This window comes from Gordonibacter sp. An230 (assembly GCF_002159915.1).
Lineage (GTDB): Bacteria > Actinomycetota > Coriobacteriia > Coriobacteriales > Eggerthellaceae > Rubneribacter.
Genome location: NZ_NFJP01000017.1, coordinates 1 through 57,671, shown reverse-complemented (window position 1 = coordinate 57,671; position 57,671 = coordinate 1). Strand labels below are relative to the sequence as shown.

At 66.5% G+C, this 57,671-nt stretch carries 44 protein-coding genes and 1 riboswitch (1 of these 45 running past the window's edge); of the genes, 29 read left to right on the top strand and 15 right to left on the bottom strand.

Going from position 1 to position 57,671, the window contains the following annotated elements; genetic code table 11:
- The 9 genes from B5F40_RS09980 to B5F40_RS09940 form a co-directional block, all read left to right on the top strand.
- Window positions 1–635, top strand: the 3' end of a protein-coding gene (locus tag B5F40_RS09980; RefSeq protein ID WP_087194191.1) for a helix-turn-helix transcriptional regulator. The gene continues 1,156 nt to the left of window position 1, outside the view; only the last 635 of its 1,791 coding nucleotides appear in the window; its start codon lies off the left edge, out of view; the stop codon is at window positions 633–635.
- 122 nt (window positions 636–757) lie between these two features.
- Complete coding sequence (gene ruvC / locus B5F40_RS09975) at window positions 758–1,393, top strand: crossover junction endodeoxyribonuclease RuvC (RefSeq protein WP_087194190.1); 636 nt, start codon at window positions 758–760, stop codon at window positions 1,391–1,393.
- On the top strand, window positions 1,390–1,989 hold the full coding sequence (gene ruvA, locus B5F40_RS09970) for a Holliday junction branch migration protein RuvA (RefSeq protein ID WP_087194189.1): 600 nt from the start codon (window positions 1,390–1,392) through the stop codon (window positions 1,987–1,989). The genes ruvC and ruvA overlap by 4 nt, the downstream gene beginning before the upstream one ends.
- A 40-nt stretch (window positions 1,990–2,029) precedes the next feature.
- Window positions 2,030–3,109: a Holliday junction branch migration DNA helicase RuvB gene (gene ruvB, locus B5F40_RS09965; RefSeq protein ID WP_140396476.1), complete on the top strand. Its 1,080-nt coding sequence runs from the start codon at window positions 2,030–2,032 to the stop codon at window positions 3,107–3,109.
- 83 nt (window positions 3,110–3,192) lie between these two features.
- The gene (locus B5F40_RS09960; protein WP_239442997.1) at window positions 3,193–3,774 is read left to right on the top strand and encodes a hypothetical protein; all 582 of its coding nucleotides are present in this window, start codon (window positions 3,193–3,195) and stop codon (window positions 3,772–3,774) included.
- A 129-nt stretch (window positions 3,775–3,903) separates the two neighbouring features.
- On the top strand, window positions 3,904–5,385 hold the full coding sequence (locus B5F40_RS09955; RefSeq protein WP_140396475.1) for a helix-turn-helix transcriptional regulator: 1,482 nt from the start codon (window positions 3,904–3,906) through the stop codon (window positions 5,383–5,385).
- Window positions 5,386–5,550: 165 nt separating this feature from the next.
- Window positions 5,551–7,233 carry an FAD-dependent oxidoreductase gene (locus B5F40_RS09950; protein WP_087194187.1) on the top strand — a complete coding sequence of 561 codons (1,683 nt, stop codon included), beginning with the start codon at window positions 5,551–5,553 and terminating at the stop codon, window positions 7,231–7,233.
- Window positions 7,234–7,240: 7 nt separating this feature from the next.
- Window positions 7,241–7,747 (top strand): hypothetical protein, encoded by a 507-nt coding sequence (locus B5F40_RS09945; protein ID WP_087194186.1) that lies wholly within the window; start codon window positions 7,241–7,243, stop codon window positions 7,745–7,747.
- A 148-nt stretch (window positions 7,748–7,895) separates the two neighbouring features.
- Window positions 7,896–8,099, top strand: a complete 204-nt coding sequence (locus tag B5F40_RS09940) for a cold-shock protein (RefSeq protein WP_087194185.1) — start codon at window positions 7,896–7,898, stop codon at window positions 8,097–8,099.
- Window positions 8,100–8,689: 590 nt separating this feature from the next.
- On the opposite strand, the gene B5F40_RS09935 is transcribed toward B5F40_RS09940, so the two are convergent.
- Window positions 8,690–10,171 (bottom strand): response regulator transcription factor, encoded by a 1,482-nt coding sequence (locus B5F40_RS09935; RefSeq protein WP_162610951.1) that lies wholly within the window; start codon window positions 10,169–10,171, stop codon window positions 8,690–8,692.
- Window positions 10,172–10,423: 252 nt separating this feature from the next.
- Between B5F40_RS09935 and B5F40_RS09930 the strand changes: the two genes are divergently transcribed.
- Complete coding sequence (locus tag B5F40_RS09930) at window positions 10,424–12,028, top strand: FAD-dependent oxidoreductase (RefSeq protein WP_087194183.1); 1,605 nt, start codon at window positions 10,424–10,426, stop codon at window positions 12,026–12,028.
- 20 nt (window positions 12,029–12,048) lie between these two features.
- Here the strand turns inward: B5F40_RS09930 and queA are convergent, their stop codons facing one another.
- Complete coding sequence (queA, locus tag B5F40_RS09925) at window positions 12,049–13,128, bottom strand: tRNA preQ1(34) S-adenosylmethionine ribosyltransferase-isomerase QueA (protein ID WP_087194182.1); 1,080 nt, start codon at window positions 13,126–13,128, stop codon at window positions 12,049–12,051.
- Window positions 13,129–13,856: 728 nt separating this feature from the next.
- Window positions 13,857–14,639, bottom strand: coding sequence for an epoxyqueuosine reductase QueH (locus B5F40_RS09915; protein ID WP_087194180.1), 783 nt, complete (start codon window positions 14,637–14,639; stop codon window positions 13,857–13,859).
- 92 nt (window positions 14,640–14,731) lie between these two features.
- Between B5F40_RS09915 and B5F40_RS09910 the strand changes: the two genes are divergently transcribed.
- Together B5F40_RS09910 and tgt are read left to right on the top strand one after the other, a co-directional pair.
- Window positions 14,732–15,628 (top strand): HAD family hydrolase, encoded by an 897-nt coding sequence (locus B5F40_RS09910; protein WP_087194179.1) that lies wholly within the window; start codon window positions 14,732–14,734, stop codon window positions 15,626–15,628.
- A gap of 1 nt (window position 15,629) precedes the next feature.
- Entirely contained in the window at window positions 15,630–16,775 is a 1,146-nt protein-coding gene (gene tgt, locus B5F40_RS09905) for a tRNA guanosine(34) transglycosylase Tgt (RefSeq protein ID WP_087194178.1), read from the top strand.
- 46 nt (window positions 16,776–16,821) lie between these two features.
- Here tgt and B5F40_RS09900 read toward each other — a convergent pair whose 3' ends face one another.
- Complete coding sequence (locus tag B5F40_RS09900) at window positions 16,822–18,462, bottom strand: FAD-dependent oxidoreductase (RefSeq protein WP_087194177.1); 1,641 nt, start codon at window positions 18,460–18,462, stop codon at window positions 16,822–16,824.
- A gap of 292 nt (window positions 18,463–18,754) precedes the next feature.
- On the opposite strand from B5F40_RS09900, the gene B5F40_RS09895 reads away from it, so the two are divergent.
- Together B5F40_RS09895 and secD are read left to right on the top strand one after the other, a co-directional pair.
- Entirely contained in the window at window positions 18,755–20,311 is a 1,557-nt protein-coding gene (locus tag B5F40_RS09895; protein WP_162610950.1) for a helix-turn-helix transcriptional regulator, read from the top strand.
- Between the two features lie 178 nt (window positions 20,312–20,489).
- Window positions 20,490–23,063 (top strand): protein translocase subunit SecD, encoded by a 2,574-nt coding sequence (gene secD, locus B5F40_RS09890; RefSeq protein WP_087194175.1) that lies wholly within the window; start codon window positions 20,490–20,492, stop codon window positions 23,061–23,063.
- A 457-nt stretch (window positions 23,064–23,520) separates the two neighbouring features.
- Here secD and B5F40_RS09885 read toward each other — a convergent pair whose 3' ends face one another.
- Both B5F40_RS09885 and B5F40_RS09880 read right to left on the bottom strand, forming a co-directional pair.
- A complete protein-coding gene (locus B5F40_RS09885; RefSeq protein ID WP_087194174.1) occupies window positions 23,521–25,008 on the bottom strand; it encodes a YfcC family protein in 1,488 nt (495 codons plus the stop codon).
- A complete protein-coding gene (locus B5F40_RS09880; protein WP_087194173.1) occupies window positions 25,001–26,215 on the bottom strand; it encodes a M20 metallopeptidase family protein in 1,215 nt (404 codons plus the stop codon). Before B5F40_RS09880 ends, B5F40_RS09885 begins: the two co-directional genes overlap by 8 nt.
- A 191-nt stretch (window positions 26,216–26,406) precedes the next feature.
- On the opposite strand from B5F40_RS09880, the gene B5F40_RS09875 reads away from it, so the two are divergent.
- Both B5F40_RS09875 and B5F40_RS09870 read left to right on the top strand, forming a co-directional pair.
- The gene (locus tag B5F40_RS09875) at window positions 26,407–27,870 is read left to right on the top strand and encodes a response regulator transcription factor (protein ID WP_087194172.1); all 1,464 of its coding nucleotides are present in this window, start codon (window positions 26,407–26,409) and stop codon (window positions 27,868–27,870) included.
- Between the two features lie 217 nt (window positions 27,871–28,087).
- On the top strand, window positions 28,088–28,411 hold the full coding sequence (locus tag B5F40_RS09870; RefSeq protein WP_087194171.1) for a DUF1292 domain-containing protein: 324 nt from the start codon (window positions 28,088–28,090) through the stop codon (window positions 28,409–28,411).
- Window positions 28,412–29,345: 934 nt separating this feature from the next.
- Here B5F40_RS09870 and B5F40_RS09860 read toward each other — a convergent pair.
- Complete coding sequence (locus B5F40_RS09860) at window positions 29,346–29,567, bottom strand: hypothetical protein (protein ID WP_239442996.1); 222 nt, start codon at window positions 29,565–29,567, stop codon at window positions 29,346–29,348.
- A gap of 111 nt (window positions 29,568–29,678) precedes the next feature.
- On the opposite strand from B5F40_RS09860, the gene B5F40_RS09855 reads away from it, so the two are divergent.
- Window positions 29,679–29,897 (top strand): helix-turn-helix domain-containing protein, encoded by a 219-nt coding sequence (locus tag B5F40_RS09855; protein ID WP_087194169.1) that lies wholly within the window; start codon window positions 29,679–29,681, stop codon window positions 29,895–29,897.
- A 132-nt stretch (window positions 29,898–30,029) separates the two neighbouring features.
- On the opposite strand, the gene B5F40_RS09850 is transcribed toward B5F40_RS09855, so the two are convergent.
- Genes B5F40_RS09850 through B5F40_RS09830 form a run of 5 tightly spaced genes read right to left on the bottom strand, consistent with a single transcriptional unit; the run spans window position 30,030 to window position 33,852 of the window.
- Window positions 30,030–30,461 carry a pyridoxamine 5'-phosphate oxidase family protein gene (locus B5F40_RS09850; RefSeq protein WP_239442994.1) on the bottom strand — a complete coding sequence of 144 codons (432 nt, stop codon included), beginning with the start codon at window positions 30,459–30,461 and terminating at the stop codon, window positions 30,030–30,032.
- A 49-nt stretch (window positions 30,462–30,510) separates the two neighbouring features.
- Window positions 30,511–31,305 (bottom strand): energy-coupling factor transporter transmembrane component T family protein, encoded by a 795-nt coding sequence (locus B5F40_RS09845; protein ID WP_087194168.1) that lies wholly within the window; start codon window positions 31,303–31,305, stop codon window positions 30,511–30,513.
- Window positions 31,298–32,338, bottom strand: a complete 1,041-nt coding sequence (locus B5F40_RS09840; protein ID WP_087194167.1) for an energy-coupling factor transporter ATPase — start codon at window positions 32,336–32,338, stop codon at window positions 31,298–31,300. The genes B5F40_RS09845 and B5F40_RS09840 overlap by 8 nt, the downstream gene beginning before the upstream one ends.
- The gene (locus tag B5F40_RS09835; protein ID WP_087194166.1) at window positions 32,314–33,135 is read right to left on the bottom strand and encodes an energy-coupling factor transporter ATPase; all 822 of its coding nucleotides are present in this window, start codon (window positions 33,133–33,135) and stop codon (window positions 32,314–32,316) included. The genes B5F40_RS09840 and B5F40_RS09835 overlap by 25 nt, the downstream gene beginning before the upstream one ends.
- Window positions 33,136–33,195: 60 nt before the next feature.
- Entirely contained in the window at window positions 33,196–33,852 is a 657-nt protein-coding gene (locus tag B5F40_RS09830; protein WP_087194165.1) for an ECF transporter S component, read from the bottom strand.
- Between the two features lie 132 nt (window positions 33,853–33,984).
- Window positions 33,985–34,165, bottom strand: a riboswitch (FMN riboswitch).
- A gap of 799 nt (window positions 34,166–34,964) precedes the next feature.
- Between B5F40_RS09830 and B5F40_RS09820 the strand changes: the two genes are divergently transcribed.
- Window positions 34,965–36,416, top strand: coding sequence for an alanine/glycine:cation symporter family protein (locus B5F40_RS09820; RefSeq protein ID WP_087194163.1), 1,452 nt, complete (start codon window positions 34,965–34,967; stop codon window positions 36,414–36,416).
- Window positions 36,417–36,857: 441 nt separating this feature from the next.
- Here B5F40_RS09820 and B5F40_RS09815 read toward each other — a convergent pair whose 3' ends face one another.
- Both B5F40_RS09815 and B5F40_RS09810 read right to left on the bottom strand, forming a co-directional pair.
- On the bottom strand, window positions 36,858–37,565 hold the full coding sequence (locus B5F40_RS09815; RefSeq protein ID WP_087194162.1) for a response regulator transcription factor: 708 nt from the start codon (window positions 37,563–37,565) through the stop codon (window positions 36,858–36,860).
- The gene (locus tag B5F40_RS09810; RefSeq protein WP_087194161.1) at window positions 37,540–39,234 is read right to left on the bottom strand and encodes an ATP-binding protein; all 1,695 of its coding nucleotides are present in this window, start codon (window positions 39,232–39,234) and stop codon (window positions 37,540–37,542) included. Before B5F40_RS09810 ends, B5F40_RS09815 begins: the two co-directional genes overlap by 26 nt.
- Window positions 39,235–39,516: 282 nt before the next feature.
- On the opposite strand from B5F40_RS09810, the gene B5F40_RS09805 reads away from it, so the two are divergent.
- From B5F40_RS09805 to B5F40_RS09780, 6 genes are all read left to right on the top strand, one after another.
- Window positions 39,517–41,880, top strand: coding sequence for a molybdopterin-containing oxidoreductase family protein (locus tag B5F40_RS09805; protein ID WP_087194160.1), 2,364 nt, complete (start codon window positions 39,517–39,519; stop codon window positions 41,878–41,880).
- A 3-nt stretch (window positions 41,881–41,883) separates the two neighbouring features.
- Window positions 41,884–42,483: a 4Fe-4S dicluster domain-containing protein gene (locus tag B5F40_RS09800; RefSeq protein ID WP_087194159.1), complete on the top strand. Its 600-nt coding sequence runs from the start codon at window positions 41,884–41,886 to the stop codon at window positions 42,481–42,483.
- A gap of 246 nt (window positions 42,484–42,729) precedes the next feature.
- Window positions 42,730–43,470, top strand: a complete 741-nt coding sequence (locus tag B5F40_RS09795) for a hypothetical protein (RefSeq protein WP_239442993.1) — start codon at window positions 42,730–42,732, stop codon at window positions 43,468–43,470.
- Window positions 43,471–43,585: 115 nt separating this feature from the next.
- Window positions 43,586–45,001 (top strand): alanine/glycine:cation symporter family protein, encoded by a 1,416-nt coding sequence (locus B5F40_RS09790; RefSeq protein ID WP_087194158.1) that lies wholly within the window; start codon window positions 43,586–43,588, stop codon window positions 44,999–45,001.
- A gap of 432 nt (window positions 45,002–45,433) precedes the next feature.
- Window positions 45,434–46,678 (top strand): aminoacetone oxidase family FAD-binding enzyme, encoded by a 1,245-nt coding sequence (locus B5F40_RS09785; RefSeq protein WP_239442992.1) that lies wholly within the window; start codon window positions 45,434–45,436, stop codon window positions 46,676–46,678.
- Window positions 46,671–48,479, top strand: a complete 1,809-nt coding sequence (locus B5F40_RS09780; protein WP_087194156.1) for an NAD(P)/FAD-dependent oxidoreductase — start codon at window positions 46,671–46,673, stop codon at window positions 48,477–48,479. Before B5F40_RS09785 ends, B5F40_RS09780 begins: the two co-directional genes overlap by 8 nt.
- Before the next feature lie 181 nt (window positions 48,480–48,660).
- On the opposite strand, the gene B5F40_RS09775 is transcribed toward B5F40_RS09780, so the two are convergent.
- Window positions 48,661–49,086, bottom strand: a complete 426-nt coding sequence (locus B5F40_RS09775) for an MGMT family protein (protein WP_087194155.1) — start codon at window positions 49,084–49,086, stop codon at window positions 48,661–48,663.
- Between the two features lie 411 nt (window positions 49,087–49,497).
- Here B5F40_RS09775 and B5F40_RS09770 point away from each other — a divergent pair, with 411 nt between their 5' ends.
- Genes B5F40_RS09770 through B5F40_RS09750 form a run of 5 tightly spaced genes read left to right on the top strand, consistent with a single transcriptional unit; the run spans window position 49,498 to window position 57,006 of the window.
- Window positions 49,498–52,797 (top strand): DUF4430 domain-containing protein, encoded by a 3,300-nt coding sequence (locus tag B5F40_RS09770; protein WP_087194154.1) that lies wholly within the window; start codon window positions 49,498–49,500, stop codon window positions 52,795–52,797.
- Complete coding sequence (locus B5F40_RS09765; RefSeq protein ID WP_087194153.1) at window positions 52,794–53,687, top strand: DUF4430 domain-containing protein; 894 nt, start codon at window positions 52,794–52,796, stop codon at window positions 53,685–53,687. Before B5F40_RS09770 ends, B5F40_RS09765 begins: the two co-directional genes overlap by 4 nt.
- 19 nt (window positions 53,688–53,706) lie before the next feature.
- Window positions 53,707–54,564, top strand: a complete 858-nt coding sequence (locus B5F40_RS09760; protein WP_087194152.1) for an energy-coupling factor transporter transmembrane component T — start codon at window positions 53,707–53,709, stop codon at window positions 54,562–54,564.
- Window positions 54,552–56,309, top strand: a complete 1,758-nt coding sequence (locus B5F40_RS09755; RefSeq protein WP_087194151.1) for an ABC transporter ATP-binding protein — start codon at window positions 54,552–54,554, stop codon at window positions 56,307–56,309. Before B5F40_RS09760 ends, B5F40_RS09755 begins: the two co-directional genes overlap by 13 nt.
- 10 nt (window positions 56,310–56,319) lie before the next feature.
- The gene (locus B5F40_RS09750) at window positions 56,320–57,006 is read left to right on the top strand and encodes a DUF6580 family putative transport protein (RefSeq protein ID WP_087194150.1); all 687 of its coding nucleotides are present in this window, start codon (window positions 56,320–56,322) and stop codon (window positions 57,004–57,006) included.
- Window positions 57,007–57,671: the final 665 nt, after the last annotated feature.

Here is a 57,671-nt window from a genome sequence, read left to right as displayed (position 1 = left end):
CGCTCACGGCCGCGCTGCTCGTGCTGTACGTGCTGTCAATGGCTTACGCGCTCGTGCAGCGCCGTGCGGGGATGAGCGTCGCCGAAGGCGCGGGCGATTCTTCCGCGGGCGCAGGGGAGGGCTTGGGGTCGGGCTCTGCTGACGGCAGCGCGAAGGATCGGATGGTCGCGCCGTCGTGCGGCCGTCGGGCGGCGATTGAGCCTGCGGAGTCCGATGCGGGACCTCGGGGCTCGGCAGGGACCTCGCCGCTGGGCTTGGCTGCCGCGCTTCGGCTTGCCGCCGAAGCCGTCCCCGACGAGCCCGATCCCATCTGCCGTCGCTGCTTCGTGCTGGCGGAGCGGTTCGCCTTGAGCCCGCGCGAGACGGACGTGCTCGTGGCGTTCGCGCATGGCCGCAACGTGTCGTATCTGGCGGAGCGGCTCTGCCTTTCCCCCAACACCATCCGCACGCATTCCAAAACGCTTTACGCGAAGCTCGGCGTGCACAGCAAGCAGGAGCTGCTCAACCTCGTGGACGAGGTTGAGCAGCCGCGCGCGAAGGGGGCTCTTGAAAGCGCGAAGGCGGTTTGCGAGGGCGTCGTATCGCAGGTGCCAGGCGAAAAGGGGCCATCCTCCGGCAGGGCTGTGGAAAAATGAAAAAACGCTGCTTCTTTGACGTCCTTCCCAAATCGATGTGATAGGATTATGACGAACAAACGTTTGCAACAAAGCTGCCGCTCGAAAGGGTCCGGCGGGCGCGACGACAGACAAGGGGGTCGATCACGACCATCGAACGTACCATACTCGGGATCGACCCCGGCTTGGCGAACACCGGATGGGGCGTCGTGGCCCAGCGCGGGCCGCGCTTGGCATGCGTCGCCTACGGGTGCGTCTCCACTTCCGCTGACATGCCGCTCGCTCATCGCCTGATGAAGGTGCAGAGGCAGATAGGAGCCGTCATCGCGCGGTTCGAGCCTTCGTGCGCGGGCGTCGAGACGGTGTGGTTCGGGCAGAACGTCTCAGCTGCGTTCGCCACCGGCCAGGCGCGCGGCGCGGCGCTCGTGGCGTGCGCCGAGCACGATCTGTACGTGGAGGAGTTCTCGCCCAACCAGATCAAGCTCGCCGTGGTGGGCGTGGGCACGGCCGACAAGGCCCAGGTTCAGTACATGGTGCGCCAAGCGCTCTCGTTGAGCGACGCTCCCCGGCCCGACCATGCGGCAGACGCGCTGGCCGCGGCCATCTGCTTCGCGACGCACGAGGGGTTTGCGCGCGCGGAAGGCCGCTTCGACCATCTGGTCGCCCAGGCCGAGGCGCGCGAGGCTGCGGCGCGGGATGAGGCGCACGGGGCGACGCGCGCCAAGCGTGCGGCAGGGGCTCATGCGGCCAAAGAGACCGAGGAGAAGGTGAGGGCATGATCGCGTTTCTGAAGGGGATCCTTGCGGGCAAGGACGCCGCAACGGCTTACGTGGAGGTCGGAGGCGTGGGGTATGCCGTGGGCATGTCGCAGGCGGCCCTTTCGAAGCTGCCGGAGGCGGGGTCCCCCGTGGAGATCCATACTCGCTTGCAGGTGCGCGAGGACGCACTCGCGCTGTACGGCTTTCTCTCCTTGGAGGAGAAGGCGCTGTTCGAGCGCCTTGTCGGTGTGAGCGGTGTGGGGCCGAAGGTGGCGCTTGCCGTGCTCTCGTCGTTCGAGCCCGCGGCGTTCGTGGCGGCGGTTGCCGCGCAGGACGTGGCGGCTGTGCAGCGCGTGCCCGGCGTGGGGAAGAAAACGGCCTCGCGCATCATCTTGGAGTTGAAAGGGTCGTTCGACCAGGGCCTTGCGGGCCTTTTCGACGATGCTTCTCGCGCCGGGGTGCCCGCGCCCGAGCGTCTTGCGGGCGCGCGCGAGGCGCTGCTGTCGATGGGCTTCACCTCCGCGGAGGCCGATGTGGCGCTCAAGGGCGCGCCCGAAGGCGGCGACGAGGGCGTGCTGCTACAATACGCTCTGAAGCGGTTGGGGGCGAACTCGTGAGGGCGTCGGCGTGCCCGAGCCTTCTGACGGAGAGGCGGTCATGGCTGACAACAGCATCGAAATAGAGGGCCTCGTGTTCGAGGCCGATCCTGCCTTTGGCGGCGGGGATCGGCCGTCTGCGCGCGCTCGGGCGGTCGCTCCCGAGCTCACCGAGGACGACCTTGCGCTCGACCGCAGCCTGCGGCCGAGGCGCCTTGGCGACTACCTGGGCCAGACGAAGATCAAAGAGTCGCTTGCCATCCTCATCGAGGCGGCTCAGGCGCGCGGCGACGTGGTGGACCACATCCTGTTCTCGGGTCCTCCGGGCCTCGGCAAGACCACGCTCGCCACCGTGGTGGCCAACGAGCTGGGGGCGAACATCAAGACGACGAGCGGCCCGGCCATCGAGCGCACGGGCGACCTTGCGGCCATCCTCACGAACCTCGAAGAGGGCGACGTGCTGTTCATCGACGAGATACACCGTCTGAATCGCATGGTGGAGGAGGTGCTCTACCCCGCGCTCGAGGACTTCGCGCTCGACATCGTGGTGGGCAAGGGACCGGCTGCGCGCTCCATCCGCCTCGACCTGCCGCGCTTCACGCTCATCGGCGCCACCACGCGCACGGGCCTTCTGACGGGGCCCTTGCGCGACCGCTTTGGCATCGTGTTTCGTCTGCAGTACTACACGCCAGAGGAGCTGGCCTCCATCGTGAGGCGCTCGGCGTCCATCCTTGGCGTGAGCATCGCCGAGGACGGGGCGCTCGAGATCGCCCGGCGCAGCCGTGGCACGCCGCGCTTGGCGAACCGTCTGCTCAAGCGCGTGCGCGACTGGGCGCAGGTGCGAGGCGACGGCATCATCGACGAAGACGTGGCAGCTCAGGCCTTGAGTTTCTTCGAGGTTGACGCGCTTGGCCTCGACGGCATGGACAATCGCATCCTCGAATTGCTCGCGGTGCAGTTTGGCGGTCGTCCCGTGGGCCTGACCACGCTCGCTTCGGCGCTCTCGGAGGACCCGGATACGCTCGAAGACGTGTACGAGCCGTTTCTCATGCAGCAGGGTCTCATGCTGCGCACGCCGAAGGGCCGCGTTGCCACTGAGCGGGCTTACGATCATCTGGGTTTGCCAAAGCCGCCGACCTGATAGAATCTTGAGTCGCGAGGCCCTGCTCCCTCCATCGAGAGGCGCATCGCCGCTTGCGACGCAGTTTGCGAGAAAGGAACCGGATGCTTGAGCGAGACTATCTCATGCGCATACTGCTCCAGTTCGCCGAGGTCGTTCGACGCAGCTGGACGAAAGCCGAGAAGGAGCGCGATCCGCGTCGCGCCGCCGACATGCTCGAGGACGCCGTCGGCGAAGCGGTTGACATGGACGGGGAGGCCCTGCTGTCGCTTGCTCCCGACTCCGTCGCGAGCGTTGTGCAGGTGTCGGGCGTCGATCCGCGCGTCGTGGACTACGTCGCGCGCAGCCTGCTGCTCGCATCGCGCTACTTGCGCGATGCGGACGAGCACGACCTGGCCGACTTGCGCGAGAAGCAGGCCCGCGCCCTCGCAGACGCCTACGGTCTCGATCTGCCCGACGATCCCGAGGATGCGATGCGCCTGCTCGACGAGATTGACGGTGATGTTTCCGAAGAGGCGTTTTCGACCATGGAGGCGCTTGGCTTCGAGGCGCCGCCCGAAAAGGTCGAGCCCTCCCTCGTCGAGACTCTGCGTCCCGATGGGCGCAGCGGGCGTTCCGACGAAGTCGGGCGCGCCGCGTCCGGCGGTTTTCCCGATAAGGTCGAAAGCCCCGAGCTTCGGGGGTAGCCCCGTCTTTCGGCCTTTTCTCGTCGGGTCGACGTGTTGTCCGTGGTTTGGGGCGTATCGGGCCGCGACGGGAAGGGTTGGGTCGAGCCAAAGGGGAGGGTTTCGTTGTCGGGCGCGAAAGCAAGAGCGTTGATATCGTCGCTGCGTTGGCACCATGTGGGATTCGCCTTCGTGTGGGCGGTTGCGTTCGGCGGCCTATCGGCTTCCGCTGATGTGGACGGCTCGCCCATTGGCGAAGCGGCGCTTCGCCTGTTCGAAGCGTGCCAGCAGGTTTGCGTCATCGCGGCGGTGGCGTCGGCGGCGCTCGCCGAGCGCCGCGTTTCGGCGTTCCCGCCGCGCCTCGCGTACGCTGCGGGCGTTCTGTTGGCCGCAGGGGCGCTTGTGTTCAGCGTGGCGTTTCGTCCCGGAGGAGCGCCCTCTTTTGCCGCGGCTGCGCTGGCCGGAGTGCTCGTCGGCGGCGCGACCGGGTTCTTCTACGCGGCATGGCAGCAGTTCTTCGCGTCGGAGGGTGCATCCCGCACGGCCATTTGCATCCCTTTGTCGGCGGTCCTGTCCGCTCTTGTGAGCGCCGTGCTCGGCATGCTGCCCGACGGTGTCAGGATCGCATGCGTCGTCGGCGTGCTGCCGGTCGCATCGGCCGCCACCTTGCGACTGAGCTTGTCCGAGATCGTGCCCGCCGATCCCCCTGCGCGCATGTCGCGTGCGCTCGCGGCTGCCGCAGCGCGGGTGCTGTGGAAGCCGGTGTTCTGCACGTGCGCCGTCGGGTTCGCATGGCAGCTCGTGGCCGGTTTGTTCTCGGTTTCGGCAGACGCGTCGTCTGCGGCGGGGCTTGGAGGCTTGGCACTCGCGTCCGCGGCGGTGCTGCTCATCGAGCTGTTCTCTGAGCGCGGATTCGAGGCGCTGCGGGTGTACCAGGTGCTGTTCCCGCTCGTGACGGGAGTGCTCATGCTGCCGCCGCTTCTGGGCGTGCAGTTCGCGCCGCTTCTGGTGGGCATGTTGCTGCTCGGGTTCGAGGTGCTGAACCTGCTGCTCATCGTGACATGCGCGGTGTACTCGAGCGAGCGGGGCGCGCCGGCGGCCCAAACGTATGTGCTGTGCGTGGGCCCTACGCTCGCGGCCATGTTCGCAGGGGATGCGGTGGGCAAAGGGCTCGGTCCCATCGTCGCATACGACTTCTCCTTGGGTGTGAACGTGCTGTTCTTGTGCGTATACGCGCTTTCCATGGTGCTGCTCTTCATGTCGTTTTGCCGTCATGGGCGCAGAAGCGATGCGGCACCCGTCCATGAAGGGACCCGCATCGACGTGGCTGTGGTGGGCGGCAGCGCCCCCCTTGCAGAGCCCGCGTCCTTGCCGGAACCGGGCGCGTCCGGCACCCGCGCCGAGTCGGACCGCTCGGTTGCGCTCGACGCGCGCTGCGATGCGCTCGGCTTGGCTGAGCCGTTCAGCCCCCGTGAGCGCGAAGTGGTGGCCCTCGTGCTGCGGGGCAACAACGTGCCCGCCATCGCCCGCAAGCTCTACATCTCCGAGAACACGGCGCGAGACCACATGAAAAGCATCTACCGCAAGGCGGGAGTCCACTCTCGCCAAGAGCTCGTCGATCTGCTCGATTGATTGCGGACACCCCGTAAAACAGGGGATTCTCCAACGCCTACCTGCGGCGATTCCGAACAACCCGAATCATGGGATGCGGCGTCTTTCCGCCCGAGGATAAGCTTCGCTTCAAATCGCGGGCGATTGAACCGCGGAAGGGAAACCGTTTGAGCGAGGAGGAACGACATGGGTGCATCGACGAGGATTTCAAGGAGAAGCCTGCTCAAAGGGGCGGCTCTGAGCGCAGCGAGCGTTGCGGCGCTCGGCGTCGTTGGGTGCAGCCCTCAGTCGCCGGATTCGTCGGACGACGGGGGGACGGGTACGGCGGGAGGGCAGGGCTCCCATACGTGGGAGGTCAAGCCCGAGCCCATCGCCGCCGAGCGGATCAAGGAGACGGTGGACACCGAGGTGCTCGTCATCGGCGGGGGCTATTCCGGCACGTGCTGCGCGCTCAGCGCGGCCGAGAACGGCGCGAAGGTGATCCTCGTGGAGAAGGACGCCATGCTCAACGGCCACGGCGTAGGTGGCACGGGCGCCATCGGATCGCGCGAGCTGGACAAGCTGGGCATCAGCTTCGACAAGCCCATCGAGATGGAGCGATGGGTGTCCACATGCGGCAATCGCTGTCGTGAATCGCTCGTGGCGAAGTGGTTCCGCGAGTCCGAGCGCTGCATGAACTGGCTTCTCGACCTGGCTGAGAAAAACGGTGCGACCTGCATGGTCACCGTCGGGTCGCGCAGCGCGGTGCATCCCGAGATCGACTGCTACCATATGATCATGGGCGGCGAGGTGTTCGAGCAGCACTCGGCAGCCGACTTCGTGGAGTACCTGTTTGAGGCCGAGGCGGTGGCTGCGGGCGCGCAGTTCGTTTACGAGATGCCTGCCGTGCAGCTCGTGCAAGACGGCGACGGCAGGGTGACGGGCGCTATCTGCCAGGGCAAAGAGGGCGACTACGTGCAGTACAACGCAAGCAAAGGCGTGGTTCTTGCCACGGGAGATGTGAGCTACAACGACGAGTACCTCGAGGAGTTCGCGCCGATCGCCTTCAAGGTGATGACGCGCTTGTGCTCAGACCAAGGAAACGTGGGCGACGGCCACAACATGGCCGCCTGGGCGGGCGGCACCTTCCAGGCGGCCCCGTGGCCGACCATGATGCATCCTCAGGCTGCCGCCGCGTTCCACGGGCCTTTCCTGTTCGTGAACCCCGACGGAAAGCGCTTCATGAACGAGGCCACCTGGGTGCAGGGCAAGTGCGTCGGCGTTATGGTGAACGGCGGCGCCGACCATGCTTGGTCCATCTTCGACGCCAACTGGCAAACCGATTTGCTCGACAGCCTACAGTACGGCGGCGGCATGTTCTGGGACAGCTTCCGCGCCTTCGGCACCGATTACCAGACGGCGGTTGACGCCCATACGCAGACGGTCGAGAAAGGGCTGGAGAGCGCTCCTGTCTACTACAAACGCGCCGACACGCTCGAGGAGCTGGCGGAGCTGATCGAGGTGGACAAAGACGAGTTTCTTGCGACGGTCGAGCGGTACAACGAGCGATGCGAGGCAGGCGAGGACGTGGATTTCTACAAAGAGGCCCATTTCCTCTACCCCATAAAGGAAGGCCCTTTCACAGCGTGCATGGTGGCGCCCGGGCTGCTTGCCGTGTGCGGGGGCATCCATATCTCGGACGACTTCGAGGTGCTCGACGACGCCGACGAACCGGTGCCCGGCCTTTACGCCATCGGCAACTGCGCGGGGGACATCTACGCCTACGACTACCCCATCAACGTGCAGGGCAACAGCCATGGCCGCTGCCTTGTTGAGGGCAAATGCCTGGGCGAGCAGCTTGCCGGCGTGTACGACCAGGTGAAAGCGTAGTGCGGTTATGGATGCCGATGCCGATTTCACCCATTTGAGGGAATTGCTCGGCCGGTTGCCGGCCATGCGGAGGCAGGGGAAGCGTCTTGCCCGTGCGCGCGAGGCGAAACGCGTGGTGCGCCTTGAGGCCGAGCGCGCATCGCGCTCCGCGCTGCTTGCAGCCGCCGAGGAGCGGCTGGCCGCCACCGAAAGGGGCCTCGCCCATGCGAGCGAATGCGGCCCTGCCGTCGGCGACGGACGAGGTGGGGACGCCGTGGGCAAGGCGCGCCGCGCCGTGCTTCAGGCGGCGGCGCTGCGCGGATACTGCGTCGGGCCATGCCGAAACGCCGAGCGCGCGTTGAGCTGCGCGCTCGAGAAGGGGCCGTTCGCTTCGGTGGACGACGCCCGCTCCGCGCTCATGGACGACGCGGCCCTTTCTGAGCTCGAGGAGGAGGTGGCCGCGTACCGACAGGATTACGCGCAGACGCTCGAGAGTTGCGAGCGTTTCGCAGCCCTCCAGTCAACGGATCGGTAAAAAAGGCGCGAAAAGCAGAATCCCGACCATTTTTCCCTCCGTATGGCGTATAGTGGACGAGTGCTCTCGAGGTGAGGGCGAGTGCTGCCGCCACGCAGCACGCAGTGTTACCTTCCCGAGGGATCGGGGAGAGGAAAGAGGATTTAAGATGGCGCAAGGTACTGTGAAGTGGTTCAATCCCGAGAAGGGCTACGGCTTCATCTCCCAGAACGACGGCGAGGATCTCTTCGTCCACTTCTCCGAGATCAAGATGGACGGGTTCAAGACTCTCGACGAGGGTGCAGCGGTCGAATTCGACGTCACCACCGGCCAGAACGGCAAGCTCCAGGCGAGCAACGTGGTGAAGCTGTAAGCGTCTTTTGCCAACGCCGAAATGCCCCTGCGGGAAGCAGGGGCATTTTTTTGTGCGCCCTTCGTGCCGCAGGCAACTTTGGGATCGGCGGGCATCGCAAACCGGGGTGGCCGCCGAAGGCCCTCGGCGTTGGGAAGGAGTTGTCAACGTTCTTACGCATTGCTTAAGGCGGTCGAAACGCGCATGTGGAGAATAGCTCTGCGGTCGTGGGACGTCGTGGGAAGGGACGTTCGCAAAGGCGGCCGATGCCTTAGTGCATCTGCGCAGCGTCTTGGAATCCCGAGGTTTGCGGGTGCTCATCGAAGAGTGAGGTGCGCCTCCCGCGTCCTAGCAGCACGGATCGGATAGTCTGGCTGCCGGATCGTCGGTGTCTAGATCGGCGACTTCGGCAGGCGTCCAGTTGCGGCGGAACCGCCTTGGCAAACTGAGGAAAGAAAGGTCGAGGTGTCGCGAGTTCTTGCGATGTCAAGCGATATGCGAGGGGCTGTGATTGCCAAAGGTGACACGCATGCCGTGCGACGGCTCTCTGCCCGCATAGAGTAGCTGCGTTATCAGGTGAGGCCGCCGCCGCTTCTTTCTCTAAGGACGGCTTATCCGGATGGCCGGGTTTCGGTGCGGTCGAGTACTGTCATGAGTTCCGCATGGGAGTGGACATCAAGCTTGGTGTAGATGCTTCGCGAATGTGACCTTACGGTGTTGATCGACACGTGTAGGCGGTTTGCAGCGTAAGCGCGCCCGTGTCCGCTTGCGAGAAGCTCGAGAACCTCGCGCTCTCGATCAGTCAAGCGGTACTTCCGCGCGACGATGTCGTAGCGCGCGGTGAAGGTCTCGGCATCTGCTGCTTCCCGTTTCTTGGTGAGATCCAGCGCGTCTTCATATTTTTCCGGGGCCGCCAACTTGTCAAGCTGGCGCGGCGAAAACGCGAGGAGCGCGAGCAGTATCAAAGCATACGCGGCCGCGAGAAATGGCGCCGAAGACAGGCTTTCATGGGATATCAACATTCCGGCTTGACCGCCGAGCACCTGCCCGAGCAGGCTTCCAAGTAGAACTGCTGCATAACCGAAGCCGAATGCTCGAGTGGGTGAGGCCTTTGATTGGAAGCAGATGTAGGCGAAGATACAGAAAGCGATGCTTCCCGTGAGCCCGCTTAACGTGCCGCTGAGCGCGTAGAATAGCGGCGCTTGATCCTTGAAAAGGGGAATCACGGCAAGTGTCATCGTGGACCCCACAAAGAGGAAATAGCATACGCGTCCGTAATCGACCTTCTTGCTCGCGTTGAAGGCGTAGCAGATGAACGCGAAGGCCACGAGCATTTTGAGCAGGATGTTTCCGACGACCCCGAGTTCTATGGAATCTGACGTCTGAGAAGCCGCGAGGAGCGTCTTGACGTAATTTGAGCAGAGCCGAAATGCGAAGATCATGAGGACGAGTCGTGCGAAGCCGTCGATGGCGCCCCGGCTTTCGGAGACCCTCCTTTTGCCGCGAAAAGATTTCGGAACGAGTGCGAAAGTCACGGCGGCGGCGAGAGGGAGGCTGCAGAACGCTACGGTTGACGCTTCGGTGGGTGCGACTGTGATGACGAGGTACAGGCACGCTGCGATCATCTGGGAGACCATGAACAAGAGCATGGCTCTCCAAGGGGAGAGGGTGCTGTAAAGCAATCCTGTCTTTATCAACAGAAAGGCCATGCCGCATCCTGAGAGCAAAGAACCTGTGTGAAGCAGTGTTGTCGAGACGGTAGAGGGAAGCCATGACGAGGCTAGGAGGACATTTCCCGCTACGGCTGCGAGTGAGGCGAGGAGCATGATCCTTTTGCTTTCGAGAAGCTTGGTCGTCTTGTGCCCGAGGAAGGCGAAGAGGACGAGCGCTGCGATTGCCACAGTTCTCGTTTCGACGTATGTCGCTGAGAGGGCCGATTCTGCCCCGAATGAGGATGAAACCCAATCTTGCACTCCGCTTGTAGCAAGGATCCATGCGGACCAGAAGGCAGCACCGAGATAGCCGAGAAACGGCGCCTGCTCATTCACAGACGAAAAGTACTTGGCGATGGAATCTTTTACTGCTTCAATCATGTTTTCCCATGTCGATTCGACAAGATCCCCTTCGACCATTGTAGGCAAGTGGTCAGTTGGGTGCAAGGCGGGATCCGAATCTCGTAGGGGTGGTCGCGCTATCAAAGGCCTCACCCCGCACGGACTAGTCCCGCTTGTGGCAGGGCGTCGAAAGGGGAGGGGCGTTTTCACCCGGTTTTTGCGTTTTGGGGGTAAAGAGAACACGATAGCTTTTGGGCATTCGGTTTCGAAGAGCGACAGAAGGAGGAGGTAATGAAAGGAAAGACGACGAGACGCGGGTTTGTGAAAGCGGCTGGCTTGGGGATGCTTGGGGTGGTCGGAGGATCGGTACTTGGTTTGACGGGATGCTCACCGAGGGGTTCTCAGGACGCATTACCGAATTCCGACGATGCGACCTGGGATGAGGAGTACGACGTTGTCGTCGTAGGGGCCGGCCTTGCCGGACTTGCGACCGCTATCACGGTGGCCACAGAGGGCGAGGGGGCCACGTGTCTGTTGCTCGAGAAAAGCGAGCAACCTGCCGGAGGTGGCAACAGCCAGTACTCATCTGGAAGCGTGACGTACACCGACGACGCCGCGGCGTTTGCGAAGTACCTCAAGGCGCTGAGAGGGGAGTACACGGCAACTCCCGACGATATTCTGGAGGCGTTCGCCGAAGGAAGTGCCGGGTTGCGCGATTGGGTGATTGGGCTTGGCGCGGATGAATCCGATATGAAATTCACGAACGAGGATGGCTCCGGAAAAGGCGAGTTTGGCGAGCTTCCTCATTCGGAATCGTATCGCTATATGAGCTTCGACAAGAAAGGATCCAAAAGCTTCAAGCACATATCCCAGTTTGCCCTGTCGGTGGTCGAGGCCCACGACGACGTTGTCACCGAGAAGACCAAGGCGCCTCTGACCGATCTCGTGCTCGATCCCGACAGCGGCGCCGTCGTCGGGGTCGTGTATGACGACGATGGGAAAGAGACGCGCGCCAAGGCGAACAAGGGCGTCGTCATGTGCTGCGGAGGCTTCGAGAACGACTCGGTCATGCGGCAAGACTACCTTTCCGCTCCCCACGCTCACCCAGTGGCCGGTCTTGGTAACACGGGCGACGGGCATCGCATATGCGCAAGGATCGGGGCGGACATGTGGCATATGCATTCGTGCGCGGGGTTTTGGACGAATGCCGTCGCCCTTGACGGGAGCAAGTACTGCGCCTATCGAAAGATCAACAAGCAAAACGGCATAACCGTGGCCGTCAATGGCCGTCGGTTCTTCATGGACTGGGACATGTCGGTGTCGGGATGGCCGCAGTCTGATAAGCTGGCGTCGCTTGAGGGCGACGTGGGGTGCCGCCACGGGCATCAGCAGTTCGGTGGCGAATGGTCCCTTCTGCCCCTGCCTTCGGTGATGTGGTTCGTCTACGACCAAGATCGTGCGGGCGATGCCTACGTCGAAGGCTCGGGAGATCCGGTGGCGGACGGGTTTGCGGTTTCCGCCAACTCCATCGAAGAGCTCGCCGATCTCATCGACGTTCCCGCGGACGAGCTGAAGAAGACGGTGGACCTTTGGAACTCGTACTGCTCGCAGGGTGAGGACGTGTCCTTCCATCGCCCGCCTTCGACGCTCAATCCCGTTGCCAACGGGCCGTTCTACGCGATGAAACTGTGCTGCGAGCTGCTCAACACAGACGGAGGGCCGCGCCGGAATGCGAAGGCGCAGATCCTCGACACGAAAGGCGATCCGATCCCGGGCCTGTATTCTGCCGGCGAGTTCGGATCGCTCTGGTCGCATCTTTACCAAGGGTCGTGCAACCTGTCCGAATGCCTCGTGTTCGGGCGGATTGCCGCGCGGAGCGCCCTCGGCCTCTCGTAAGGTGAGCCCCGCGGCTTGCCTCAGCGGATGAGCATCGCGTCTCCGAACGAGAGCAAGCGGTAGCGCTCGGCGATGGCGTGGGCGTAGGCGGCCATGACGTTGTCTCGGGTTGAGAATGCGGAGACGAGCATCATGAGCGTGGAGCGCGGGACATGGAAGTTCGTGATGAGGGCGTCCACTGCGCGAAACTCGTATCCGGGCAGGATGTAGAGCGAGGTTGCTTCGCGCTCTTTCGGGGCGAGGCGACCTCGCTCGGCGTCCCAGGCGCTCTCGAGGCTGCGCACGCTCGTCGTGCCGACGGCCACCACGCGTCCGCCGCGTTCGCGCGCTTCGTTGACGGCGTCGGCAGTGCGCTGTCCCACGGTGTAGAACTCGGTGTGGATGGCGTGCCGTTCGGGGTCGTCTTCGTCCACGATGCGGAACGTGTCCAAGCCGACTTCCAGCTCCACCGTCTCCCACCCCACGCCCTGTCCGCGCAGCCGCTCGATGAGCTCGGGCGTGAAGTGCAGCCCCGCCGTGGGGGCTGCCGCCGAGCTCTCTCGGCGGGAGTACACGGTTTGGTAGAGCTCCTCGTCGCCAGCGTAGTCTTTGATGTAAGGGGGCAGCGGCGTTCGGCCAACCGCATGCAGCGCCTCGTCGAGCGAAGGCAGCGTCGTCGAGATACGCGCGACGCGTTCGCCTTTTTGGGCGTTCGGCGCCCAATCCACGATTTCGGCCGACAGCGCTGCGTTGCCCTTGGAGTCCGTGAAGTCCACCACGGCCCCGCTTCCGGGTTTGAGGCGCTTTCCGGGCCGTACGAGCACCTCCCAGAGCGCGCTTTTGTTGTCGAAGGGAGTACCGTGCTGGCGCAGCAGGAACACTTCGGCCGCGCCTCCCGTGCCTCTCTTTGTGCCGACGAGGCGCGCCGGCATGACGCGCGTCTCGTTCGCCACGAGCACGTCTCCCGGACGCAGGTACTCGACGATGTCGCGAAACACGCGGTCCTCGAGAGCGCCGGTCGAGCGATCCATCACGAGCAGGCGGCAACCGTCTCGGTTGGGAGCGGGCTCTTGCGCGATGAGCTCGGGGGGCAGGTCGTAGTCGAAATCGCTCGTCAGCATGTCGGTTCCTTCGCGAAGGGGGTGGGGTTCGTCCGAACCCAACCATTATAGGCATTCGCGGTGCGCCGGGCCAGGGGCGCTCCGGACCGCCCTTCGCAGGCCCCTACTTCGACGCCTGCCGTCCCTCGCCTCCGATCGGCTGCGTCGCCATCTGCGCTTCTTGTTGAGAAGGCGGTGCAGGTGGTCGAGGGAGGGCCGCCGGGGCCGCGCGCGTCGCGTCCGATGCAGGGCGAAGGCTGGCGCGTCGGCCTTGTGTCTGCGGATCGTTCGCGTTGGGCCGGTGCCGCCTTTTCGAAGTGCGGCGGGTTTCGGGAGGGGAGGATCTTCGTTGCCGAAGCGGGGGCGGGGACGGCATGTTGCGGCCAGGGCCTCGGATGCGGGCTTCGGCGCGAACGATCCGGCGGGCCGTCCCTGCGGACCTCGCTTTGCGGCGCGGAAGGCCTTCTCGGCGCAAAATCCACAAGATCGCCGCCGGGCATGGGGGGGGGCTGACGGGGTCCCGCGGCTCCGAACTCGCGCCGGCCGGCATGATCGGTTTTGGCAACCTGGGATAATATCGCGGAAGCGAGGACGGCGCATGGAAAGCGCCCGTCTTGCCAGTGGCGATCAGGCGGATCTTGCGCTTGGAATCAAATTTCGGGTCAAGGATTGCCGCCCCGTTGCGCTCAAAGGCAAATCGCCGGTCGTCGCAGCGCGCTTCGCCCCTTCCCCTCGCCACATGCCGTTGGTCACTCGTTCTCGCCGTTCCCGCGCCTCTGCTCCCTCAACGCTTTCAGCACGGCGCGCTTTCTGGCCTGTTTGGCATCGTAGGCTGCCCGTTCGGCCTTGCGAGCGGCGCGCTCGGCCGCCGCGTCCGCCTGCTCGGCGGCTCGCGCCTCGGCCGCGGCAGCGCGTTCGGCGGCGCGCGCCTTTTTGCGCGCGACCCGCTCGGCCTCTGCTTCGGCTTGGGAGAAGCGGCAGCCGCAGTAGTTCTGCCTGTACATTCCAAGCGCCCGGCTTCGGCGCACGGCCTCGTCATAGAAGGGCCGGAAGTCCTCGAACACGGCGCGCACGCCCGCATCCGCCGCCGCGCGGACGAGCTCCTCGCGGATGACGTCCGAGAACTGATAGGGGCTTACGGAAAGCGTCGTGCCCACGCCGTCGAAGCCCTGCTCGGCAGCCGTTCGGGCCGTCTCCGAGAGCCGTAGTCGGTAGCAGGCGCGGCAGCGGGCCTCGCGGGCCCCCTCTTCGGTTGCAAGGCGCAGCACGTCGCCGCCGACCGCGGAGAGCGCGGCCTCGCCGACGCGCCCCGCGCACGCCTCCCAGGTCGCAGGATCGTAAGGCCCTTCCAAGACGGGCAGGCCTTCGCCGTCGGCCCAAGCGCGCAGCGTGGCCAGGCGGCGCGCGTGCTCTTCGGCCGGCGCGATGTTCGAGTTCGCGTAGTGGATGGCAAGGTCGTGCCCCTCAGCGCGCAAGATGCGCACCGGTTCGAGCGAGCATGGCCCGCAACAGGCGTGAAGTAGCAATTTCATCGGGTTTCGGCGCTCCTTTGCATCGTCTCGTATACTACCATGTCGAGAGAAATCAGGGCAGAACGCACGACGACGAACGGAAGGGCTACGCAATGAACGAACGCACCGAGGCGGCCGGGCCGTACCGCGCAATCTTCTTCGACCTCGACGGGACGCTGCTCCCTTTGGAGACGGACGAGTTCATGCGCTCCTACTTCGCCGCGCTCGGCGGCTACGTCGCCCGCTTCGGCATTCCGTCCGAGGCCTTCATGGCCGGCATGAAGGCCGGCATCAAGAACATGGCCTCCCATGACGATGGCCGCCCGAACGACGAGGCGTTCTGGGAGGGCTACTTCGCCCATGTCGATGCCGATGCGTGCGATTGGGGCGGCGAGCTGGCGCGTTTCTATGATCGGGATTTCGGGTTGCTGGGCGCAGGCATCGTGCCGAATCCGGCTGCTGCGCGCGCTGTCGAGACGCTGGCTGCTAAGGGCTACCCCCTCGTGCTGGCCACGATGCCGATGTTTCCGGAGCGCGCCGTGCGCTGGAGGCTCGAATGGGCCGGTGTCGATCCGGCGCGGTTTTCCCGCATCACGCATTTCGAGAACTCCACGAGCGTGAAGCCGAAGCCCGCCTACTTCGCTGAGAGCATTGCGGCGGCGGGCATTTCGGGCGCCGACGTGCTCATGGTGGGGAACAACACGGTGGAAGACCTCGCCGCGCGTGCTCTCGGCGCCGATGCGTTTCTCGTGACGGACCATCTGCTCGACCCTACGGGAGACTTCGACGCATCCTCGGTGCGCTGCGGCACGATGGAGGAGTTCGCGGACTGGGCGGAGGGGCTCCCCGCCTGCGCGAACCCGGCTTCGGGCATAGACGCAGGGCTTGTGGGCGCCGCCGCACGCGAGCGCGCGATCGCGGAGGGCCGGGCCGCAGCGAGCGCCCTTTCCGCAATGCCTGTCGGAGGCGAGGGCCGCACCGGGTTCTCCATCGACGGAGTCGAGGGCTGAGATGGCGCTGTTCGATTGCGCGCAGGACGCGCGCAGCGGCCACGCCCGCGCCCTGTCGTTCGAAACGGCGCACGGAACGTTTTGCACGCCCGTGTTCATGCCCGTCGGCACGAGCGCCACGGTGAAGGGCGTCACCGCGGGCCAGCTGCGCGACTTGGGCTCCCAAGTGGTACTCGCGAACACCTACCATCTGTCGCTGCGCCCCGGCGCCGACGTGGTGGAGGCGGCCGGCGGGGTGCACGCGTTCGCGCACTACGACGGCCCCATGCTCACCGACTCCGGCGGATTCCAGGTGTTCAGCTTGGCTGACACGGTGAAGCTCGACGAGGACGGTCTTACGTTCCGTTCCATCTACGACGGCGCGAAGGTGCGCTGGACGCCGGAGGAGAACATGCGCATCCAGGAGCAGCTGGGCGCCGACATCGCCATGCAGCTGGACCAGTGCGCGCCGTATCCGGCCGAGCGCGGTTTCGTGGCGCGCGCCGTGGACCTGTCGGCCAATTGGGCGCGACGCTGCCTGGCCGCGCATGCGCGGCCCGATCAGACGCTCTTCGGCATCGTGCAGGGCGGTATGCACCTCGATCTGCGGTTGCGCTCCGTCGAGGCGCTGCGTTCGATCGAGCGGGAGAGCCTCGCCTCGGGCGGCCGGCGCTTCGGCGGCTTCGGCATCGGCGGCTACTCGGTGGGGGAGAGCCACGAGGTGATGTTCGAGACGCTGGGGCAGGTGGCCCGTGCGCTGCCGGAGGACCGTCCGCGCTACCTTATGGGCGTGGGCAACCCCACCACGCTCGTGCGCGCGGTGCGCGAAGGCGTGGACATGTTCGACTGCGTGCTGCCCACGCGCACCGCGCGCATGGGCACGGCGTTCAGCTCGACGGGGCGCATGAACATGCGCAACGCGAAATACACGCGCGACTTCGGCCCGCTCGACCCCGCGTGCACGTGCCCCGTTTGCCGGAACCACAGCCGCGCCTACCTGCGCCACCTCGTGAAGCAAAACGAGATGCTCGGCGGCATCCTGCTCTCCATCCACAACCTGCACTACCTCATCGACCTCATGCGCCGCGCCCGCCAAGCCGTTCTTGCCGATGCGTACGAGGAGTTCTACGGGGAGTGGATGGCCAGCCCCGCCGCGAAAGACTACTAGGGGAAGGGGCGCCGGACGGGGTTTCTGCCCGGCGCACGGCTTCGGGCTACCTGCCCGCCCTCTCCTTCGCGGCGTTGGCGGCCAAGCGTGCGGAGACGATTGCCCAGCCCGCCGTAGATCCCGGAGCGACCCCCGCGTCGTAGCAGTCGCCGTAGAACCCGCTTGAATCCATGCCGCACACGTAGAGGCCGGGGATGGGCTCTTCGTTCTCGTCCAAGGCCTCGGCTTTCGTGGACACCCTGATGCCTCCTACGGTGGTGAAGAACCCGTTGCCCACCTCGAAGGCGTAGAACGGCGCCGTCTCTATGGGGATGAGGAAGTCGGAGCTCTTCCCGAAATCGGTGTCCGTTCCTGCGGCGCACAGCTCGTTGTAGCGCACCACCGTGTCGGCGAGCGCCTCGGGATCCAGCCCGGCGCTCTCGGCGAGCGCCTCGATGCTGTCTTCGATGAAGATATGCTCGTTGCCTTGGTCGAGCATGCTTTGGATGTCGTCAAGCAGCGTCTCGTAAGGCGTGCCTGCAGGTGCGGCGGCGCCCACCTCCACCTGGGTGCCCTCGTTGACGAACCTGTCGATGATGGACTGGTCCATGATGGTGAACGCCGACTTCTGCCCTTTGCGGGCCATGCCGTTGAACGGGAAGTTGATCGCGAACATGTCCTCGTTCACGTAGCGTTGCGCCTTCTCGTTCACCCATAAGACTGGCTGCAGCGAGCAAGCTGCCGACACGTGGCTGCCGTAGGTGCTGCCGATGAGGATGTTGCCGTAAAAGTTGGCCACTCCGGCGTCCCAGCACAGCGCAGCGCCCGCGTTGCGGGCCATGCGGATGCCGTCGCCGTCGTGGCCGGGCGTTCCCGAGGCCACCACCTTGTCGGGGTCGACGCCGGCCAACGCCTCGAGCATGGAGGGGTTGTTGCCGTAGCCTCCGGTTGCGATGATGACCGAAGGGCACTCCACTTTGATCACGCGGCCGTCCTCGTCCGTCGCCAGCACGCCGACCACGCTTCCGTTCTCGACGACCAGGCGCTTCGCCGGCGTGCTGCAGCGGATATCCACGTTGAGCTTCTCGGCGGCTGCCACCATGCTTTCGACGAACTGGGATCCCAGGCCTTGCGCCGGATCGCCGGCGTACTCGTGGCAGACCTGGTAGGAGGGGCCGAACGCGCGGACGCGCTGGAAGTTGCAGCCCAGCGATTCCAGCCAGTCGATGGCATCGGCGCTGTTCTCTAGGAACGTCCGGTACAGGTCGTAGTCGGGGATCCAGTGGTGGTAGGCCATCAGCTCGGCGATGAGCTCGTCTTGGCGGATCTCCACCCCCTCGTCCATCTGCCAGTGCGTTCCGATGGCGGCCATCCCCTCGGTGCAGATGAACGACCCTCCCGGAGCCCCGTTCTTCTCCAGGCAGACCACGGACAGGCCGTTTTGGACGCTCTGCATGCTGGCTGCCAGCCCCGTGCCGCCGGCGCCCACCACGCACACGTCGACGTTCAGGATCTCCTCTGGCTCCCCGAGCTCCTCGATGTCGGCCGTCCAGCTTTCGGTCTCCGGACGCTCCGCGTCCGTCGGTTTGGCGTCGTCGCCACCGTTTTTCGGCGAGCATGCGGACAGCGCGCCCGCCGTCGCGCTCGCGGCGGCCGCCAGTCCCATGCCCCGTAGAAACGAGCGTCTCGACACCCTTTTCGCTTCCATATCGTCCTCCCTGATCTCGCGCCGCTTATGCGGCTCCGTCTGGGGCGGTCCGAGCCGCCCTTCGACCCGTATTGCAGCATGCGGCGCCCGCGTCAGAATCCCCCGTTTCCGCTGAACTTCGAGCTTCGGCGCTTTTGGATGACGGGCTGATGCGCCGTTTGGCCAGAATCATCTGTTTCGGATGACGGAGAGGGCTGCTCCCGGCTTGCGTTTGCGAAGCTTCTCGGGTACGGTCGGTTCGGGAGCTGCGCGAGCGCGGCGCGGCGTACGAGGAGGATGCTTGGGAGGGCTCATGGGCGAAAGGGACGACGGGAAGCGCGCGTCGGGTGCGCGCGCGACGCCTCGGGAGGCGCTCGGGTTCGCGGGGTTCGTCCTCTGCGCGCCGTGGGCGCCGTGCGCGCGGTTTTTCATGGGGCGCTACGAACTCGGATTGTTCGAGGACCCAGGAGCGAAGGACGCCCTGTTCCTTTTCCTGCTGTCGTTCGCTGCGCTCTTCGCGGCGGCGTTGGCGGTCGCGGTGCTTGCGCGGGCTCGCTCGGAGGCGGTGGTTTTGCGTTCCTGCGCCCTGCTCGGCATCGTCTTGTCAGCGGTGGGTTCGGTTCTGCTGGCTGCGTGCGGCGTGCCGACCGAGCCGTCGACGGCGCTCGGGACGCTGCTGTGCTCGTGCTTCGGGGCGGCATGGGGCTGCCTTGCGGGCGCTTGGTTGCGCGAGGCGTCGTGGTGGCCGGCGGGTCGCAGGATGCGAGCGGCGATCCTGGCGGCTGTTACGGCGGGCGTGTTCCTCTCGCCGCTTTCCGATGCGGCGCTCGATGTCGCGGCTTTGGCGTGCACGGTCTTTTCCGCAGCGGCCCTCGTTTTCGCATCGGGTTCCGGCCTCCGCTCCTCCGGAGCAGGGCCGTGCGCGGAGAGGCGGCGCGATCCGTCCGGCTTCTCTCGCGACCCGGGCAAGGAGGCTCCGCTGTTCAAACAGTGCGTCCGTCGCACGACGCTCAGGGCCTTCGCCTCGTTGTTCCTGGTGGGGCTTGCGTGGACGACCATGGGGTGCGTGTTCGCGTTCACGGCGGGACGGGGGACGGTTGCGCCGCTGACCTGGACGACGCCGTTTCTCGGAGTGGCTACGGCATGCGTGTTGCTCGTGGTCGGCTGGGTGCGTCGCCGCGAGGAGGATCCGTACATGGCGCTGCGGTTGAGCTGCGCGACGGCCATCCCGGCGTTCTTCCCCCTGAGCGGCGAGAGCGCCTACGCCCTCCAGTTCGCGATGGCCTTCGCGGCCCTGTCGGCGTTCGCGGTAGTGCCGCTGGCGGTCGTGCTCGTTTTGACCGAGGAGGGGGATTTGCGCGCCGTGGGCTCCTCCGGAGCGCTGAGGGGCGTCGCGGGCATCGGTTTCGGCGCGTGTGCCGGCCTGCTCTTCGCTTACTTCGCGATGGCGCGCAGTCCCATAGGGGAGGAGATGGTCTACTTCGCCGGCCTCATAGCGCTTCTGTCCGCATTTCTGGCTACGAACGTGCTGGTCGTTCGGGAGCCTTTGGAGACGGCGAAGCTGGTCGCCGCGGGAAGGTTCCCTCTTCGCCTGGATATAGCCGATCTCATGGGGAAGGAGGACGCCCTGTCCGAAGCGTGCAATCGCCTTGCTTTGGAGAAGTGCCTTTCCGAGCGAGAGGCGGAGGTGCTGACCATCTTGGCGCGCGGCAACAGCCTGCAGAGGGTGCAAGAGAAGCTGTTCATCTCCGAGGGGACGGCGGCCACCCATCGCCGCCACATCTATCGGAAGCTCGACGTGCACTCTAAGCAGGAGCTTATCGATCTTGTGGATTCGCTCATGGACGGAAGGCTGGGCGAGCGGCCTTGAGGGAAGGGTCGTTCGCCCAGCTGTTGCGGTCGCCATGCGAACGTGCCGCTCTTTTGGTCTTCGCTCGCAAACCGTTCTGGCGTATTCTCCTAGATTGTGGCAGAATGGTTCAGTTATCGAGGGAGGCTCTGCGACCGCGGCGACGCGCGGCCGCATGCGTAGGTAGGGAGAACGTTTCATGGCGTCAACGCGCAAGACGAAGAAGCGGTCGGGATCGAAGGACAGGCGCAACGTCTGGCTTCTCGTCGTCACGACCCTGCTGGTCATCGGATCGGTGTTTCTGTTCACGCCGCCGCAGGAGAGGATCAGCCAGGGCCTTGACATCCAAGGCGGCCTATCGGTCGTGCTCACGGCGAAAGGCGAGAACGGGCAGGCCGTGTCCAACGAGGACATGGAGAAGTCCCGCGCCATCATCGAGAGCCGCGTGAACGCGCTCGGCGCCTCCGAGGCCGTGGTGCAGGTGCAGGGCACCGACCAGATCCTCGTGCAGATCCCCGGCCTCACGAATACCGAGGACGCGCTCGACACCATCGGCAAGACCGGCAAGCTGGAGTTCGCGCGCCTCGACTCGTTCACCGACGAGGACGTGAAGACGAAGATCGAGAACGGCCAGTACGGCGGGGAGGGGGTCGTCACCGACGAGTTCGGCATCTCGCTCCCCTCGGGCACCGAAGAGCATCTCCAGGTGGCCGACGGCACGTACACGCCGCTCGTCACCGGCGCCAACATTACGAACGTGAGCGTCGGCAAGGCGTCCGAAACGTCTGCGGACTACGCGGTGAACGTGAAGCTCGACTCCGAAGGGGCGGCTGCGTTTGCCGAAGCCACGAAGGATCTTGTGTCGAGCAACGGCAAGATCGTCATCATCTTGGACAACGAGGTGCAGTCCGCGCCCGCCGTGCAGTCCGAGATACCGAACGGCGAGGTGTCCATCACGGGGGGCTACACGCTCGACGGGGCGAAAGCGTTGCAGACCGTGCTCGAGAGCGGCTCGCTTCCCGTGAGCTTCGAGTATGCGCAGAGCCAGACCGTCGGCCCCACGCTCGGCCAAGACGCTCTCGCCTCCGGCGTGCTCGTGGCGGCCATCGGTCTTGCGGTCGTGCTTTTGTACCTTTTGGTGTTCTATCGGGGGCTCGGCCTTGTCGCCGTGGCCATGATGGCCGTGTTCGGCGTGTTCTACCTGGGGCTGCTTGCGCTGCTTTCGCAGTTCGGCTTGTTCAGCCTGTCCCTTTCGGGCATCGCCGGCATTGTGCTGACCATCGGCATGGCCGCCGACGCGTCCATCCTCGTGCTCGAACGTGTTCGTGAGGAGGTGCGCATGGGCAGGAGCGTGCGCGCGGCCTCCGTCACGGGCGTGCGCCACGGCATCAGCACGGCCATCGACGCCGATCTCGTGACGCTCGTCTCGGCGCTCACGCTGTTCTTCTTGGCCAGCGCATCGGTGAAGGGCTTCGGGTTGACGCTTGCGCTCGGCATTGCCTGCAACGTGGTCGCGATGCTCGTGTTCATGATGCCGCTCATCCGCCTGCTGGCTCCGAACGTCGTCGCAAAGCATCCGGGCTTCTGGGACGTCAAGGATTGCCAGGATCTCGTTGCGGCCGAGCAAGCGGGTCGGCTTCCGCGCAAGGTCAAAGGACGCTTCATCAAGCGCGACATCAACTTCGTGGGCCATCGTCGCACGTTCCTCGTCATCGCGGCGGTCATGATCGCCGCCGTGGCGGTCGTCGTGGGCGTGCGCGGGCTAAACTTCGGCATCGAGTTCCAAGGCGGCACCTCGATCAACTTCCGCGCCACTGGCGACGTGGGCATCGAGGAGGTGCGCAGCGCGTTCTCCGACGCGGGCGAGCCCGACGCCGTGGTGCAGACGGCGGTGACCGACGGGGAGCAGGGATACCTCGTGCGCACGTCGAACACCTCTCCCGATGCGGCCACCGACGTGGCCAACCAGGTGGCCGGGCGGTTCGGCTGGTCGGCTGATTCGTTCGAGGTGTCCACCATCGGGCCCGACTGGGGCGCAAGCGTCATCCAGTCGTCCCTCATCGCGCTCGCGGTTTCCTTCGCGCTGATCATCGCCTATATTGCCATTCGCTTCGAGTACAAGATGGGCGTTGTGGCCATCGTGGCCTTGATCCACGACATCGTCATCGTCGTGGGAGTGTACGCGCTCGTCGGGCGCGAGGTCACGCCGAACGCCGTGGCCGCGTTGCTCACCATCTTGGGTTACTCGCTCTACGACAAGGTGGTCGTGTTCCACCGCATCAACGAGAATATGAAGGGCGACGAGGGTTCGTGCACGTTCGCGACGATGGCGAACCGCTCGGTCAACCAGGTGTTCATCCGCACGCTCAACACCTCGCTGTCCTCGCTCATCCCCGTGGTCGCCATGCTCGCGTTCGGCGGCGAGACCCTGAAGGACTTCGCGTTCGCCATGGCAATCGGCTTGGTGTGCGGAGCCTACTCGACCATCTCGGTGGCTATCCCGATCTACACCATCTGGAAGCAGCGCGAGCCGAAGTACGCCAAGCTCGTGAAGAAGTACGGGCCGGAGGTGCAGCGCTGCTACCTGGGGTACCTGCCGGGAGATCCGCGCCTCGAGGCGTTCTACGCCGACGAGGGAGCATCCGGAGAGGAGCGAGAAGCTGCGGAAGGGTCCGATGAGGGTGCGTCAGACGAGGGAGGCTCTGCTGAGGTCGCTGCGAAGCGGGCCCCGTCGAAGCCTGCGCGCGGGAAGCGCTCTCGCAAGAGGAAATGATGCGGAGGAGGCGGGCTTCGGCCCGCTTCTTTCATGGGGAGGGCTGGTTGGCAGGCGAGTTCTTTCCGCAAGCCCCCTTCCCATCCTTTTTGCCGCTTCTCGGACGAGGAGGCGCTGAACCTGAGCCTTCGTTCCGTGTTGCCTCGGAAGTTGCAGGCGGGGTCTTCAGCAGAAGGGGCGCATCCGTTATGGAGGGGAGCGAAGCTGCGGCCGAAGGCGCCGTCGGAAACTTGATCCGCAGTCGCTCCAAGCGAGAGAGCAATGGAAAGAGCGTTGAAGGAGGCGCCTTCGACGCGCGTATCGCAACGGCGCGGAGCGGTTGACGGCGGCGTGCGGGCCGTTTCGGCGATCATGCCGAGGAGCGGCGGCTCGATTTCCTCATCGGCCGTCGTGCGCCGTTTCTCACGATGACGGCCGCCGCGGCGGCCGTCATCGTGTTCTCATACCGCTGCGCAGCCTACAGGATCAGCATCGCGGCGGTCAGCAGAACGACGCACGCGAGGGAGGTGACCACGATCACCTTCATCACGGCCTTCAACATGGTGGCGTACTGCACTTTCGCGAGCGCGAGGCCTGCCAGCACCGCGCCGTTCATAGGCGTGATGATGGCAACGATTCCGTGCGCGGCCACATAGATCATCACCATGACCTCGGGCGAGAAACCCAGGTCGCTGGAAAGCGGTCCCATGATGGGCATCGCCAGCGTGGCCATGCCGGAGCTCGACGGGATGGCGAACGACAGCACGAAGTAGAACAGGAACGTGGCGGGTGCGAAGATGAAAGCGGGCACGCCGGATAGCGCGTTCGCGGCGTTCGTGAGGATGAACGTGTCGAGCTGCGTCTCGCCCATGATGACGGCGACGGAGCGCGCCAGCGCGATGACGAGCGCGACGCTGACCATCTCGGCGCAGCCTCCGAGGAACGTTCCCACGATGTCTTTGCCCGACAGGCGTGCGAGGACGCCGATGACGATTGCCATAAGCAAAAACCATGCCGTGGCCTCGTTGAAGTACCACGAGCCCAGCGGCGTGCCGGTGAGAAACGCGCTCCATGCGCCGGAGGGGTTGTCGACCGAACCGCCCAGCATGAACAGGTCGATGCCGAAGTTCTGCCACGGCACGAAGCCGATGATCATGACGACGAACGTGAGCGCGAACAGCACGAGCACTACCTTCTGCTTGCCCGACATCACGGCGGAGAGCGACGGGCTTTCGGCACCTTCCTCCATCTGGCCGTACTCTTTCTCGGCGTCCTGCTGCTCCTGCAGCGACATGAACGTGGACCCCTTGTCGGCCATGACCTTTTTGGCGTAGCGCATGACGAAGAAGATCGAGATGGCCTCGGCGACGACGAACAGCACGAGTCCGAATCCGATGATGAGGCCTTGGTCGACGGCGATGCCGAGGTCGGTGAGGGCCGCGGTGGCCACGCCCACGGAAAACGGGTTCACCGTGGAGCCGATGCAGCCTGCGCCCGCTCCCAAAAGCACCACGAGCGCGCCGGTGAGCGTGTCGAAGCCGGCGGCGTACATGGTGGCCGCCAAAAGGATGTAGAACGGCACCGTCTCCTCCATCATGCCGTAGGTGGAGCCGCAGATGCCGAACAAAAGCATGAGGATGGGGATGAGCACGAGCTCGTGCCCTTTGAGCGAGCGGACGAGCGTGGCCACGCCGGCGTCGAGGGCGCCGGTCTTGTTGACCATGGCCAGAAAGCCGCCGAGCACCAGAACGAACACGCACACTTGCATGGCGTCGGAGAAGCCCAGCACGGGCGCAGTGACCACGTCGGCGAACGTCGCGCCCGTCACCTGGTCGGTGAACAGCGACGCGATCACCGTGGCGAGCGCCACTGCGATGAGGCACGCCACGAGGATGATGAACGAATCGGGTGCGCGGCGCTTCTTCTTGCGCTTCTTCGGGGCCTCGTTCGCGGTCGTCTCAGCCATCGATCTCTCCTTTCCCGTCCGCACGGGCCGCAAGCCAGCGCAGGGCCATCGTCGCGGTCATCGCCGCTCCTTGGGCGAACACGCTCTCATCAAAGACCACGCGCGCGTTGTGCACGGGGTAGCGGACCCCTTCGTCCTCGGTGCCGGTCCCTACGACGAAGTACGTGGTGGGAACGGCTTGGGAGATCACGCTCATGTCATCGGAGCCCGAGATGGGCGTATCGAGGATGGTGACGGGGCGCTCGATGAGCTCTTCCACGTAGCCGATCAGCTCGCGGGTGAGCTCGGGGTCGTTGTGGACGCTCGGCACGCCGCGGAGAAACCGCACCTCCACGCTGCCGCCGAAGGCTTCGGCGATGCCCTCGCACATCGCCGCCATGCGCTCCTTGAGGTGGGCGCGGGTGCCCTCGTCCACGGTGCGCAGGGTGCCGAGCATGCGCACGTCGTCGGGCACGACGTTGGCCGCCGTGCCGCCGTTCATCGCGCCGAAGGTGATGACGGCCTGGTCGTTCGGATCGAGTTCGCGCGCGATGAGGTTCTGCGCGCCCTGGAAGATATGGCATGCGATGTTGAACGGGTCGACCAGCTGGTTGGGGCGGGAGCCGTGTCCGCCTTTGCCGTGCACGACGATGTCGATGTCGTCGATGGAGGAGAAGCCCGTGCCCGGGCGCGTGGCCACCTCGCCCAGGCGGTAGTCGAACGGCATGAGGTGGATGGCCGCCGCCGCGTCGACGTGCGGGCTCTCAAGCACCCCGGCGTTGATCATGGCCTCGTTGCCGCATATCTCGTCGGGAGCGCAGCCTTCCTCGTCGGGTTGGAACATGAGCTTCACGCAGCCGTTCAGCTCGGCTTCGCGGTGTTTGAGGATGCGGGCCGCGCCCAGCAGCATGGCGGTGTGCGCGTCGTGGCCGCATGCGTGCATGAAGCCGTTGTCGGAGGCGAAGGGCAGGTTCGTCTCCTCGCGCAAAGGCAGCGCGTCCATATCGGCGCGCAGCATGAAGCAGCGATCCGACGATGGGTCGCCGATGGTGGCCACGAGGCCTCCCGGCACGATCTCCTTCGGCTCGAGGCCGATCTCGCGCAGCCGGTCGGCGACGTAGGCGGTCGTTTGGGGCAGGTCGAATCCGATCTCGGGATGCTCGTGCAGCCAGCGGCGGTCGGCGACGATGTCGTCCGCCAGCGCCTCGGCCTCTTCCAGGATGGTCATGGGTATGCCTCCTTCGCTTCGATGCGACGACGGTTGCGGCAAAGCGGCCGCCGTCTTCGGTCGCGCGCGCATTTCAGCGCCTTCTGAGCGGTACAATACGGGGCCGAAGTCGATTTGATCGTCACCCCGGTGGCGTTACGTGGGTGCGAGCGGTTGCTTTTTGCCGGTGAACGGTTTGAAAAGGAGCGTGCATGGATCAGGCGGAAAAAGCGGGGGAGCATGGTGGCGACGATGCCGGCGGCGAACGGCTTGTCGACGTGCGCTGCTTGGCTGCGGTGTGCGCCCTCTCGCTGTCGACCTTCGTGCAGAACGGATACGTGTACCCCATGTCGTCCTCGGGCGAGCAGTGGCCGCTGGTGGCGCACGGCGCGCTGTACTCGCTCGCGTTCGCCTTTTGGGCCGTGCTGGCGCATGTGAGGAAGCGCTGGCTGCCGGTTGCGCGCCTTTCTGCGCTCGCCGGGGCGCTGCTTGCGCTCGGTGCGATCGCATGGTTGCTCGCGCAAGCCGGCGGTTCGTCGCCTGTTGGCCTGCTGGCGGCATCGGCGCCGATCGCTCTGGGGCGTTCGTGGGCCGTCGTCGTCTCCGGGCTCGCGCTGTCATCCGTCGCACCGCGCGGCGTGTCCGTCACCGTTCCTCTCGGCGTGGGCCTGTCGTACGCGGCGCTGCTCGCGTTCGAGCCGCTGCTCTCCGCCGCTCCGGCGGTCTCCTACGCGCTGCTTCCGTTGCTCGCGCTCGCGCTCGTCGCGCGCCCGGTGGACGCCGCCCGCCGCGGGCTCGCCGCCACCTGCCCGGCGCCTCCGAGCGAGCTCGCGCTCACCAACCCCTCGTCGTTTCCAAGCCCCGGAAACCGGCTGTTCGCGTGCATCGCTCTGTTCGAGGTGGCCTTCGGCTTCTCCATCGAGTTCGGTGCGGGCGTCGCGGCGTGGCGGCAGGATGTCGCGGCGGGCATCGCGCTCGCGCTCGTGGCCGTATGGTGCGCGCGCACGCGCCTACGCTCTCGCGAGGACGCGCTGTTCCATCTGTCGGGCCTGCTCGTGGTGTTCGGGTTCTTCGTCTCTTCGTCGTCCACCGCATTGCTGTCGGACGTCTCCCGCAGCGCGCTCGCGGTGGGCGCCCAGACGTTCAGCGTGCTTACCTGGGCGACGCTCGCCATCATCGCCGCGCGCAACCCCGCAGGAGGCATCACGGCGCTTGCGACGGGCTTTTGCGCCTCGAACGTCGGCGCCACCGCGGGCGTGGCGCTCGGGGGGCTTCCCGTCGGCGCGCAGGACGCCGCGCTCGCCGACGCGCGGCTGCTCGCGCTCGCGCTCGTGGCCGTGGTGCTCGTGGCTTACGTGTGGATCGGTCTCCGGGGGTTCAGCTTCTCCGACGCCATCCAGGGCGTCCGCCCCGTCGAACCCGTGGCCGCTCCCGCTCCCGAGGCCGCCGTCGAGGCCCGCTGCGCGCGCTTGGCTGCTGCCCATGGCTTGACCGAGCGCGAAGGGGAGGTGTTCGCCCTGCTTGCGCGAGGCCGCAACGGCGCGTTCATCCAGCAGGAGTGCCATGTGACGCGCAATACCGCCAAGACGCATATCCGCCGCATCTACCAGAAGCTGAACGTGCACACGCAGCAGGAGCTCATCGACTTGGTGGAGGCCGATCGCGCCACCGTTTAGCGTTTTCGCCGCCGTCGCCGCGGACCTGATTGCCCGACGACGGGCGCGGTCGGATGCCGGGATGGTGTTCGGGGGGGCGCCTGCGGAAGCGAGGCGGTTAGCGCCGCGCCGCCGCAGATGGGTGGTTCGTGTCGAAGGGCAGAGGCGGGGCGCTGCGAGAAGCGGGTGTGGTACGCTGTGGGGCATCGATACTGTGCCGAAGGTAAGGAGCTGAGCCATGCGCGAAGGAAGCGCCCCCAATTTCTGCCCGCCCACCGAGGAGGGCATCACCCTCGTGCTCGAAGACGAGAAGGGCGAGCGGACGGAGCTCGAGTTCCTCGGCCTCGTCCTTCACGGCGACCGCCGCTACGGGTTCTTCTTCCCGGTGACCGACGAGGCGCCGGCGGGCTCGTCGGGGGAGGTCGTGCTGCTCGAGGTCACCGAACTCGACGAGGAGGGGCAGCCCTCCGCGTTCGAGCTGGTCGAAGACGAGGGCGTTGCGGCCGAGGTGTACGACGATTTCCGGGTCGCGACGAAGGACCTCTACGATTTCGCCGACTGAGGTGGCACTGCGGTCGGGGCGTAGAGCCGATGATGGATTGAAAGCGCTTTGAGGGGCAAAGGGGCCGTGGGGCTGAGCGTTCGGGAGGGGGCTTGTTGGCGGCATCGGCGCTGCTTGCCTCCTTTGCGCTTTTGCTTCTTTTGCCGTATGCGCGGGCGGGGGGGGGATTGTGATATGGAGGCGGCTGGCAATCCTCGTCCTGAATGGTATGAAGGACGCGTCGTCGATTTCGATTCGTCCAAGGGCATCGTGGTTGCAAACATAGAAAAGGATGGAGGCTTGGAGGCGGCATTCGGCTTTGAGAGGCAGGATTCCGCTTTCGGGGAATGGGCGATTTCGTTCGCGTTTCAACTGTGAATTCCCTGAGCGGCATCAAAGAAAGAGACAATGCGAGCATCGTCGCCAGCTTCAAGATAGAGGGCCGCGAGGAAGAGGAGTCGGAGCTTATTGCGGGGGACGCGTTGGGGATGCCGTCGAAACATCGATTATCTTTATGGGATCGTCACGAGGCTTTCCTTTGGCGGGAAAAGGGTTCCATGACGAAAAGAAGGGCCCTTCGATCGATCCGTCCTCCGCATTGCGCATCGGCCGTATGGCGACCGCCCCCTCGTTTGCGAACGAGGGGGCGGTCCCAAAAGCTCCGCGATCTTTGCCGGAAGCATGGGAAGCGGCAGCCGAGGATTTCTCCTAAGCGCGAAGCCCGAAGGGCGTCTGACCGCCGGCGAGCCGATACGAATCCGCGATCTCGACGAGAATGCAATTTGCCATATTGCCGGGCATTGCAAAGACGGAGGGGGTCTGCGGGTTGCGTCGCGTTTGCTAACAGCGGTGAAAGCTTTGCTTCTCTTGCGTTGCTTGAATTCGGCGGGCGGGGCGGGTTTCTGGCGGAGGCGCTTTCGAGGGGGACTGCACGGCGCTCGAGCGGGCCGTGCGCCTAACGGCCGAGCGGATCCCAGCCTGTCGGGGGCTTGACTCGCTCGGACTGCGCGATGGCGGCGAGGTACATCACCTCGTTGTTGATCGCTTTCTCGAGGCGGCATACTTCCTCTTCCGTCTCGGCGAACTCGAAGATGCGCGCGGTGGCGCGCCTGATCGATCCCATAAGCCTTTCGTACTCGGTTCCTTCCATCTCCACCTCCGCTGCTCCTGTCGTCATGCGACCATGACCAACGCGCTTTTCCCTGAGCGTGAAACCCCTTGTTTTCTTGACGTTGCGTAAACTATAGTTTACGACTTTTCCTCCAACGGGCACTAGCCTTTATCGTGCATGGAGAACGCTTCACTAAAAACTCAGCTTGGCGCGAGAATCGCGAGGCTCAGAACGGCGATGGGGCTTTCTCAGACGACGTTCGCACTGATGGTCGGGATAAGTAGACAATACCTCATCGACATCGAGAAAGGGGAGGCCAATCCAACGGTCGACATGCTCGAGCGCATAGCCGGAGGATTCGACGTGCCGGTCGGAGAGTTGTTCTGCGATCTGTGAGTTTACTTCACAATGCGGCGCTCCAAAACACCGGCTTACCCCCCTCTCATTGCGAAGCGTCCGTCGAGGCGTGCTCGGAACCGAGCATCCGAGCTTGTTCGACGAACCCGCGGATGCTCGGTGCGGGCGCGCTCACAGAGCCACGGGCGCCCAGCTTCCGTCGATGTCGCATATCCACGCCTCGGCGCCCTCCACGGAGAAGAACGTGAGCGTGTCGTCCCCGGGTCCATCGTAGCTCTCCCCAAGCCCCGTCATGTGCTCGAACCCGGCGCGGCGAACCTTGTCGCTCGCTCGGTCGTCCAGGTCGGCGCGCCCGCGCATGATGACCCAGCCGCTTCCTGGCCTCCAGGCCGTCAGCTCGAACTTGGGGTTGGCCTCAAGCTCTCGGTAGACGTCTTTCGTGGTGGCCGTGCAGAACCAGATGCGGCCGTTCTCGACGGCGACGAAGCTGAACGGGCGCACGTGTGGCTGATCGCCCTCGCATGTTGCCAGGTACCAGGCGGGCACGCTCGCGAGGTACTCGGCGATAGCGTCCATTCCGTCGATCTTCTCCGAGTCGTTCATAGGGTTTCCTTTCGTAGCGTTGGTTGTCGTGAGCCTTGGGCGACGGGTGTCACGCGAAGGCAAAGTTCGAGGCGATGACGCAGGCCAGCATGAGCGCGACTGCGACCGCGCCCCGCGCGTCGAGTTGGGTGCAGGCAAGCGGGTTCAGGCGCGTCCGACCGACGCCACCGTGGTAGCATCGGGCGTCCATGGCGGCCGACAGGGTGTCGGCATGGCGAAACGCGCTTGTGAACAACGGCACGATAAGGGCCGAGAGCGTGCGCAGCCGCCCTTTCGAGAACGTCGCCCCGCGGCTCGCCTGCGCGCGGTGCACCGTGCGCAGCTCGAGGGCGAACTGGGGCAGGAACCGCAGCGCGATGCCCATCATCATGCCGAGCTCGTGTGCGGGGACGCCAAGAGGGCGCAAGAACCCCAGCGTCCATTCGAACGCCTCGGTGATGTCGAGGGTGGGCGTGGTCAGCGTGAGCAGGCTCATGCTCAAAAGCAGCACGAGGAGGCGGCATGCGATGAAAGCCGCCTGCCAAAGCCCCCCCTCGGTCACTCGGACGATCCACCATTCGAACAGCGCCTTGCCGTCTTGCACGAAGAGCACGTTGAGGAGGGCCGTCAGCACCACGATGAACGCGAGCGGCGCGACGGATTTGAGCGCCGAGGCTGCGGGGATGCCCGCCAGCGCGAAGAACCCAAGCACGAATGCGGCGCACACTGCGAGCCCCGGAAAAGACTGCGCTGCGAACGCCGCGGCCATCACGAGCAGCGACAGCACGAGCTTCATGCGCGCGTCCATGCGGTGGACGGGGCTCGTGCCGGGCCAATAACGGCCGAGGACGGCGATGTCAGGCATAGGGGGCCTCCCCGGCGGCGCAGGGCGCTTCGCTCGCGTTCCGCCCCGGCTCGTCTTCGCCGACTTTCGGTTCGCGGGAGGGTGCGCTGTCGGCAAGTCTTCCCGCCAAATCGTCGGCGAGCGATTCTAAATCGTACAGGTCGCGTGGCAGCTCGACCCCCATTTCACGCAGCTCCTCGGCAAGCTTCTGGGCGGCGGGCACGTCCAGGCCGATGGCGCGCAGCGCATCGCCGTGCGCGAACACCTCCGCGGGCGTTCCGAGCGCGAACTGCCTGCCTTCGTTCAGCACGAGCATGCGGTCGGCGAGGCGTGCGAGATCGTCCATGCTATGGGACACCATGACCACGGTGAGGCCCGCGCTGTGCAGTTCTTCGATGAGCGAGAGGAACTCCTCGCGCGCCACCGGGTCGAGCCCCGCCACCGGCTCGTCGAGCACGAGCGCACGCGGCTCCATGGCCAGCACTCCCGCGAACGCGACGCGCCGCTGCTGTCCACCGGAAAGCTCGAAAGGGCTCTTGCCGCCCACCTCGTCGGGGTCGAGGTGCACGTCCTCCAAGGCGGCGCGCACGCGCCGTTCGATTTCTTCGTCGGATAGCCCCAGGTTGCGGGGGCCGAACGCCACATCTTCGCGTACGGTGGCCGCGAACAGCTGGTGCTCGGGATACTGGAACACCAGCCCCACTTTCCCGCGGCATTCCTGGGCGACGCGCTTGTCGGCCAGGTCCTGTCCGTCGAAGAGCACGCGTCCCCGCGTGGGGTGCACAAGCCCGTTCATGTGCTGGACGAGCGTGCTCTTCCCGCTGCCGGTGTGCCCGGCCACGCCGAGGAACTCCCCGTCGGCCAGCGTGAAGTCGATGTCGGCGAGCGCCCATACGGCATCCGGCGATCCGCCCCATGCCGGAAAGCCCTTCTCGAGGGAAGGCGCCTCCTCGATGGCGCCGGCATCGCGGCGGCGTTTGCGGCGGCGCGCGCTCTTCGCCTGGCGCTCGGGATCGACGTAGGCGTAGCTCACGCCCTCGAAAGCAATCGGCACAGCTCCTCCTTCAGGCTCGTCGTTTCGATGTGGACGCCCGCATCCACCCCGCGGCGCTTGAGCGCAAACGACAGCGCGCACGCGAAGGGCACGTCGAGGTGCAGACGCCTGAGCAGGTCGGCCTGCACGAGCACATCGGCGGGCGTGCCGTCGGCGGCCACGTGCCCGCCTTCGAGCACGATGACGCGGTCGGCCTGGGCGGCTTCCTCCATGAAATGAGTGATCATGACGATGGTCATGCCGCGTTCGTGCAGCGTGCGGCACACGCGCATGAGGCCTTTGCGCCCGCGCGGGTCGAGCATGGCCGTGGCTTCGTCCAGGACGAGGATGGCCGGCTCCATGGCAAGGGCCCCTGCGATGGCCACGCGCTGCTTCTGCCCGCCCGAAAGCGCTGCCGTCTCGCGCTTCTCGAAACCTTGCAGGCCCACGTCGGCCAGCGCTGCCGAAACGCGTTCGCGCAGCTCGTTCGTCGGCACCCCCAGATTTTCCGGACCGAACGCCACGTCGTTTTCGATGAGGCTGGCCACCAGCTGATCGTCGGGGTTTTGGAACACCATGCCGGCTTGGCTTCGGATGAAGTACACGCTGTCCTCGTCGCGCGTATCGTGTCCGAGCACGCGCACGCTGCCCTCGTCGGGCGAGAGCAAGGCGTTGACGTGCTTGGCGAGGGTGGATTTCCCCGAACCGTTGCCGCCGAGTATGCAGACGAACTCGCCCTGCTCAATACGCGCGGTCACGCTGTCGAGCACGAATGTCTCGCCATCGTAAGTGAAGCCCGCGTTGTCAAACTCGATCATGTGCGCATCCTGTTCCCGCCGCCTGGCATATCGCAAGACGCCAGGCGGCGATACGGGGACTTAGCGTCCCTTGACCTGCTTTTTCTTCGGCGTGATGAGGTTCGACACGCTCTTGTACACGACGAGGGTGAGCACGGCGTTGAGCACCCCTTTGGCCAGGTTGAACGGCGTGAGGATAGGCAGGATCATGGCGATGACGGCATCGAGGGGCACGCCGAGCCATGCCGGCGTGACCAGCAGGTTGCCCAAGATGGCCATGATCGTGGCAGCGATGACGCTCAGCGCGAGGCCGACGGCGCCGCTTCTGAACGTGCGCGAGCGCCGGTAGACGGCCGCCGCCGGGAGGACGAAACCCGTCACCACGAGGATGTTCATAAGCGCTCCGGAGAAGTCGGCCATGAGGATGCCGTGGATGACGGCCCCGACGACGCCCACCGAAAGGCCCGCCGCCGGGCCGAACGCGAAGCCGCACACCATGGCGGGCATGGCCGAAGCGTCGTATTTGAGCCAGGTGACGCCTGGCAGAAGCGGGAACTCGATGAACGACAACAGCACTCCGATAGCGCACATGAGGGCCATCGTGACGAGCTGACGGGTGTCCCAGGTGTTTGTGTTGGAGAGCTTGTAGGGAGAGGGGGCCGAGGTGGCTTTCGAGGGTTCGTTGCCTCCTGGCGCTTTGCCTCCGTTGCCGACGCGCGGTGTCGTGCCGTTCTGCATGATGGGCTCCTTTCTCGCAAGGCCCGCTCCGATTCGGGTCAGGTTTTCCGGCCTTGAGAGAAAACGAGCCCGTATGAATTCCATCCATACAGGCTTACACGGGGTCCGCCGAGACGCCTGGCGCCTGGCGGATCTCTGCCTCTTCCATCCGGACTATACCGTTGGTTCCGGGATCTCACCGGAATCAGCCCGAAGCGGCGCGGGTGGGGCTACTCCCAGACGTGCCGTTCGAGGTCGCGGACTCGCGGCGCCGACGCGGGGGTCGGGCCGGATTACCGCCAGTGAGGAATTGCACCTCGCCCTGAAACAGAATCCATGGCGCGCATTGTAACCGTTTCCCTTGCGCGGTGCAAGGGAGGGCCGAATGCGCGCATCGGCGCTTTCGGGCCCTCCGCTCTGCGGCATCTCGCGCGTCATCCTCTCGCTCGCGGCGAGGAAGGGGGTTGGGCGCTCTCGCAAGGGGCGCGCTGCTTGCGGGCTGGGATCGGCGCGGATCGACGTGCTGCGGTTTGGACTCCAGGGTCAGAGCCTCGCGCGGACCCTCGGCACCGAAGCCGCCGAGCGCTTCCGTCGGCTTCGGTTTTGCGGAGCGCCTGCGCCGCTTCTGGTTCGGTATGGGGAGGGGCGTTTCGTCGTCAAGCCATGGCTGACTCGACCCGGCATTCGCCTGATGCCGGGTCGAGTCAGTGCGGTCGGGCGAAGCGAAGGCCGTCCCATGGGGCGAGCTCCCACCAAGCGTCGCGGGGATCTGCGTTGCGGGTTTGCATGGCCTTCGCCGACATCGCTCGGCGGCGCATAGGGCTTTTCCGGCGCAAAATTCGCCAGATTGCTGCCATGCGCAGGCTCCCGAGCGGCCGCCCTCTTTCCCTTGCGTTTTACGGCCGGGTCCTTTTCCGGCGATGCTTGGGTTGCGCTCGGCGAACCGAAGGGAATCGGGTCGGAATCGCGGGGGCTTTCGGCGGCAATCCGGCGATTCTTGCCGTCAAAACGCCTTTCGGCATGTGCGAAGCGGCCCAGCGCGCTCGATGGCGGCATGCCGGGCCGCTTCGCGATAACTCGATGGGCGTTTTCGGCGAAGGGCGGATGCGGATGGGGTATAATGCGACGCCATCATGCTTGAGCTTCTCGACACCATCGACTCCATCGTCTGGGGTCCAGCGATGATCGCGCTTCTTTTGGGATCGCATCTTTTCTTCACGTTCAAGACGGGGTTCATCCAGCGCAAGCTGCCTCGGGCCATCAGGCTGTCGCTGTCGAGCGACCCCGAGGGCACGGGCGACATCAGTCATTTCGGCGCGTTGGCCACTGCGCTTGCGGCCACTATCGGCACCGGCTCGATCGTGGGCGTGGCCACGGCCATCTTGGCGGGAGGGCCGGGCGCGGTGCTCTGGATGTGGGTCACCGGCGTGCTCGGCATCGCCACGAAGTACGCCGAGACGTACGTCGCCGTGAAGTACCGCGTGCGCGATCACAACGGCGCCATGCTCGGCGGCGCCATGTTCGTCTGGGAGCGCGCGTTCGGGCGCAACGCCGCGAGCGGGCGCGACTCCGGTTCCATCGGACGAGCTCCCTGGTGGGCGAGGCTCGGCGCCGTTGCGTTCGCGGCGTTCGCGGCCATTGCGGCCGTCGGCACCGGATCGGCCGTGCAGGCGTCGGCGATGACGGGCATCATCACGGCAAACGCGCCCGGGATACCCGTTTGGGCCATCGGGATCGTCATTGTCGCGCTCGTCTCGGCGGTCATCTTCGGCGGCGTGCGGTCCATCTCGAAGGTGTGCGAGAAACTCGTGCCCGTCATGGCCGTCGCCTACGCGGGCGGCTGCCTGGTCGTCCTCGCGCTCAACTGGGCGCTGGTCGGCGAGGCGCTGGGTCTCATCCTGGAGTGCGCCTTCACCCCGAAGGCGGCTTTCGGCGGCGCGGTGGGGTCGGGCATCATGATGGCTCTGCAGTTCGGCTGCGCGCGCGGCCTGTTCTCCAACGAGTCGGGCCTGGGCTCGGCGCCCATCGTGGCGTCGGCGGCCTCCACGCGCAACCCGGCGCAGCAGGCGCTCGTGGCGATGACCGGCACCTTCTGGTCCACTGTGGTCATCTGCGCGCTCACGGGCATCGTGCTCGTGTCCACGATGCTGGCGAACCCCGACATCGCGTCGGACATTCTCGCGAACCCCACCGTCTACTCCGGCGCGATGCTGGCCAGCGAGGCGTTCGCGAAGATCCCCTACATCGGCACGCCCATCCTGGTGCTGGGCATGGTGGCGTTCAGCTACACCACCATTCTGGGCTGGTCGTACTACGGCAACCGCTGCATCACGTACCTGTTCGGCCGTTACGCCATCCGTCCGTACCAGGTGGTCTACGTGGCCGTGGCCTTCCTCGGCGCCATCGGCGTGGGCGATGTCGTGTGGACGATTTCCGACATCGGCAACGCGCTCATGGCCATTCCCAACATCGTCGTCGTGTTGCTGCTCTCCGGCGTGATCGCACGCGAGACGCGCCACTACGTGTGGGAGGGCAACCTCGACGAGGCCGACGACGCGCCCATACCGCAGCTAGAGGGCAGGTAGCGCCTCCGAAATGCAGTCGCGGCGCTTTTTGGATGCGAGCCGGTATTCACGACAATGCGCGCCGATGCGTCTTGCGATTTGCGGTTTGTCAAAGCATCGCTATCTGGGGTTTGCGCCTCGTCGGAATCGAGTGCTGTGCAAAGCGGGTGCTGAAATTGTCATAGGCGCCGATTTGCGCCCCATGTCTGCGGCGGTCCGTCGTTGAGCCAAGGTCGGTGTGAGCGTTTGAGCAAAGCCGCAAAGCGCTGAGTTCGAAAACCCATGCCAAGATCGACGGGGTGAGTCGCCCGTTCGCCGTCCCGCATGTCGGCTCGTACGGTGCGTCGACGCCCGTCGCACGGGATGTCTTCTGCGTGCCTGACTCTCGGTCAGCTTGGAGCCGGTCGCTCAAGGTCGGTGCCCCAAACAGAATTGTCCTCATTTTGGGACGCGTGCCGCTCCCTAGTCCTCGCGGCCATCGGGTTCGAAGCGATAGCCGATGCCCCAGACGGTTTGGATGACGCGCGGGTCGGAGGGGTCGTCCTCCACCTTCTCGCGCAGCTTCTTGATGAACACCGTGATGCTCGACGTCTCGCCAACGAATTCTTTGCCCCATGCCGCCTCCACGAGCTGCTCCTTCGACAGTACGAGGCTGGGACTTTCCGCCAGTGCGTAGAATATCTTGAACTCCTTGGGCGTGAGCGCCAGACGATCGCCGTCCTTTGTGACGCGAAACTGCCCGCGGTCGAGCACGAAGCGTCCCGCGTACAGGATGTCGCCTCGCGACGCGGCGGGCGCGGCGGCCATGCTCGCGCGGCGAAGGTGGGCTTCGATGTGCATGAGCAGCTCGCGCGGGTCGAACGGCTTCACCATGTAATCGTCGCCGCCGGCCTGGAAGCCCACGCCCTTGTCTACGATATCGCCTTTCGCGGAGAGAAAGATGACGGGGCACGTGATGCCGCGCTCGCGCATGAGCCGACAGGTGGTGAAGCCGTCCATCTTTGGCATCATCACGTCCATGATGACGAGGTCGGGCGCCTCCCGCTCGACGGCGAGGAGGCCCTCGGCGCCGTCTTCGGCGTAAGCGAACGCGTATCCCGCATCGCCCGCCATGCTGCTCACGAGACGCGCGATGCTGGTCTCGTCATCGATCAGAAGGATCTTCTTCATCGTAGTCCTCCGTATCCACGGCAACGTAGGGTATGCGCACGGTGAACGTGCTGCCGAGCTTGCGCGCCGACTCCACCGAAACGCTGCCCCCGTGCAGCTCGGCCAGCTCCTTCACCACGGCCAGGCCGAGGCCCGTGCCGCGGTAGCGGCGGTTGGGCGACTGGCTGGCCTGTCGGTAGCGCTCGAAGATACCCTCCTGGTCGGCTTCGTCGATGCCCATGCCGTCGTCCGAAACCGCCACGGCGATGCGGTCGCCGTCTAACGTGGCGCGCACGTCCACCTTGCCGCCGACGTGGGTGTACTTGATGGCGTTGTCCACGAGGTTCTCGACGATGCGCCGGAGCTTCTCCCAGTCGGCCATCGACACGGGCACGTCGGCATCGGTCTTCGCGGTCAGGGAGATGCCCTTGTTCTTCGCCACGGGTTCGAGCGACTTCCTGACGAAACCCAGCAGGTCCACGAAATCGACCGGCTCCACCACCAGCTCGTTCTTGTGCGCCTCGGCTTTCGAGATGGTCAGGATGTTGTTCACCATGTTGAGCAAAAGCGTCGCGTTCGCTTCAATCTCCTCCACGGCGCTGCGCGTCTTGGCGTCGAGCGAGTCGACCTCGCGCAGGATGCGCGCGAACGCGAGGATGGAGGTGAGCGGCGTGCGCAGCTCGTGGCTCATGATGGCGAAGAACTCGTTTTTGTAGGCGGTTTCCTCGCTGAGACGGTCGAGTGCACGCTTGAGCTCGGCTTTCTGGAACAGCAGCAGGTCATTGAGCGCCGAGAGCTTGTCGGTTTGGCTGCGCACTTCGCTCTCGAGGTCGGTGTAGAGCCGTTCCAGCTGCCGGGCCATCTTGTCGAAGTCATCAGCGAACTCGGTGAGCTCGTCGGGGCCGCCCACGGTGCGCGTCTCCAACTGGTAGGAGAAGTCGCCCGCGCCGATCTGCTTTGCCGCGCGTCCGAGCACGTCGAGCGGGTGCAGCACGAGCTTGCTCACGGCGAAGTAGATGCCCGCGCAGGCCAGTACGAGCACGAGCAGCACCATGAACACCTGCTGCAGCACGCTCGTGCGCATGCCGTCGGCGTAGATGTCCATGGGCTCGGTGATGGACACGGCGCCGCCGATGTCGCCCACCCGCATGCCCTCCTTCTCATAGCCGAACTGGTCGAGCTCGCCGACGGGCTCACCATGGCATTCGAGGCAGGTCTCGGTCACGTACAGCGGCTCGGCGTAACGGAATACGCGCCGACCTTCTGCGTCGTAGCCCACGTCGTAGTACGCTTCGAGGGCCGCGTCGGCATCGAAGGCGTCGAACGCCTGCTGCTCGAACTCGTCGGGAGCGTTCGCCGCCTGCCGCGGGGTGGGGCTTGTGTACTGGATCTTGTAGTCGGTATTCATGGTGAACAGCGTGCTCACCGATTTGGCCGCGACCACGCATACGAGGGCCTTCGTGCGGAAGGCGCCGTCCTCGGTGCGGTTGATGGTGTTCTGGTTGATGTCGATGAAGTCCCACATCGCGTGCATCTCGTCGGCCAGCACTTCGGCCTTCTCGCGCGCCTCGTTTTCGGCCTGCTGCTGTTGCAGCTGGACGTTCCACAGCGCGTCGACGGCCATGAGGGCCACGATGAACGCGCCGATGAACACCGCGAACTTGAAGCGGATACTTCGTTTGAACGTCATGGCTGCCTCCCCTGGAAGCGCATCCCGACGGCAAACCCCTTGTGCATCGTCAGGTGCGTGCAACCTTTTCCCGCGCATAATTATCCGACAAACCCGCCTGCGCGCAGCGGAGAGTTTCCGAAGGTAATACTTTTTTAATATCTGGCAGCGCTTTCTTAATCGAATGTTCCATTGCAGAATATTGAACCGATGCGCGCGCCTGGGGAAAATGGGGTCGGCGGAGGAACGGGGGAGCCAAGTCCCGCCGCTGTTTGGGAATCAAGACGAGGAGAGGAGTGCGATATGAGGAAATCCGCGGATCAGGGGCTGCCGTCGCTGTCGCGACGCACGTTCGTCACGGCCGCTGCTACGACGGGAGCCGCCGCAGTGTTGGGGCTCTCCGGATGCAGCCCGAAGGCGGAAACGGATGCTGGCGCGGGCGACGGCGCCGAGGGCGCGGCGACGGATCCCTACGCCGACGCGCAGGTGTTCTATTCCACCTGCCCGCCCGAGTGCCAGCACCACAACCTGAAAGGCTACGTGGTGGACGGGAAGCTCGTGAAGGTGGAGTCGTCCGAGCTGAACGACTGCGCGGCCTGCGCGCGCGGTATCAGCCGCTCGCAGATGGTGAACGACCCCGACCGTCTGACCATGCCGCTTCTGCTGGACGGCGAGAAGGGCAGCGGCAAGTTCAAGGAGATCAGCTGGGACGAGGCTTATCAGCTCATAGAGCAGAAGCTCAACGACGCCATCGCCTCCGACGGCAACAAGTCCATCTGCTACGTCACCGGCTCCGGCAACTTCGGCGCCATGCACGGCCCGGTGGCTGACGCGTTCTTCGCGCATCTGGGCGGCGCGTCCACCACGGTGGGGTCGCTGTGCTGTGCGGGCACCACGGCGGCCATCGTCCCCATCTACGGCAAGCGCTTCCTCGACTGCCGCAACCAGATCGAGAACAGCACCTACGTCGTGGTGTGGGGCAACAACCCCGCCATCTCGAAGCAGGGCTACTTCCAGCGTTTCGAGCGCGTGGTGGAGAACGGTGGCAAGCTCGTGGTGATCGATCCCATCTACACGGAGTCGGCCGCCAAGGCCACCGACTGGCTGCAGCCCTGGCCCGGAACCGATGCGGCGCTCGGCCTGGCCATGCTCAAGGTCATCGTGGACGAGCGGCTCTACGACGAGGAGTTCCTGCTCGCGCACACGTGCGCGCCATGCCTCGTGGACCGCGCGACGGGCGAGCCCGTGCTGAAGGACGTCGACGATCCCGCGTCGTTCGTCGTGTTCGACAAGAAGAGCGGCGAGGTGGTGCCGCACGACCAGGGCGGCATCGAGGCGGCGCTCGCGCTGGACGGCACCGACGCGGCCGATGCCTACCGAACCGAGTTCGAGCTGATCTACGCCGAAGCCGAGCCCTGGACGCTCGAGGCGGCCGAGGAGGAGTGCGGCGTCCCCGCGGCGGACATCGAGCGCATCGCGAAGGAGTACGCCGGTGCCGAGCACGCGATGATCGTGCAGAACATGGGCGGTTTCATGCGCACCGAGAACGGCACGTACGCCACGGCCGTGGGCGCGTACCTGGTGGCGTTCTGCGGCCAGGTGGGCCATGTCGGCGACGGCGTGAGCGACGCGGGCGGCATGAACGAGGTGGCCACGGGTAACCTGATCGAGGTGCCGAAGGTGGCCGAGGAGATGGCGGCCATTCCGCGCTTCAGGTTCGGCGAGGCTGTCCTCAACGAGGATCCGGTGAAGGTGAACGTGCTGTGGTCGATGACGGGCAGCCCTATGACGCAGTGGCCCAACACGGGCATGGTGAAGAAAGCGCTTGAGAAGATCCCATTTGTGGTCACGGTCGACCAGTACCTTACGCCGACGGCGCTGTATTCCGACCTCGTGCTGCCGTGCACCGGCATCTTCGAGACCGAGGGCGTGCTGGCCAACGCGCGCAGCCACTGGATCCAGCTCATGGAGAAGGCGGTGGACGGTCCGGGTGAGTCGAAGAGCGATCTCGAGATCTTCGCCGAGCTTGCCCGTCGCTTCGGCTTCGGCGATGCGTTCGACGTGCCCATGAAGGACCTCATCTCCAACGTGCTTGCGCCCACGGGCGTCACCTACGACGAGCTCGTGGAGAAGAAGGCCGTCGACGTGGTGGGCAAGGACTACATCCCCTACAAGGATGGCGTGTTCTTCACTGCGTCGAAGAAAGCCGAGTTCTGGGTGGGCGCCTGGAAGAAGGAGGGCTTCAACCCCATCTGCAGCTACACCCGTGCCGAGGAAGACGCGCGCAACGGTGATGAGCTGGCGGCGAAGTACCCGCTGTTCAGCGTGCAGCGCAAGACGTACCGCAGCGTGCACTCCACGTTCAACAACCTCGAGTGGATGGACGAGGTGTGCGACCGGCAGCCGGTGGTCCTGCTGAACAAGGCGGACGCCGAGGCGCGCGGCATCGCCGACGGGGATGCGGTGGTCGTGTTCAATGATCGCGGCGAGCATCGCGGCGTGGCCGAGGTGAACGACCGCATCAAGGCCGGCGTGGTGGGCTTGCAGAACGGGTGGTGGGAGCAGCAGGGCGGTTCGTCGAGCTACGTCACCAACGACAAGTGGAAGACGCTCGGAGGCACCCACTGCTGCAACCAGACCCTCGTCGACGTGAAGAAGGAGGCGTAAACCATGGCGCTCGGATTCTGGATGAACAACAAGAACTGCTACGGATGCAAAACGTGCTCCATCGCCTGCAAGAGCGAGAAGCAGCTCGGCCAGGGCGTGCTGCTGCGCCATGTCACGGAGATCAAGCAGGACGATCCGCGGGCGCTGGCGTTCCTGTCCATGTCGTGCAACCACTGCGACGAGCCCGCGTGCGCGGCGAACTGCCCCGTGCAGGCCTACACGAAGCTGGAGAACGGCATCGTACGGCAGAACCACGACCTGTGCATCGGCTGCAAGACGTGCATCGAGGCGTGCCCGTACCATGCGCCCTGCTACGACGAGCAGGAAAGCAAGACGCACAAGTGCGATATGTGCGTCGATCGGCAGGAGCGCGGCGAGCTGCCCGCCTGCGTGGCGGCGTGCCCCGGCATGAACATCGCGGTCGGCGAGATGGCGGACCTCGAGAAGGCGCACCAGGCCGACATCGTGTCGGACGACGCGGTGGGGACGAAGCCGAACTTCGTGATCACCGTCGATCCGGCGCTTTCCGCCGAGCCCGACGACGCCGCCGTGGAGGCGCGCGCCGCCGAGCCGGCCGCGTCTAAGAGCGCGAAGAAGGCGTAAACCCCTACTGCTCTGCGCGCCTCCTCCCTCCCGGCGCGCACGGTTTCTGCGAGCGGCCCCGCATTGTCGGGGCCGTTTCGCCTGTTCGGCGGCATCCTCCGGAACGTAGGATGCCCCCTGAGCCCAAGATGGTTCGCTTCGACGATGGCGCGCGCCGCCTCCGTTTCCCTACCATGCTCTCCGCGCGGGGGAGCCGGCCGAGCTTCCGGCCGTCGCGCGGACGAGAACAGGAGAGGAAGGAGACCGATGCACGCACAACGCAAGATCGCGCTGGTCGCGGCATGCGCCTTGCTGGGGACGGTCGGCATAGCCGGCTGCGCTCCTCAAGCGAACGAGGCGCTTGCGACGGACGACCAGCAAGCCTCGCAAGCGGAAGGACGCGACTACACCGACGAGCAGCAATCCATCATCAAGGGCGAGGAGGGCACCACCTACGACGGCATCACGCTCGACGCCTATCCGGGCAAGGACTACCTCGACGGCATGCGCGACATGTGGGACGCCAACGTCGACCAGTGGGCGCCCGAGCTGCGCACGCTGCCGAGCGGCCAGATCGTGCAGCGCGCCCCGAGCGAGCCCGCCGAGCGCGCCCGTCAGGGCAAGACGCCGTACAACATCTACCGCTTGAACAACGACAACCGCGGCTGCAACAGCTGCCATGCCGACCTCGACGCCACGCTGCAGCACCTCGCGCAGACCATGCACCCCTCGCCGAACAGCGAGGCGCTCGACGCGGTCACGACGGTGGACCAGTGCCTGTTCTGCCACACGTACTCGCCGGGCTACATCCCCACGCAGTACGAGTTCGGCACGCTCGTCCACAACGTCCGCCACGGTTTGGAGGCCGGCGGCCGGTTCGGGGACGGGCGCGAAGGAGTCCCCTGCTCCCGTCATGGCGCTTCATGCGACGCCCAAGGAGCTCGTCGGCGCCGTTCGCCGGAGGGTTTTGCGCTTGCTGTCGGAGGGCGAGGCCTCCGCTCGGTATAATCCTTGTGCCTTGGCATGCGAAAGCGCCCGTGCCGAAACGGCTTCGCGATCCTTTCAGAATCCGTTTCGGCATCGGCCCTTTGCCTGCGATCACCCGCCGGAAAGAGGAGCCGACATGGACATCGTCCAGATCATCAACGACATCGACGCCTTCGTGTGGGGCCCTCCGATGATTATCCTTCTGCTGGGCTCGCATCTGTACCTGACGTTCCGCACGAGGTGCGTCCAGCGCAAGCTGCCGACGGCCATCAGGCTGTCGGTGACGAAGGATCCCGACGCCCCGGGCGACATCAGCCAGTTCGGCGCGCTGACCACGGCGCTGTCGGCCACCATCGGCACGGGCAACATCGTGGGCGTGGCCACCGCCATCCTCGCGGGAGGACCGGGCGCTGTCTTGTGGATGTGGCTCACCGGCGTGTTCGGCATGGCCACGAAGTACTCCGAGACGTTCGCCGCCGTGAAGTACCGCGTGCGCGACCATAAGGGAAACATGCTGGGCGGGGCGATGTACGCATGGAAGCGCGGTTTCGAGAAAGGCGGGCGCGCGCCTTGGTGGGCCGCCCTCGGGGCTGGCGCGTTCGCTCTGTTCGCAGCCGTCGCATCGTTTGGCATCGGCTCGGCGGTGCAGTCGAGCGCCATGACGGGCATCATCCTGTCGAACGCTCCCGGCATACCGGCATGGGGCATCGGGCTCGCCATCGCCATCATGGTCTCGGCGGTCATCTTCGGCGGCGTGAAGGTCATCTCGAAGGTGTGCGAGAAGCTTGTGCCGTTCATGGCCATCGCCTACGCGTGGGGCTGCATCGTCATCATCGGCATGAACTGGGAGTACGTATGGCCTGCCCTCTGCCTCATCTTCGAGTGCGCCTTCACCCCGAAGGCGGCTTTCGGCGGCGCGGTGGGGTCGGGCATCATGATGGCTCTGCAGTTCGGCTGCGCGCGCGGCCTGTTCTCCAACGAGTCGGGCCTGGGCTCGGCGCCCATCGTGGCGTCGGCGGCCTCCACGCGCAACCCGGCGCGCCAGGCGCTCGTGTCCATGACCGGCACGTTCTGGGACACCGTGGTCATCTGCGCGCTCACGGGCATCGTGCTCGTGTCCACGATGTTGGCGAACCCCGGCATCATGGAGGGCGGCACCATCGCCGAAGGGGCCGACCTCACGAGCGCTGCGTTCGCGAGCATCCCCTACATCGGCACGCCCATCCTCGTGATCGGCATGATCCTGTTCGCGTACTCCACCATCCTGGGCTGGTCGTACTACGGAAATCGCTGCGCAGCGTACCTGTTTGGCAAGCGTGGCGTGCGTCCCTACCAGGTGCTGTACGTGGTCGTCGCGTTCCTGGGAGCCGTGGGCGTGGGCGATGTCGTGTGGACCGTCTCCGACATCACGAACGCCCTCATGGCGGTTCCGAACATCGTCGTGGTGCTCTTGCTCTCGGGCATGATAGCGCGGGAGACGCGCCACTACGTGTGGGAGGGCAACCTCGACGAGGCCGACGGCGCGTCCATACCGGTGATCGAGAGCAAGTAGCTCGATTTGCCGGAGGCGGCTGGCGGGTCGCTTCTCTTCGGGGCGCACAAGCGTCGGGGGCTTCGCCGCCAAATCGACGTCGGCGTGCGTCTGCGGTCCGGCCGCCGACCGATCCGCCCCGGCGGCCAATGGGGGCTTGCGCTCGGGACGGGCCGCTCCCGCATGCGGATGCGGGTGGTGGAAGCTCGCCTAGGCGAAGCGTGTCGAGCGTCTTCCGCCCGTTCCCGTTCGGGCGGCGGAGCGGAGTGCGTGCCGATGTGCGTGCCTCGCCCGTCCGGCTCCCATGCGGGTCGTCTCATGCCTCTTCGAAGGCAGGCCTCCTGGTTCGGCTTGCGGGGCTCGTCCGTGGATTTCGGCCGCTTCGTCGGCGACCGTGTCGCTGGGCCGAGACGCGTCCGCAGCGTGTAGCGTCCATAGCGTATAATGTCCCGCATGGAAACGATTGCGATCATAGGGGGCGGCGCATCGGGGCTCGCGGCCGCCGTCTCTGCGGCGCGCACCCTCGCGTCGTTGGGGACCGCCGCTCGCACGGAGGTCGTCGTGTTCGAGGCCGACGAGCGTGTGGGGCGCTCGATTCTCGCGACGGGCAACGGGCGATGCAACTTCTCGAACGCCTGCGTGAGCGCGGATGCGTATCGCAACGCGTCGTTCGTGGCCGGGGTTCTCGGAGCGCTTGCGCCCTGCGGCTCGGCCGATCCCGTGCACGCCTTCTTCGCCGACCTCGGGCTTCTGTGGCGAGAGGAGGGCGACGGACGGCTCTATCCGCTTGCGAACAAAGCGTCGAGCGTGCTCGACGTGCTGCGCGGCGCGCTTGCCCGCGAAGGCGTGCGCGCGCAGCTCGGGCATCGGGCGACGCGCATCGACCGGCCCGGGCAGCCCGGCGGACGCTACCACGTGCGTTTCGAGGACGGCTCCATCGCGCACGCGCGGGCCCTGGTCGTGGCGACGGGTGGTCGCACGCCGCGCGGCCTTCTGCCCGACGCGCTGCCGTTTCAACCTCAGCATCCGGTGCTCGGGCCGTTGCGCACCGAAACGGCCCCGGTTAAGCCGCTCAACAACATACGGGTGCGCTGCGTGGCGACGCTCGCGGGGCCGGATGGAGCGCCGAGGGCGTCCGAGGCGGGGGAGATCCTGTTCCGCGACTACGGCGTGTCTGGCATCGCGGTGTTCAACCTGTCGCGCATCGCCCGGCCGGGCGATGCGCTCTTGCTCGATCTCGTGCCGCAGCTCGACGAGCGCGCATGCGAGCGCGAGCTGCGCGCTCGTCGCGTCCGCCTCGGCGCGCCTACGGGGGAGGAGCTGCTTGTGGGCATGCTGCTGCCCCAGGTGGCGCGCGCGGTGCTCGGGCAGGCGGGGTTGCGGCCCGATGCGCCGTTCGCGGACGGCGACGCTTCCGTGCTCGCGGGCGCGCTCAAAGGGTTCGCGCTTGCGGTGCGCGGCGTCGGCGATGCGCGGCAGTGCCAGGTGACGCGTGGCGGATTCGACGTTTCGGCGTTCGACGCGCGCACGATGGAGGCGCGGGGGCTGTCGGGTTTGTTCGCGGCAGGAGAGGCGCTCGACGTGGACGCACCCTGCGGCGGTTACAACCTCCATTGGGCATGGGCGAGCGGCATCGTCGCCGGTCGCGCTGCGGCGAACGCGGTCGGACGGCGCGAGGGGGAGGGCCGTCGTGCTTGAGGTGGCAAACGTGAGGCTTCCGCTCGATGCGGGGCTGCCCGGGCCGACTGCCGAGGCGCTCGTGCGCGCTGCGGCCGCCGACGCGCTCGGCGTTGCGGAGGGCGACGTGCGCGACGTGCGTCTTCTCAAGCGCAGTGTGGACGCGCGAAAGAAACGCGACGTTCATTTCGTGGCGAGCCTCGCCGTGGATCTGCCCGGCGACGTCGAGCGGCGCGCGCTTGCGGCTTCGGCGGCGCGGGGCGGGGCAGTCGCGGGGACGCGCGTGAAGCGCTACGAGGCGCGCGAGCCCTTGGCCGTACCCGACCTCGCCAGCGCGCTCGAGGCGTCCGGCGAGCCGCGTCCTGTCGTCGTGGGCGCGGGACCTGCCGGCCTGTTCGCGGCGCTCTATCTGGCGCGCGCGGGCTTGCGACCCCTTGTGCTCGAGCGCGGCGGCGATGTGGACGCTCGCCGGGAAGCCGTCGCGGCGTTCGATGCGGGCGGGCCGCTCGACGTGCAGACGAACATCCAATTCGGCGAAGGCGGGGCGGGGACGTTCTCGGACGGGAAGCTCACCACGAACATAAAAAGCCCGTACGCGCCCCACGTGCTGCGCTGGCTTGCGGACGCGGGGGCGCCCGGGGAGATCCTCTGGCAGGCGAAGCCCCACATCGGCACCGACTTGCTTGCGAACGTCGTGCGCGCCCTGCGCGCGCAGATCGAAGATGCGGGCGGCGAAGTGCGGTTCTTCGCGCAGCTTGTGGGTCTTCGTTTCGAGAGCGGGCGGCTTAAGGCCCTCGACGTGCGCGACGGGCGCACGGGGGTTCGGGGACGCATCGCCGCCCGTCGCATGGTGCTCGCTTGCGGGCATTCGGCGCGCGACACGTTCGAGGTGCTGCATGGCGTCGGCGTGTTCTTAGAGCAGAAGCCGTTCTCGGTGGGCGTGCGCATCGAGCACCGCCAAGCCGCCATCGACCGGGCTCAGTACGGGGATGCCGCCGCGCATCCGGCGCTCGGGGCGGCCGACTACAAGCTGGCCGTCCACCTGCCGGAGGGCCGGAGCGCCTACACGTTCTGCATGTGCCCTGGCGGCGAGGTGGTGTGCGCCGCCAGCGAGGAGGGCGGCGTGGTGGTGAACGGGATGAGCCGCTTCGCCCGCGACGGGCTGAACGCCAATAGCGCGCTTCTCGTGGGGGTGGGGCCGGAAGATTTCGGGAGCGATCACCCGCTTGCGGGAGTGGCGCTGCAAAGGCGCATGGAACGTGCGGCCTTCGAGGCGGCGCGCGCGGCCGGCGGTGCGCCGTACGAGGCTCCCGCTCAGACGGTGGGCGACTTCCTGGCCGGGCGCTCCGGAAACGCGAGCGCGACCGTTCGCCCCACCTACGCACGCGGTGTGGCCTGGTGCGACCTGCGCGAATGCCTGCCGCCGTTCGTAGCCGATGCGCTGGCCCGCGCGTTGCCGCTGCTTGATCGCCGTTTGCACGGCTTCGCCGATGGGGACGCGGTGATGACCGGCGTGGAGACGCGAAGCTCGAGCCCTGTGCGCATCGTGCGCGACGAGGGCCTCCAGGCCCTCGTGCCGGGAAAGGGAAGCGCCTCGCCCGCCGACTCCCTCCCTGTGCGTGACGCGCCTTTCGCGGCCGCCGGCTCTCGGCGCCCGCGAAGCGAAAGCGGCGGGGTCGGCGCCTTCGGAGCGTGTACGGAAGGCTTCTCGGGCAGCGGACTGTATCCCTGCGGCGAGGGGGCGGGATATGCGGGCGGCATCATGAGCGCTGCGTGCGACGGGCTGCGCGTGGCCGAGGCGCTGGCGCACGCCTTCGGATGACGGGTCGCGAGGACGGCCTTTCCCGCGTCCGCGGCAACGCCCCGCCCTTTTTCGGGCGCGCGCCCGCTTCCGCCCTTCGGCCCCGCCCCGCCGCGTCCGGGCGACCGCATCGGGTTCGGGCGGGCGCTTCGCATCCGGCCCTCGATGGGCCCGAGGACGCATTGGATGCGACGACGGGCGGCTAGCCTTCTTCTCCCAGCTCTCGCTTCCAGTCGAAGTCGGCTGGCGGGGCCGTGGGCGCGCCAGCTGGTACGGTGCGCCCTCCCGTGCGGTCGGCCTCCTGGGTCCGTCCGTCCCACAGGCATGCTCCCATGTCCACGTGCGCCTCGTCCGCGAACGCGACGCCCTCTGCCTCCAGCAAGGCGCGCTGCGCATCCGCGCCGCCGAACGCATAGGTGCCGCACAGGCTGCCGTCCTTGAAGATGACGCGATGGCAGGGGACGCCTTTCCCGTTCGCCCAGGGCTCGGGGTTGCTGCGCAGGGCGTATCCCACGTAGCGCGCCGAGCGCGGCGATCCTATCATCCGCGCGATCTGGCCGTAGGTGGCAACCTTCCCGCGCGGCACGCGCCGCACCGCCTCGAACACTTTCTCCGAGAACTCCCCCACCAGCGCGTTCCTCCTTCCGCTCTTATCCTTCCGGACGAGACGCGCCCGTCGTCCGGAGCCTTTTGCGCCGTCGGCCGCATGCTACCATAACGCCGCGGTGGTTTCGCGCGGCGCGTTTCGAACGGGAAGGCCGCGCCCTCCCTTCCGACGGTCTTTTTTCGGAAGATGGCCGTACGGCGTGGTAGAATGCACCGGTACACCTATTGGCACAGATGGTTGCGCCGGGCACGGCGCGGGGCCGGGCTCGCCGCGGCCTCGGGGGAATGCGGGTGAGAATCCCGCGCTATACCAGTAACCGTAAACGCCGACGGAGGGAAGGCCGCCCCGCCCATGCAGCGGGGCTCCCTTCGGACGAAGCGAAGTCGGAATGCCCATCCATCGCGTTCAGCCCTGGAAAGAGAGGTTCCGGCCATGCTCGGTTCTTGCCTCGCGCGCGATCGCGTGCGCTCCGACGCCCGAAAACGGGCGGGCTTCCCTGAAAAACTAGCATCCGCGCTCCTTGCTTTCGCGCTCGCCGTCTCCTTGGCTCCGAGCGCCGCTTGGGCCGAGGCGGGTGCGCCTGATGACGGCGCGCCGTCACGATCCTCCGCTGCCTCCGAGACTTCCGTGGCGGACGAACGAGCTTCCGCCGAGGGCGGCGTTCGTCCGACCGGAGGCGAGGCGGTCGCGGCCGCCGATGGCCCCGGGGTTTCCGATGGGACCGTCTCCGGCGTCGAAGCTCCCGTCTCGGACGAAGCGTGGGGGTGCGCCGCCGCGGGAGGCGCTGAGGGGGAACCTTCTTCGGGCGCGGACGTAGCTTCTCCTGATGGGCCCTCGCCGCTCGCGGGCGAGCCCGCGAAGCCGTCGGAGGCTGCGGAAGCCGCATCGGGCGGTGCGGAGGCGTCAGAGGTCTCGGCGACGGCCTCGCTTGTCGGGCGCGATGCCGAGGGCGGCGTCGAGACGTGGGCTGCGCCGCGCTCGTACACGCTGGATGCGGGCGCCTCGGTGGCGGATCTCACCGAGGCGATGTTCGAGGCGAATGGCATCGAGGCGAACGTTTTCGCCCCTTCCTCGGGATCGAGCTGGCAGGTGAACAGCATCACCTCTCCGTTCGACGACGACCTCGTGCTCGGAACCGACTTCGACACGGGCGAGAGATGGCACGTGTTCGTCAACGGCGTCGAGGTCGACCAATACGATCCTTACTTGCATAAGCGCGAGCTTTCCGCAGGCGATGCCGTCGTGTGGTTCTACTCCGTATCGGGCGAGGAGCCTCCGGCCGCCGAGATGTCCGTTTCCCTTTCGCTCGTGGGGCAGGATGCGCGCGGCGTTTCCCAGACATGGCTGCCCGAGGCGTCGATCTCCTTGCCGCAAGGGTCCACGGCCGCCGACCTCACAGAGGAGCTTTTCGCGCAGGAAGGCATCGAGGCGGACATTGTCACCCCTGATGAGCAGGGTTATTGGATGCTCAACGAGGTGACTTCGCCCCTCGATCCCGACGTGAAGCTGTCGTGGGACGCGCAGACGGGCGCGTTCTGGCAGCTTTTCGTGAACGGGAAGATGGCGGAGGTGGGCGCCGATGCCTGCGCGCTTCAGCCGGGCGACGTGGTGACATGGTGCTACGGCGCCGACGGGACGCTTCCCGGGCAGGTGAAGGCGTCCTTGCAGGTGATCGGCCGGGATGCGGACGGCGTCGCGCAGACGTGGCTCGCCTCTGCCGAGACGGCGCTTGTCGAGGGATCGACGGTTGCCGACCTCACGAAGCTGCTGTTCGCGAAGGAAGGTCTTGGCTACCGGGCGAGCCAGACCGAATGGGGCTGGTCGCTCGATGCCGTCACCTCGCCGTACGACGACGGCCTCACGCTGGGGACGGTGCAAGAGGGGGGTGCGTGGCGGTATTGGCGGCTGCTCGTGAACGGCGAGCCGTGCGGCTCCTACGCCGACGGCTACGCGCTTCGCCCGGGTGATGCGGTGACGTGGTACCACGCGGCTTTCGGCGAAGGCCTTCCCAACGAGGACGGCATCGTCGTCAGCCCGGATGCCCCGCGTCCCGATTGGGAGGCGTTCTGGCCGGGGTTCGCTTCCGGTGCGGCAGCCACGCAGGCTCCCACGCCCGCAGGGGACGCGCAGGAGGCGTGGGTGTCCGACTTGAAGGACCCCTCCGACTACAGCACGTACGTCTCGGACCCCCTCGTCGTGAACGGGCGGGTGTACGTGGCGGTGGGTCGCCAGCTGCGCGCGTTCGACGCCGCGACCGGTGCGCGCGTGGGCGTCGCGGCGCTGGCCGCGCCCATCGACTCCGTGGCGCGCATGGTGTACGCGGACGGCATCGTGGTGGTGCCGCTGTCGGGCGGTCGCCTTCAGGCGCTCACGGCCGATGCTTTGGCCACCGTGTGGGTCACCGCCGAGTTGGCGCCCATCGACGATACGGGGACGCAGCAGGCGCTGTCCTCGCTTGCGGTGGACGAGGGGCGCGTCGTGTTCGGCACGGCTTCGGCGGGCTGGTCGGGCGAGTCGTACAACGGGTATCTTACGTGCGTGAGCTTGGCGGACGGCTCTATTCTGTGGCAGCGGCGAAACGAGGAGGCGGGCTATTACTGGGCCGGCGCCGTGTTTGTCGGCGATTGGGCGGTTATAGGAGACGACGCCGGCGCGCTGACCGTCAGCGACGCCGCGTCGGGCGAGACCGTGGGGCTCCTCGATATGGGCGCTCCCGTTCGCTCGACCGCAGTGGCAGGCTCGCGGGAGGGCACCGTGTTCGTCGTCACCTCGGATGGCGTGCTGCACAAGGTGCTGGTGGACGCGCGCACCGGCGCGCTTTCCGAGGAGGGCCGGGTGAAGTTCGGCTCGTCGAGCACCTCCACCCCCACGGTGGCGAACGGCAAGGTGTACGCGGGCGGCGCGTCGCGGGAAGGCGTCGAAAACGAATGGGGGTACGTGACGTACGGCGGTGTGCTGGCCGTCATCGACGAGGAGTCTCTCGCGCTCGAACACGAGGTTCTGACGTACGGCGAGGAGGCCGTGCCGTTGCCGGGCGATTCGAAGTCCGCTCCGCTCGTGTCGACGCAGGACGACGGAACCTACGTCTACTTCACCTGCAACGCCAGGCCCGGCGGCATCTACCGCTACCGGGTGGGCGACGCATCGGCCCAGCTCATGTACGAGCCCGATGCCGACCATGCCCAATATTCGATGTCCTCGATCGTTTGCGGCTCCGACGGCATGCTGTACTACGTGAACGATTCCGGCGCTCTCTTCGCTGTGGGGGCGGCCGCGACGGGCGGAGAGGGCGACGGAGGGGATGGCCCCTTGGGCCCGGACGGCTCGAATCCGCCGGTAGGCGACGCGGGAGGCGGCGGTGCGGACGAAGAGGCGGATCCCCGCGATCGAGGCGCCTTCGCTGCCGCGCCCCCGTCGAAACGGCCTCTTTCTCCAGGTGACGCACGGGATGCGGTCGAGGAGGAGGCTTTCGAGGATGCGCCCGAAGAGGAGGTCCCTGACGAGGAGGCGTCGTCCGAGGTCGCGGCGCTTTCGATGGAGCCCCGCGACGGCGCGAACGGCTCCGGGCGCGTCGCGGTCGCCTCGGAGGAGGACGGAGGAGCGCCTCGAGAAGAAAGGGGGATTCCTTGGCTGCCAGTGGCTGGCATCGCCGTCGGCGCGTGCGGGCTCGCCGCTTCCCTTGCGTGGTTCGTGCGCGCGCAGCGTGGGAGCGGGGAAGGAGGGGCGCGATGACGCACGGGGACCGCAAAGATTCAGCCGCTGCCGCAGCGCTTTCAGTGGGCGATCTCCCGATGCGGGGCGAGGAAGGCTCTTCGACCGACATCGGGTCGTGTCCGCAGGGGGCTCCCTGTGTCGCCCGTCGCATGCCAAGCGCGCGGAAGCGCATCGCCGCAGGCGCTGTTGCTGCGGCGTCTGCCCTGATCATCGTTTTCTCCGTTGGGGCGCTCTTCGGAGAGCCACCGACCGTATCCGATTGGTCGGCGGCATTGCAAACGACGGCGGAGGTCGCGGAGGCTCCCACGCCGTCTGCCGACGCAGGCGTCGAGGGCACGGACGTCGCCGCAGGCAACGTTGAAGACGGAGGAGCGGTCGAGGATCCGGCGTCTGCCGGCGCCGACGATAAAGGCGCTGCCCCCGATTCTGCCGGTGCCGTCCCGGCCGAACACGGCGTCGATGCGCCGCAGTCCGCGGACGGCGGGCAGCCTTCGCCCGCCTCCGGTTCCGGCGGCCCTTCGTCCGACGGCGGCGCAGGCTTGGACGGGGCGGGTGGAGGCGCAGCGGAGCCGGCGGCCTCCGTCGCCGTGCGCATCTCCGTGGATTCCGGCAACGTCGGCTCGCCGGTGTCGTATTCCGGCACGCTCTCGTTCGAGGAGGGCGCCACGGTGTACGATGCGCTCTGCGGGACGGGGCTTGCGCTCGCCACCCAGTGGAACCCGCTCCTGGGCTCGTTGTACGTGTCTTCCATCGGCGGGCTTGCCGAGAGGCATGCCGGCTATCCCGGCAGCGGTTGGAAGTACTTCGTCAACGGGGCCGAGCCTGGTTACGGCTGCAACGCCTACGTGCTTTCTGACGGCGACTCCATTGTATGGAAGTACGTGCTCTCTTCGAGCGAGGGCCTGTAGGATCTTCGGGAGGCGGCGAGTGAACCCCTTTGCGGCATGGCATCCGGCGGTGGCGTTCGCGTTCTTCGCGGGCGTCATCGCGTTGTCGATGGCGGCGATGCATCCCGTGTACGTGGCGTTGTCGTGCGCGGGCGCGCTCGGCTGCCTCGCGGCGGTGCGCGGCGGGCGGGCGGCGCTGCGCGCCCTTGCATGGGCCGTGCCGCTCGTTGCCGTGGTGGCTGCGGCGAACTGCCTGTTCGTGGCATCGGGATCCACCGAGATCGTGCGCGTCGGCACGCGCGCGGTGTACGTGGAGGCGCTTGCATACGGCCTCGTCGCAGGCGGGATGCTGGCCAGCGTGCTGCTGTGGTTCTCGTCGTATGCAGTGTGCATGGGAAGCGAGGACACGCTCGCGCTGTTCGGGCGCGCGCTGCCGACGACGACGCTCATGGTTTCGCAGGTCATGCGCCTCGTACCGCAGTTCGTGCGGCGCGGGCGCATCGTGGCTGCTGTGCAGGACGCCGCGAGCGCCGCCGCGCCCGCCACGGCGCGCGAACGGGCTCGCGGTCGGCTGCGCGTGACGTCGGTGCTGATGGGATGGGGAATGGAGGACGGCCTCATCCGCAGCGATGCCATGCGCGCGCGCGGCTACGATTGCGGCGTGCGGCGCACCACCTACCGGCGCTACCGCTTCGGAGCGGTGGACGCGGCGCTTGCGGGGACCGTCGTCGCGCTGGTGGTGGCGAACGCCGCGTTGGCGTTTGTGGCGTGCGGGCAGTTCCGGTTCTACCCCGCGCTGAGCGCGCTCGTGCCGTGGTGGGGTTACGGCGCGTACGCGCTTCTGTTGGCGGTGCCGATCATGCTGCGGGCGAGGGAGTGGTGGCTATGGCGGAAGTGACGGCGCGGAGGGGTGCGGGCGCGCATGCGGTCGCAGGGGCGGCGGCGCTTGCGGCGGGGGCAAAGCTTCCCGCGGCAGAAGCGGCGGGCGTGGAATTCGAAGCCTCCTTCGCGGGTGAGACAGCTTCGGTGGAAGAGACGGCTTCGGCGCCTGAAGCCCCTCTCGTTCGCGTGGCGGGCTTCTCGTTCTCCTACGAGGAGCCCGACGGCTCGCTGCGACCGGTGCTGCGCGATGTGTCGTTTGCGGTTAAGGAGGGCGCGTTCTGCGTGGTGACGGGGCCGACGGGCTGCGGCAAGACCACGCTTCTGCGTTCGCTCAAGCCCGAGCTGGCTCCGGTTGGCGTGCGCGCGGGCCGCATCGAGGCGTGCGGGCAGGTGCTGCTCGACGCGCCGTCTGCCGAGGAATGCCCGTACGCAGCCGCAGATCGCGCCAAGGCCCCCTCCGCAGCCTCCGCTCCCGCCTTCGATCCTCGCGCTTGCGGTCACGTTTCCGCGGCGCAGGCCGCTCCTCTCCCCAAGGCCGCCTCTGCCGCTTCCGCCCCCGACCCCCGCATCCGCGCCGCGCAGATCGGCTTCGTCATGCAGGACCCCGACGCGCAGCTGGTGTGCGACACCGTGCTGCACGAGCTGGCGTTCGGGTTGGAGAACCTCGGCACGCCGCAGGACGAGATGCGCCGCCGCGTGGCCGAGGCGGCTCACTTTTTCGGCATCGAGCCGTGGCTGCACGCCGCGTGCGAGACGCTGTCGGGCGGGCAGAAACAGATCGTGAACCTCGCGGCCGCCCTTGCGCTGCGCCCGCGGCTGCTTCTGCTCGACGAGCCAACGGCCCAGCTTGACCCGAACGCCCAAAGCCAGTTCATCGCGCTTTTGGCCCGCGTGAACCGCGACCTGGGCGTCACGGTGGTGATGTCCACGCATGCGCCCGAGGACGTGGCCGGCTGCGCCACCTGCCGCCTCGAGCTGGGCGCGCCGCTCGCCCCCGCGCCCTGCGCCGTGGCGTGCGAGCGGCTGCGCCCGCGCTGGCGCGCCCGCGCCGAGGCGCTGGCGGCGAGCGAGCCCTGCCTCGTCGTGCGCGGCGCGCATTTCCGCTACGGTCGCGGCGAGCCGTGGGTGCTGCGCGGGCTCGATCTCGCGGTGCGCCGCGGCAGCGTGCACGCCGTGGTGGGTGGCAACGGCTGCGGGAAGTCCACCCTGCTCAAACTCATGGCGGGTGTGGAGAAGCCCCAGCGCGGCCGGGTGGGAAACGCGCTCGCGCGTTCGCAGGCGCTTCTGCCGCAGGATCCCAAGGCGCTGCTCGTGTGCGACAGCGTGGCCGAAGAGCTGGCCGAATGGCGCGCCCGCTGCGGTTGGGCGCCCCACGACGAGAGGGCGATGCTCTCCCGCTTCGGCCTCGACGGCTGTGAAACCCTGCATCCCTACGACCTTTCCGGCGGCCAGCAGCAGATGCTCGCGTTGGCGAAGCTTCTGCTCACCGGCGCGCGGCTGCTTCTGCTCGACGAGCCCACGAAGGGCCTCGACCCGCAGGCGTGCGCCGACATGGCGCGCACGCTGCGCGCGTTGGCCGACGAGGGGCGCACTGCGGTTCTCGTCACGCACGACCTCGACTTCGCCTACGTGGCTGCCGACGAGGTGACGATGCTGTTCGACGGCGAGGCCGCCTGCACCGAGCCTGCGGAGGCGTTTTTCGCGAACAACCTCGTGTATCGTCCCAGCGCCGCGTCGCGCCTGTTCGCGCTCATAGATTGACGGGGGGCGCATGGGGCGGATCGCATCTCATATTGTGGAGGCGGCGGCTGTCGGCGCGGTGCCGGCGGCGCTCGCGGCGTGCGCGGTCGCGGGAGTGGAGCAGGCGGCTCTGCTCAGCATGGCGGTGGTCGTGCTTTCGCTTTTGCTGTTCTTCGCAGGATACGAGAAGGGCCGTCCGCGGCTGCGCGACACCATGCCGGTGGCGGTGCTGGCCGCGCTGGGGGCGGCGGGACGCATTCTGTTCGCGCCCATCCCCAGCTTCAAGCCGGTGGCGGCCATCGCCATCGTCGCCGGGGCGGTGTTCGGCCGTCGCAGCGGCTTTTTGGTGGGGGCGCTCGCGGCGCTGGCGTCGAACTTCTTCTTCGGGCAGGGGCCGTGGACGCCGTGGCAGATGTACGCGTGGGGGCTCACAGGCTATCTTGGCGGGGTTCTCGCGGCCGTGGGCGCGTTCGGCCGCACACCGGTTCTGCTCGGCTTTGGATTTCTGTCCGGCATCCTGTACGGCCTCGTGCTGAATCTGTGGAGCATCATCGGCTTTTACCATCCGCAGACGCTGGCCCAAGCCGCGCTCGTGTACGCCGCCGCCCTGCCGTTCGACGTCGTTCACGGACTGTCGACCTCCTTCTTCCTTGCCATGCTCTACGCTCCGTGGAAGAGAAAGCTCGATCGCGTGAAGCGCAAGTACGCTTTGGTTTGATGGTGCGCGCAAGGGGGCCGGGACGTTGTTGGAGGCTGCCGCCTCGCCCCTTCGGCTTCGCTTTGATGCGCATCAGGCGAGGTCTTGGCGAGGGCTTCGCTCTTCGCCGCTGAACCAGGATCGAGGTGAGGCGGCGCTCGTCGGGTTTCGGATCGAACCCCTTGCGGCCAGGTGAGGCGGAGGCCTCCCCGCTGCGCAAGGGAGCCCTCCCAAGCGTCGGCGGGATCTGCCCGGCGGACTTTCGTGACGTCTGCCGACCTCGGTTTATCGGCGGATCTTGTCCGTTTTTGCTAGGAATTCGCGAATGGGGAGCGGCTTGCGGTTTTCGAAGCCGTTCCCAGCCCCGCTTCGCTGTCCTTCGCGTTGCGCGTTTTCGAGGTCCCGAATTCGCCGCGCTTTCTCGATGGGCGCGAAGGGGAGATCGCGGGCCTTCCTGCCTTCCGGTTTCTTCGATCGGTCTTTGCGGCATGCGGCCTCCTTTTTGCGTTTTTCGAGACTTTGAAGACTGTTGACCGATCAAAGGCTTTCGGTGCGCGGCTGCGCTTTCTCCGCCGGACCGGCTTCGAATGCCTGCCGGTGCCCTGGCTGAACGTCGATGGGCGGCCCTTCGGGGCGCTCCCTCCCTCCCTCCTGTCTCTTATACACAACCCGACCCCACGAGACCG

Excerpts from the sequence above, each read along its gene's own strand:
- B5F40_RS09795 (WP_239442993.1), top strand. The coding sequence starts at position 42,730 with ATGCACGCACAACGCAAGATCGCGCTGGTCGCGGCATGCGCCTTGCTG.
- B5F40_RS09765 (WP_087194153.1), top strand. The coding sequence starts at position 52,794 with ATGACGCACGGGGACCGCAAAGATTCAGCCGCTGCCGCAGCGCTTTCA.
- B5F40_RS09950 (WP_087194187.1), top strand. The coding sequence starts at position 5,551 with ATGGGTGCATCGACGAGGATTTCAAGGAGAAGCCTGCTCAAAGGGGCG.
- B5F40_RS09800 (WP_087194159.1), top strand. The coding sequence starts at position 41,884 with ATGGCGCTCGGATTCTGGATGAACAACAAGAACTGCTACGGATGCAAA.
- B5F40_RS09810 (WP_087194161.1), bottom strand. The coding sequence starts at position 39,234 with ATGACGTTCAAACGAAGTATCCGCTTCAAGTTCGCGGTGTTCATCGGC.
- B5F40_RS09910 (WP_087194179.1), top strand. The coding sequence starts at position 14,732 with ATGAACGAACGCACCGAGGCGGCCGGGCCGTACCGCGCAATCTTCTTC.
- tgt (WP_087194178.1), top strand. The coding sequence starts at position 15,630 with ATGGCGCTGTTCGATTGCGCGCAGGACGCGCGCAGCGGCCACGCCCGC.
- secD (WP_087194175.1), top strand. The coding sequence starts at position 20,490 with ATGGCGTCAACGCGCAAGACGAAGAAGCGGTCGGGATCGAAGGACAGG.
- ruvB (WP_140396476.1), top strand. The coding sequence starts at position 2,030 with ATGGCTGACAACAGCATCGAAATAGAGGGCCTCGTGTTCGAGGCCGAT.
- B5F40_RS09870 (WP_087194171.1), top strand. The coding sequence starts at position 28,088 with ATGCGCGAAGGAAGCGCCCCCAATTTCTGCCCGCCCACCGAGGAGGGC.
- B5F40_RS09830 (WP_087194165.1), bottom strand. The coding sequence starts at position 33,852 with ATGCAGAACGGCACGACACCGCGCGTCGGCAACGGAGGCAAAGCGCCA.
- B5F40_RS09750 (WP_087194150.1), top strand. The coding sequence starts at position 56,320 with ATGGGGCGGATCGCATCTCATATTGTGGAGGCGGCGGCTGTCGGCGCG.
- B5F40_RS09785 (WP_239442992.1), top strand. The coding sequence starts at position 45,434 with ATGGAAACGATTGCGATCATAGGGGGCGGCGCATCGGGGCTCGCGGCC.
- B5F40_RS09790 (WP_087194158.1), top strand. The coding sequence starts at position 43,586 with ATGGACATCGTCCAGATCATCAACGACATCGACGCCTTCGTGTGGGGC.
- B5F40_RS09940 (WP_087194185.1), top strand. The coding sequence starts at position 7,896 with ATGGCGCAAGGTACTGTGAAGTGGTTCAATCCCGAGAAGGGCTACGGC.
- queA (WP_087194182.1), bottom strand. The coding sequence starts at position 13,128 with ATGCTGACGAGCGATTTCGACTACGACCTGCCCCCCGAGCTCATCGCG.
- B5F40_RS09850 (WP_239442994.1), bottom strand. The coding sequence starts at position 30,461 with ATGAACGACTCGGAGAAGATCGACGGAATGGACGCTATCGCCGAGTAC.
- B5F40_RS09960 (WP_239442997.1), top strand. The coding sequence starts at position 3,193 with ATGCTTGAGCGAGACTATCTCATGCGCATACTGCTCCAGTTCGCCGAG.
- B5F40_RS09935 (WP_162610951.1), bottom strand. The coding sequence starts at position 10,171 with ATGATTGAAGCAGTAAAAGATTCCATCGCCAAGTACTTTTCGTCTGTG.
- B5F40_RS09855 (WP_087194169.1), top strand. The coding sequence starts at position 29,679 with ATGGAGAACGCTTCACTAAAAACTCAGCTTGGCGCGAGAATCGCGAGG.
- B5F40_RS09845 (WP_087194168.1), bottom strand. The coding sequence starts at position 31,305 with ATGCCTGACATCGCCGTCCTCGGCCGTTATTGGCCCGGCACGAGCCCC.
- B5F40_RS09820 (WP_087194163.1), top strand. The coding sequence starts at position 34,965 with ATGCTTGAGCTTCTCGACACCATCGACTCCATCGTCTGGGGTCCAGCG.
- B5F40_RS09930 (WP_087194183.1), top strand. The coding sequence starts at position 10,424 with ATGAAAGGAAAGACGACGAGACGCGGGTTTGTGAAAGCGGCTGGCTTG.
- B5F40_RS09770 (WP_087194154.1), top strand. The coding sequence starts at position 49,498 with ATGCTCGGTTCTTGCCTCGCGCGCGATCGCGTGCGCTCCGACGCCCGA.
- B5F40_RS09945 (WP_087194186.1), top strand. The coding sequence starts at position 7,241 with ATGGATGCCGATGCCGATTTCACCCATTTGAGGGAATTGCTCGGCCGG.
- ruvA (WP_087194189.1), top strand. The coding sequence starts at position 1,390 with ATGATCGCGTTTCTGAAGGGGATCCTTGCGGGCAAGGACGCCGCAACG.
- B5F40_RS09895 (WP_162610950.1), top strand. The coding sequence starts at position 18,755 with ATGGGCGAAAGGGACGACGGGAAGCGCGCGTCGGGTGCGCGCGCGACG.
- B5F40_RS09885 (WP_087194174.1), bottom strand. The coding sequence starts at position 25,008 with ATGGCTGAGACGACCGCGAACGAGGCCCCGAAGAAGCGCAAGAAGAAG.
- B5F40_RS09880 (WP_087194173.1), bottom strand. The coding sequence starts at position 26,215 with ATGACCATCCTGGAAGAGGCCGAGGCGCTGGCGGACGACATCGTCGCC.
- B5F40_RS09875 (WP_087194172.1), top strand. The coding sequence starts at position 26,407 with ATGGATCAGGCGGAAAAAGCGGGGGAGCATGGTGGCGACGATGCCGGC.
- B5F40_RS09835 (WP_087194166.1), bottom strand. The coding sequence starts at position 33,135 with ATGATCGAGTTTGACAACGCGGGCTTCACTTACGATGGCGAGACATTC.
- B5F40_RS09805 (WP_087194160.1), top strand. The coding sequence starts at position 39,517 with ATGAGGAAATCCGCGGATCAGGGGCTGCCGTCGCTGTCGCGACGCACG.
- B5F40_RS09915 (WP_087194180.1), bottom strand. The coding sequence starts at position 14,639 with ATGAAATTGCTACTTCACGCCTGTTGCGGGCCATGCTCGCTCGAACCG.
- B5F40_RS09815 (WP_087194162.1), bottom strand. The coding sequence starts at position 37,565 with ATGAAGAAGATCCTTCTGATCGATGACGAGACCAGCATCGCGCGTCTC.
- B5F40_RS09860 (WP_239442996.1), bottom strand. The coding sequence starts at position 29,567 with ATGACGACAGGAGCAGCGGAGGTGGAGATGGAAGGAACCGAGTACGAA.
- B5F40_RS09900 (WP_087194177.1), bottom strand. The coding sequence starts at position 18,462 with ATGGAAGCGAAAAGGGTGTCGAGACGCTCGTTTCTACGGGGCATGGGA.
- B5F40_RS09755 (WP_087194151.1), top strand. The coding sequence starts at position 54,552 with ATGGCGGAAGTGACGGCGCGGAGGGGTGCGGGCGCGCATGCGGTCGCA.